The organism is Mycobacterium sp. NPDC003449, assembly GCF_053588415.1.
This window is the reverse complement of the sequence record NZ_JBSFPX010000018.1, coordinates 1-57142: the sequence shown is the minus strand read 5'-3', so window position 1 is coordinate 57142 and position 57142 is coordinate 1. Positions and strand designations below refer to the sequence as shown.

Annotated in this window: 57 protein-coding genes (1 of these 57 cut by a window edge); 41 read left to right on the top strand and 16 right to left on the bottom strand. The window is 67.7% G+C overall.

The annotated features are described in order from the left end of the window. The 5 genes from ACWDTP_RS08030 to ACWDTP_RS08010 form a co-directional block, all read right to left on the bottom strand. Positions 1-388, bottom strand: the start of a protein-coding gene (locus tag ACWDTP_RS08030) for a sulfurtransferase (protein ID WP_450018312.1). The gene continues 500 nt to the left of window position 1, outside the view; only the first 388 of its 888 coding nucleotides appear in the window; the start codon lies at positions 386-388; its stop codon lies off the left edge, out of view. A gap of 79 nt (positions 389-467) precedes the next feature. Beyond that, complete coding sequence (locus ACWDTP_RS08025) at positions 468-710, bottom strand: hypothetical protein (protein WP_450018311.1); 243 nt, start codon at positions 708-710, stop codon at positions 468-470. Positions 711-788: 78 nt separating this feature from the next. Next, positions 789-1457: a Maf family protein gene (locus ACWDTP_RS08020; protein WP_450018309.1), complete on the bottom strand. Its 669-nt coding sequence runs from the start codon at positions 1455-1457 to the stop codon at positions 789-791. 32 nt (positions 1458-1489) lie between these two features. Next, positions 1490-1753 carry an acyl-CoA carboxylase subunit epsilon gene (locus tag ACWDTP_RS08015; RefSeq protein ID WP_450018307.1) on the bottom strand — a complete coding sequence of 88 codons (264 nt, stop codon included), beginning with the start codon at positions 1751-1753 and terminating at the stop codon, positions 1490-1492. Continuing rightward, positions 1750-3387 carry an acyl-CoA carboxylase subunit beta gene (locus ACWDTP_RS08010; protein ID WP_450018305.1) on the bottom strand — a complete coding sequence of 546 codons (1638 nt, stop codon included), beginning with the start codon at positions 3385-3387 and terminating at the stop codon, positions 1750-1752. Before ACWDTP_RS08010 ends, ACWDTP_RS08015 begins: the two co-directional genes overlap by 4 nt. Before the next feature lie 84 nt (positions 3388-3471). Here ACWDTP_RS08010 and ACWDTP_RS08005 point away from each other — a divergent pair, with 84 nt between their 5' ends. Continuing rightward, on the top strand, positions 3472-4290 hold the full coding sequence (locus ACWDTP_RS08005; protein WP_450018303.1) for a biotin--[acetyl-CoA-carboxylase] ligase: 819 nt from the start codon (positions 3472-3474) through the stop codon (positions 4288-4290). Positions 4291-4299: 9 nt separating this feature from the next. Beyond that, the gene (locus ACWDTP_RS08000; protein WP_450018301.1) at positions 4300-4818 is read left to right on the top strand and encodes a PH domain-containing protein; all 519 of its coding nucleotides are present in this window, start codon (positions 4300-4302) and stop codon (positions 4816-4818) included. Here ACWDTP_RS08000 and ACWDTP_RS07995 read toward each other — a convergent pair. Continuing rightward, on the bottom strand, positions 4773-5456 hold the full coding sequence (locus ACWDTP_RS07995; RefSeq protein WP_450018299.1) for a GtrA family protein: 684 nt from the start codon (positions 5454-5456) through the stop codon (positions 4773-4775). The genes ACWDTP_RS08000 and ACWDTP_RS07995 overlap by 46 nt on opposite strands. Positions 5457-5589: 133 nt before the next feature. Between ACWDTP_RS07995 and ACWDTP_RS07990 the strand changes: the two genes are divergently transcribed. Together ACWDTP_RS07990 and purE are read left to right on the top strand one after the other, a co-directional pair. Continuing rightward, positions 5590-6786: a 5-(carboxyamino)imidazole ribonucleotide synthase gene (locus ACWDTP_RS07990; RefSeq protein ID WP_450018297.1), complete on the top strand. Its 1197-nt coding sequence runs from the start codon at positions 5590-5592 to the stop codon at positions 6784-6786. After that, positions 6776-7288, top strand: coding sequence for a 5-(carboxyamino)imidazole ribonucleotide mutase (gene purE, locus ACWDTP_RS07985; RefSeq protein ID WP_450018295.1), 513 nt, complete (start codon positions 6776-6778; stop codon positions 7286-7288). Before ACWDTP_RS07990 ends, purE begins: the two co-directional genes overlap by 11 nt. A 17-nt stretch (positions 7289-7305) precedes the next feature. Here the strand turns inward: purE and ACWDTP_RS07980 are convergent, their stop codons facing one another. After that, positions 7306-7962 (bottom strand): TetR/AcrR family transcriptional regulator, encoded by a 657-nt coding sequence (locus ACWDTP_RS07980; protein ID WP_450018293.1) that lies wholly within the window; start codon positions 7960-7962, stop codon positions 7306-7308. Positions 7963-8098: 136 nt separating this feature from the next. On the opposite strand from ACWDTP_RS07980, the gene ACWDTP_RS07975 reads away from it, so the two are divergent. Then, positions 8099-9268, top strand: coding sequence for an acyl-CoA dehydrogenase (locus tag ACWDTP_RS07975; protein WP_450018291.1), 1170 nt, complete (start codon positions 8099-8101; stop codon positions 9266-9268). 88 nt (positions 9269-9356) lie between these two features. On the opposite strand, the gene ACWDTP_RS07970 is transcribed toward ACWDTP_RS07975, so the two are convergent. Then, the gene (locus tag ACWDTP_RS07970; RefSeq protein WP_450018290.1) at positions 9357-10061 is read right to left on the bottom strand and encodes a TIGR03089 family protein; all 705 of its coding nucleotides are present in this window, start codon (positions 10059-10061) and stop codon (positions 9357-9359) included. A gap of 8 nt (positions 10062-10069) precedes the next feature. Then, positions 10070-11536 carry an LCP family protein gene (locus tag ACWDTP_RS07965; RefSeq protein ID WP_450018328.1) on the bottom strand — a complete coding sequence of 489 codons (1467 nt, stop codon included), beginning with the start codon at positions 11534-11536 and terminating at the stop codon, positions 10070-10072. Between the two features lie 79 nt (positions 11537-11615). Here ACWDTP_RS07965 and rfbD point away from each other — a divergent pair, with 79 nt between their 5' ends. The 6 genes from rfbD (at position 11616) to ACWDTP_RS07935 (ending at position 16018) form a co-directional block, all read left to right on the top strand. After that, entirely contained in the window at positions 11616-12494 is an 879-nt protein-coding gene (rfbD, locus tag ACWDTP_RS07960) for a dTDP-4-dehydrorhamnose reductase (protein ID WP_450018288.1), read from the top strand. Further along, a complete protein-coding gene (locus ACWDTP_RS07955; protein WP_450018286.1) occupies positions 12491-13396 on the top strand; it encodes a glycosyltransferase family 2 protein in 906 nt (301 codons plus the stop codon). Before rfbD ends, ACWDTP_RS07955 begins: the two co-directional genes overlap by 4 nt. Before the next feature lie 2 nt (positions 13397-13398). Continuing rightward, positions 13399-14478: a sugar phosphate nucleotidyltransferase gene (locus tag ACWDTP_RS07950; RefSeq protein ID WP_450018284.1), complete on the top strand. Its 1080-nt coding sequence runs from the start codon at positions 13399-13401 to the stop codon at positions 14476-14478. Between the two features lie 123 nt (positions 14479-14601). Continuing rightward, positions 14602-15423 carry a type IV toxin-antitoxin system AbiEi family antitoxin gene (locus tag ACWDTP_RS07945; protein WP_450018282.1) on the top strand — a complete coding sequence of 274 codons (822 nt, stop codon included), beginning with the start codon at positions 14602-14604 and terminating at the stop codon, positions 15421-15423. Between the two features lies 1 nt (position 15424). After that, positions 15425-15622 carry a hypothetical protein gene (locus ACWDTP_RS07940; RefSeq protein ID WP_450018280.1) on the top strand — a complete coding sequence of 66 codons (198 nt, stop codon included), beginning with the start codon at positions 15425-15427 and terminating at the stop codon, positions 15620-15622. 42 nt (positions 15623-15664) lie between these two features. Next, positions 15665-16018, top strand: a complete 354-nt coding sequence (locus ACWDTP_RS07935; RefSeq protein WP_450018278.1) for a hypothetical protein — start codon at positions 15665-15667, stop codon at positions 16016-16018. Positions 16019-16057: 39 nt separating this feature from the next. On the opposite strand, the gene ACWDTP_RS07930 is transcribed toward ACWDTP_RS07935, so the two are convergent. Genes ACWDTP_RS07930 through cofD form a run of 3 tightly spaced genes read right to left on the bottom strand, consistent with a single transcriptional unit; the run spans position 16058 to position 18977 of the window. Next, on the bottom strand, positions 16058-16621 hold the full coding sequence (locus ACWDTP_RS07930; protein WP_450018276.1) for an NUDIX hydrolase: 564 nt from the start codon (positions 16619-16621) through the stop codon (positions 16058-16060). Continuing rightward, positions 16618-17979, bottom strand: coding sequence for a coenzyme F420-0:L-glutamate ligase (locus ACWDTP_RS07925; RefSeq protein WP_450018326.1), 1362 nt, complete (start codon positions 17977-17979; stop codon positions 16618-16620). Before ACWDTP_RS07925 ends, ACWDTP_RS07930 begins: the two co-directional genes overlap by 4 nt. Positions 17980-17981: 2 nt before the next feature. Then, positions 17982-18977: a 2-phospho-L-lactate transferase gene (gene cofD, locus ACWDTP_RS07920; RefSeq protein ID WP_450018274.1), complete on the bottom strand. Its 996-nt coding sequence runs from the start codon at positions 18975-18977 to the stop codon at positions 17982-17984. Between the two features lie 305 nt (positions 18978-19282). Here cofD and ACWDTP_RS07915 point away from each other — a divergent pair, with 305 nt between their 5' ends. Beyond that, positions 19283-19672: a WhiB family transcriptional regulator gene (locus ACWDTP_RS07915; protein ID WP_450018272.1), complete on the top strand. Its 390-nt coding sequence runs from the start codon at positions 19283-19285 to the stop codon at positions 19670-19672. Positions 19673-19681: 9 nt separating this feature from the next. On the opposite strand, the gene ACWDTP_RS07910 is transcribed toward ACWDTP_RS07915, so the two are convergent. Continuing rightward, the gene (locus ACWDTP_RS07910) at positions 19682-20104 is read right to left on the bottom strand and encodes a metallopeptidase family protein (protein WP_450018324.1); all 423 of its coding nucleotides are present in this window, start codon (positions 20102-20104) and stop codon (positions 19682-19684) included. A gap of 130 nt (positions 20105-20234) precedes the next feature. Between ACWDTP_RS07910 and ACWDTP_RS07905 the strand changes: the two genes are divergently transcribed. The 4 genes from ACWDTP_RS07905 (at position 20235) to manA (ending at position 24433) form a co-directional block, all read left to right on the top strand. After that, positions 20235-20651, top strand: a complete 417-nt coding sequence (locus ACWDTP_RS07905) for a DUF3499 domain-containing protein (RefSeq protein ID WP_450018270.1) — start codon at positions 20235-20237, stop codon at positions 20649-20651. Between the two features lie 86 nt (positions 20652-20737). Then, positions 20738-22135 (top strand): phosphomannomutase/phosphoglucomutase, encoded by a 1398-nt coding sequence (locus ACWDTP_RS07900; RefSeq protein WP_450018268.1) that lies wholly within the window; start codon positions 20738-20740, stop codon positions 22133-22135. After that, complete coding sequence (locus ACWDTP_RS07895) at positions 22132-23202, top strand: TobH protein (RefSeq protein ID WP_450018266.1); 1071 nt, start codon at positions 22132-22134, stop codon at positions 23200-23202. Before ACWDTP_RS07900 ends, ACWDTP_RS07895 begins: the two co-directional genes overlap by 4 nt. A gap of 4 nt (positions 23203-23206) precedes the next feature. After that, positions 23207-24433: a mannose-6-phosphate isomerase, class I gene (gene manA, locus ACWDTP_RS07890; protein WP_450018264.1), complete on the top strand. Its 1227-nt coding sequence runs from the start codon at positions 23207-23209 to the stop codon at positions 24431-24433. 8 nt (positions 24434-24441) lie between these two features. Here manA and ACWDTP_RS07885 read toward each other — a convergent pair whose 3' ends face one another. After that, the gene (locus tag ACWDTP_RS07885) at positions 24442-25830 is read right to left on the bottom strand and encodes an FAD-dependent oxidoreductase (RefSeq protein WP_450018262.1); all 1389 of its coding nucleotides are present in this window, start codon (positions 25828-25830) and stop codon (positions 24442-24444) included. A gap of 60 nt (positions 25831-25890) precedes the next feature. On the opposite strand from ACWDTP_RS07885, the gene ACWDTP_RS07880 reads away from it, so the two are divergent. The 14 genes from ACWDTP_RS07880 (at position 25891) to secA (ending at position 43168) form a co-directional block, all read left to right on the top strand. Further along, positions 25891-27363 (top strand): APC family permease, encoded by a 1473-nt coding sequence (locus tag ACWDTP_RS07880; RefSeq protein ID WP_450018260.1) that lies wholly within the window; start codon positions 25891-25893, stop codon positions 27361-27363. A gap of 247 nt (positions 27364-27610) precedes the next feature. Continuing rightward, positions 27611-28759: an alkane 1-monooxygenase gene (locus ACWDTP_RS07875; RefSeq protein WP_450018322.1), complete on the top strand. Its 1149-nt coding sequence runs from the start codon at positions 27611-27613 to the stop codon at positions 28757-28759. Next, complete coding sequence (locus tag ACWDTP_RS07870; RefSeq protein ID WP_450018258.1) at positions 28756-28929, top strand: rubredoxin; 174 nt, start codon at positions 28756-28758, stop codon at positions 28927-28929. Before ACWDTP_RS07875 ends, ACWDTP_RS07870 begins: the two co-directional genes overlap by 4 nt. Then, positions 28926-29108 carry a rubredoxin gene (locus ACWDTP_RS07865; protein WP_450018256.1) on the top strand — a complete coding sequence of 61 codons (183 nt, stop codon included), beginning with the start codon at positions 28926-28928 and terminating at the stop codon, positions 29106-29108. Before ACWDTP_RS07870 ends, ACWDTP_RS07865 begins: the two co-directional genes overlap by 4 nt. Before the next feature lie 55 nt (positions 29109-29163). Then, positions 29164-29799 (top strand): TetR family transcriptional regulator AlkX, encoded by a 636-nt coding sequence (gene alkX, locus ACWDTP_RS07860; RefSeq protein ID WP_450018320.1) that lies wholly within the window; start codon positions 29164-29166, stop codon positions 29797-29799. Positions 29800-29938: 139 nt separating this feature from the next. Beyond that, entirely contained in the window at positions 29939-31396 is a 1458-nt protein-coding gene (gene ahcY / locus ACWDTP_RS07855) for an adenosylhomocysteinase (RefSeq protein WP_450018254.1), read from the top strand. 145 nt (positions 31397-31541) lie between these two features. Beyond that, positions 31542-32846 carry a lipase family protein gene (locus tag ACWDTP_RS07850; RefSeq protein WP_450018252.1) on the top strand — a complete coding sequence of 435 codons (1305 nt, stop codon included), beginning with the start codon at positions 31542-31544 and terminating at the stop codon, positions 32844-32846. 740 nt (positions 32847-33586) lie between these two features. Continuing rightward, positions 33587-34219 carry a dTMP kinase gene (locus tag ACWDTP_RS07845; RefSeq protein WP_450018250.1) on the top strand — a complete coding sequence of 211 codons (633 nt, stop codon included), beginning with the start codon at positions 33587-33589 and terminating at the stop codon, positions 34217-34219. A 52-nt stretch (positions 34220-34271) separates the two neighbouring features. Further along, positions 34272-34958, top strand: coding sequence for a two-component system response regulator MtrA (gene mtrA, locus ACWDTP_RS07840; protein WP_450018248.1), 687 nt, complete (start codon positions 34272-34274; stop codon positions 34956-34958). Between the two features lie 40 nt (positions 34959-34998). Beyond that, positions 34999-36657, top strand: coding sequence for an MtrAB system histidine kinase MtrB (mtrB, locus tag ACWDTP_RS07835; protein ID WP_450018318.1), 1659 nt, complete (start codon positions 34999-35001; stop codon positions 36655-36657). Continuing rightward, positions 36654-38411, top strand: a complete 1758-nt coding sequence (lpqB, locus tag ACWDTP_RS07830; protein WP_450018246.1) for an MtrAB system accessory lipoprotein LpqB — start codon at positions 36654-36656, stop codon at positions 38409-38411. The genes mtrB and lpqB overlap by 4 nt, the downstream gene beginning before the upstream one ends. A 121-nt stretch (positions 38412-38532) precedes the next feature. Next, a complete protein-coding gene (locus ACWDTP_RS07825; protein ID WP_450018244.1) occupies positions 38533-39162 on the top strand; it encodes a ComF family protein in 630 nt (209 codons plus the stop codon). Positions 39163-39465: 303 nt separating this feature from the next. Continuing rightward, complete coding sequence (gene hpf, locus ACWDTP_RS07820) at positions 39466-40128, top strand: ribosome hibernation-promoting factor, HPF/YfiA family (protein WP_450018316.1); 663 nt, start codon at positions 39466-39468, stop codon at positions 40126-40128. 166 nt (positions 40129-40294) lie between these two features. After that, positions 40295-43168: a preprotein translocase subunit SecA gene (secA, locus tag ACWDTP_RS07815; protein WP_450018242.1), complete on the top strand. Its 2874-nt coding sequence runs from the start codon at positions 40295-40297 to the stop codon at positions 43166-43168. Here the strand turns inward: secA and ACWDTP_RS07810 are convergent. After that, a complete protein-coding gene (locus tag ACWDTP_RS07810; RefSeq protein WP_450018240.1) occupies positions 43165-43701 on the bottom strand; it encodes an Rv3235 family protein in 537 nt (178 codons plus the stop codon). The two genes, secA and ACWDTP_RS07810, sit on opposite strands and share 4 nt — an antisense overlap. A gap of 166 nt (positions 43702-43867) precedes the next feature. Here ACWDTP_RS07810 and ACWDTP_RS07805 point away from each other — a divergent pair, with 166 nt between their 5' ends. Both ACWDTP_RS07805 and ACWDTP_RS07800 read left to right on the top strand, forming a co-directional pair. Then, a complete protein-coding gene (locus ACWDTP_RS07805; protein WP_450018238.1) occupies positions 43868-45277 on the top strand; it encodes a WS/DGAT/MGAT family O-acyltransferase in 1410 nt (469 codons plus the stop codon). Positions 45278-45338: 61 nt separating this feature from the next. Then, a complete protein-coding gene (locus ACWDTP_RS07800; protein ID WP_450018237.1) occupies positions 45339-47159 on the top strand; it encodes a BCCT family transporter in 1821 nt (606 codons plus the stop codon). 73 nt (positions 47160-47232) lie between these two features. On the opposite strand, the gene ACWDTP_RS07795 is transcribed toward ACWDTP_RS07800, so the two are convergent. Continuing rightward, positions 47233-48045, bottom strand: a complete 813-nt coding sequence (locus tag ACWDTP_RS07795; RefSeq protein WP_450018235.1) for an IclR family transcriptional regulator — start codon at positions 48043-48045, stop codon at positions 47233-47235. A gap of 163 nt (positions 48046-48208) precedes the next feature. On the opposite strand from ACWDTP_RS07795, the gene ACWDTP_RS07790 reads away from it, so the two are divergent. The 9 genes from ACWDTP_RS07790 (at position 48209) to ACWDTP_RS07750 (ending at position 56985) form a co-directional block, all read left to right on the top strand. Next, complete coding sequence (locus tag ACWDTP_RS07790) at positions 48209-49600, top strand: sulfatase family protein (RefSeq protein ID WP_450018233.1); 1392 nt, start codon at positions 48209-48211, stop codon at positions 49598-49600. Between the two features lie 30 nt (positions 49601-49630). Next, positions 49631-51019 carry an MFS transporter gene (locus ACWDTP_RS07785; RefSeq protein WP_450018231.1) on the top strand — a complete coding sequence of 463 codons (1389 nt, stop codon included), beginning with the start codon at positions 49631-49633 and terminating at the stop codon, positions 51017-51019. Continuing rightward, entirely contained in the window at positions 51016-51384 is a 369-nt protein-coding gene (locus tag ACWDTP_RS07780; RefSeq protein WP_450018229.1) for a YidH family protein, read from the top strand. The genes ACWDTP_RS07785 and ACWDTP_RS07780 overlap by 4 nt, the downstream gene beginning before the upstream one ends. A 3-nt stretch (positions 51385-51387) precedes the next feature. Continuing rightward, positions 51388-51693 (top strand): DUF202 domain-containing protein, encoded by a 306-nt coding sequence (locus ACWDTP_RS07775; protein WP_450018227.1) that lies wholly within the window; start codon positions 51388-51390, stop codon positions 51691-51693. Positions 51694-51773: 80 nt separating this feature from the next. After that, positions 51774-52283, top strand: coding sequence for a DUF6912 family protein (locus ACWDTP_RS07770; protein WP_450018225.1), 510 nt, complete (start codon positions 51774-51776; stop codon positions 52281-52283). A 28-nt stretch (positions 52284-52311) separates the two neighbouring features. Further along, positions 52312-53733, top strand: coding sequence for an amidohydrolase family protein (locus tag ACWDTP_RS07765; RefSeq protein ID WP_450018224.1), 1422 nt, complete (start codon positions 52312-52314; stop codon positions 53731-53733). A 69-nt stretch (positions 53734-53802) separates the two neighbouring features. Then, positions 53803-54939 (top strand): ferredoxin reductase, encoded by a 1137-nt coding sequence (locus ACWDTP_RS07760; RefSeq protein WP_450018222.1) that lies wholly within the window; start codon positions 53803-53805, stop codon positions 54937-54939. Between the two features lie 68 nt (positions 54940-55007). Next, entirely contained in the window at positions 55008-56246 is a 1239-nt protein-coding gene (locus ACWDTP_RS07755) for a fatty acid desaturase family protein (protein ID WP_450018220.1), read from the top strand. A 109-nt stretch (positions 56247-56355) separates the two neighbouring features. Continuing rightward, entirely contained in the window at positions 56356-56985 is a 630-nt protein-coding gene (locus tag ACWDTP_RS07750; RefSeq protein ID WP_450018218.1) for a TetR/AcrR family transcriptional regulator, read from the top strand. Positions 56986-57142 lie beyond the last annotated feature (157 nt).

The following is a 57142-nucleotide window of genomic DNA, read 5'->3' as shown; positions in this document are numbered from 1 at the left end:
CCCACAGGTCGCGGCCACCGTCGAGCAGCCGGACGTCGGCGTGACCGAAGAGGGTGAACACCCACAGCGCATAGGCCGCCCACCAGTTGCTTTTATCGCCATAGATGACGACGGTGTCGTCGCGGCCGATGCCCTTGCGATCCATCAACTCGGCGAACTGGGCGCCGTCGATGTAGTCGCGGACGTGCGGGTCGTTGAGGTCGGTATGCCAGTCGATCTTGACCGCGCCGGGGATGTGGCCGGTGTCGTAGAGGAGCACGTCCTCGTCGGACTCGACGATGGCCAGACCGGGACGGCCGAGATTGCTGGCCAGCCAGTCGGCGGTGACCAGGCGTTCCGGGTGAGCGTAGTCGGTGAGAGCGGGGCTGGGATCTGCAGGCAGCGGCACAACCATGAGCCTACCGCCGGGTGGAGCAGGCGCGTCGGCGCTGCGCGGGACTCGCGCCCCTGATCAGCGTCTCGGGTGGTCAGGCGGTGAACGCGACCTCGTAGGCGACGGCGTAGCGACGGAGACCGCTGCGCACCTGCGTGGGCTTCGCGCGGAACAGGGAGCCGCCGTCCTGGCACCAGGACACCACCCGCAGCAGGCGTTTGCCCGGGGCCAGCCGGTTGGCGATGACATCGGCGAACGCAGCGCGCAGCCGCTCCAGGTCGTAGGCTTCGATGTCGCGTCCGACGCGAACATCCCACATGGTTTCTTCGATCGGCATTTGCCCAGTGTCAGCCCGCGGTCGGCAGACCCGGTGTCTTTATTCCGGCGCGCCGGAATTAGACAGGTTGCAATTTGGTCACTGCCCGACCTCATCGGGGTCTCGGGATCGGGTGGGCGAGTTCGTTTCCCAGAGCGACGCGACGGAAAGCCCGGCACCTGCCAGCATCCGGCGCAACAACGGCAGGCTCAGTCCGATCACATTGGACGGGTCGCCCTCGATGCGGTCGACGAACCAGCCGCCGCGACCGTCCAAGGTGAATCCGCCTGCCACACCCAGTGGTTCGCCACTGCCGAGGTAGGCATCCAGATCTGCCGGACTGGGCTCGGCGAAATGCACTGCGGTAACCGCGGTTTCGACTATCCGGTGGGTAACGGCCCCGTCGCGCAGGACGATCACGGTGTGCCCGGTGTGGAGCTGCCCGGCCCGCCCCGACATGGCCTGCCACTGCCGGCGCGCGGCGTCGCGCGTGCCCGGTTTGCCGCACAGCGTGCCGTCGAGAAACAGCATGGAATCGCAGCCGATCACCACGGCTTCCGCGGCCACGGCGGCAGGCAGGTTCGCCGCCACATCGTCGGCCTTGGCGGCCGCCAGCGTGCCCACGATGTGTTCAGGCGGTGCGTCCCCCGCCGCGGCGATGATCGCGTCCTCGTCGACACCGGAGACCACCACCAGCGGATCGAGGCCGGCCTGACGCAGTACGCCAAGCCGGCCCGCCGACGCCGAACCCAGGACGACCTGGGTCATCTAGTGCCGTTTCTTCTTCGCGCGGGCGCTCATCAGCGCCGCATATGGGTGCGCTCCAGCAGCGTGACGCGCTGCCAGCTGAACACCGCATAGCGCAGCTTGTCCGCCGGGTGCCCCCACAGATTGCGCTCCCGGATGACCGGTTCGGCGGGACCACCGCCCGCGGTTCCGAGGACCGCCAGCAGTGCGGCCATGTCCTCGTCGGTGGGCTCACCGCGCAGCACCTTGATGTGGGCCTCGTGGTCGGTCTTCTTCTCGTCTGCCGGAGTCTCCACGGTCACCCCGTTCTCGCTCACAGTGGGATGTTCCCGTGCTTCTTCGGCGGCGTCTGCACGATCTTGCGTTCCAGCAGCCGCAGCGCGGTCGCGACGTAGCCGCGGGTGTGCGACGGCGGGATCACCGCGTCCACGTACCCGCGCTCGGCCGCGATGTAGGGGTTGACCAGCGTGTCCTCGTAGGTCTGCTGCAGTTCGAGCCGCAGCGCGTCGACATCCTGGCCGTCCTGGGCGGCCTTCTTGAGGTCGGAGCGGTAGACGAAGCCGACCGCACCCGAGGCGCCCATGACCGCGATCTGCGCCGTCGGCCACGCCACGTTGACATCGCAGCCCATATCCTTCGACCCCATCACGCAGTACGCGCCGCCGTAGGCCTTGCGGGTGATGACGGTGATCTTGGCGACCGTGGCCTCGCCGTAGGCGTAGAGCAGCTTGGCGCCGCGCCGGATGATGCCGTTGTACTCCTGGTCGGTGCCCGGCAAGAAGCCGGGGACGTCGACGAGCATGACGATCGGGATGTTGAAGCAGTCGCAGGTCCGCACGAACCGGGCCGCCTTCTCCGAGGCGTTGATGTCGAGGCAACCGGCGAACTGGGTCGGCTGGTTGGCCACGATGCCCACCGGGCGGCCCTCGATCCGGCCGAAGCCGACGACGATGTTCTGGGCGTAGCCGGCCTGCACCTCGAGGAACTCGTCGTCGTCGAGGATGCGGGTGATGACCTCGTGCATGTCATAGGGCTGGTTCGGGGAATCCGGGATCAGCGTGTCGAGCTCGAGGTCCTCCTCGGTGAGGTTGTCCTCGATCGCACCCTCGTCCGGTGCGGCCGGGTAGTGCGGGGGCTCGGCGTAGTTGTTGGCCGGCAGGTAGCTCAGCAGATCGCGGACGTAGTCGAACGCGTCCTGCTCGCCGGAGGCGACGTAGTGCGCCGTACCTGACTTGGCCATGTGGGTGTGGGCACCGCCCAGTTCCTCCATGGTGACGTCCTCGCCGGTGACGGTCTTGATGACGTCGGGACCGGTGATGAACATCTGGCTGGTCTCGTCGACCATGATCACGAAGTCGGTCAGCGCCGGGGAGTACACGTGCCCGCCGGCCGCGGCCCCCATGATCAGCGAGATCTGCGGGATGACGCCCGAGGCCAGGATGTTGTTGCGGAAGATCTGGCTGTACAGGCCCAGCGAGACCACACCCTCCTGGATGCGGGCGCCGGCGCCGTCGTTGATGCCGATCAGGGGCCGGCCGGTCTTGATGGCCAGTTCCTGGACCTTGACGATCTTCTCGCCGTACACCTCGCCGAGGCTGCCGCCGAACACCGTGGCGTCCTGGCTGAAGATGCAGACGTCGCGGCCGTCGATGGTGCCGTAGCCGGTGACCACGCCGTCGCCGAGCGGACGGTTCTTCTCCAGCCCGAAATTGGTGCTGCGGTGCCGGGCGAGTGCGTCGAGTTCGACGAACGAGCCCTCGTCGAGCAGGGCATGGATCCGCTCGCGCGCGGTCAGCTTGCCCTTGGCGTGCACCTTCTCCACGGCGGCTTCGCCGACGGGGTGCAGCGTCTCCTCGGACCGCCTCTTGAGGTCGGCGAGTTTGCCTGCAGTCGTGTGGATATCCACCTGATGCTCGGCTCGCGCTTCTGTCGGCTCGGTAACGCTGGTCATGGGTGACGATGGTATCGGTATCTATAAGACCCGCATAAGAGAGGTGGGTCTGCGACACCTCTGACCCGCCGTAAGCTCGCCAGGATGAACCCAAGGCCACCATTGGACGGCACGACACTGCGCGACGGGCTCGACGGCCTGCCGTGGCACCGGATCGACATCGTCGAAGAAACCGGATCCACCAATGCCGACCTGCTCAACCGGGCCGCGGGCGGCGAGGACATCACCGGCGCCGTGCTGCTCGCCGAGTACCAGAGCGCCGGGCGGGGCAGGCACGGCAGGCAGTGGTCGGCGCCGCCGCGGTCGCAGCTGGTGGTGTCGTGCGGGGTGGACGCCGCCGGCGTGTCGCCGGACCGGTGGGGCTGGCTGCCGTTGGCCACCGGGGTCGCAGCCGTCGACGCCATAGCTGAGGTGGCCGGGAGCGGTGTCGACCTCGAAGTGGGCCTCAAATGGCCCAACGACGTCCTCGCCGGGCCGGGTGGATCCACCGGAAAACTGGCGGGCATCCTGGCCGAGGTGGCCGCCCCGGCCCAAGCGGTGGTGATCGGTCTCGGCCTGAATGTGTCGCTGACCGCCGAGGAGGCCCCCGACCCGCGCGCGGTGTCCCTGGCCCAACTGGGCGCCGCCGAACCCGACCGCACCACGCTGGCCGTCACGCTGCTGCGCAATCTGGCCGCGCGCATCGAGATGTGGCGTTCGGGGGACCCCCAGCTCGGCGTCGACTACCGCGCCCGCAGCGTGACGATCGGCACCACGGTCCGGGCCAGCCTGCCCGGTGACCACGTCGAGGAGGGGGTCGCCGTCGACATCGACGAGGTGGGCCGGCTGGCCATCGACACCGGCGCCGGGCGGGTCGCGGTCTCGGCCGGCGATATCACGCATCTGCGCCCGGTCGGGTCGTAGGGTTCTGCCGTGGGTTACCCGGAGAACGTCCTGGCCAACGACGAACAGGTGGTCCTGCACCGCCACCCGCACTGGAAACGGATGACCGGCGCCGTGCTGGTGCTGCTCCTGGCCAGTGCGGCCGCCGCCTTCGTCGCCGGCGCGGTCAACGCCATGGACTGGCAGGCCAGCGCCAAGAGGGTGGTGTTCATCGTGATCGGGGTGATCTGGCTGGTCCTGATCGGCTGGCTGACGGTGTGGCGGTTCCTGAGTTGGTGGACCACCCACTTCGTCATCACCGACCGGCGGGTGATGTTCCGGCACGGGGTGCTGACCCGCTCCGGCATCGACATTCCGCTGGCCCGGATCAACAGCGTCGAATTCCGGCACGGCATATCCGACCGGATCCTGCGCACCGGCAGCCTGATCATCGAGTCCGCGTCGCAGGATCCCCTGGAATTCCACGACATTCCCCGCGTGGAGCAGGTGCACTCACTGCTGTATCACGAAGTCTTCGACACCCTCGGCTCCGAGGAATCGCCGAGCTGACGGGACCGCCTGCGGCGCAGGACCCCATCCGCTCCTCGGGTGCGCAACGGGGTCACTGCGCCGTCCGCGCGGCGGTGCTCGGCATGCTCCTCGAACACCTCGGCGATGCCACCGCCGGTGAAGGCGGACTCCAGGGCCGCATCCGGCTCGTTGCCGAACTCGTCGGGAAACACCCAGCGGCGGAACGCCCAGAACCGGAACGCCATCTGCAGCAGGTTGCCCAGGATGTAGGCCGAGATGAAGTCGGCGATGTTCTCCACCGTGAGCGAAACCTCGGGCACCCGCAGCCCCAGCACATAGCTGGAGAAGTACAGCGGAGCCATCGACAACAGCACGCCGACCGCGCTGAACGCGAAGAACAACAGGGCCTCGTGGTGACGCTCCCGGCCGCCGCGGTTCTGGAAGCTCCACTCCCGGTTGAGGATGTAGGAGGCGATCACCGCGACGATGCCTGCGATGATCTTGGCGGTGACCGGTTTGGGCTCCAGCACCGTGAGCTTGAGCGTGTAGAAGATCGCCGAATCGATGATGAACGTCGTCGCACCGACGATCGCGAATTTGATCAGTTCGTGATGCTGCTCGGCATAGGGACGGACGAAGCGCGGCAGTCGAGCGATCGTCGCATCGGCGAAGGACACAGGTAGCCAGTGTACGTAAACGTCCGGTCACATGCCGCATCGTTGCCGGCCGCCCAGCCTTAACCGCAGGTCAATGCGTCGGCTACGGCGATGACACGCACGGCCCGCGAACCCGGCATGACACCATGACACCGTGCCGAACACTCCCCAGCGCCAACCCAAGGTCGCGATGATCGGTGGTGGTCAGCTCGCCAGGATGACCCATCAGGCGGCGATCGCCCTTGGTCAGACCCTGCGGGTGCTCGCCGTCGCACCCGACGACCCCGCAGCACAGGTGACCCCCGATGTGGTGATCGGCGCGCACACCGACCTCGAGGCGCTGCGCCGAGCCGTCGAGGGCGCCACGGTGATGACCTTCGACCACGAACATGTGCCCACCGAACACCTGGAGCGGCTGGCGGCCGAGGGGATCACGGTCTCGCCGCCGCCCCAGGCGCTGGTGCACGCCCAGGACAAACTGCTGATGCGACGCAGACTGCAGGCCATCGGCGCGCCGGTGCCCCGGTTCGCCGACATCCGGTCCGTCGAGGACGTGGAGACGTTCGCGCGGCAGATCGACGGGCCGGTGGTGATCAAGACCGTGCGCGGCGGCTACGACGGCAAGGGCGTGCTGATGCCCGACGATCTGGCGCAGGCCCGCGAGGTCGTCGGCCGGTACCTGGCCGACGGGGTGGCGCTGCTGGCCGAGGAACGGGTCGCGATGCGCCGCGAACTCGCCGCGCTGGTGGCTCGCTCACCGTTCGGGCAGGGTGCGGCCTGGCCGGTGGTCGAAACCGTTCAGCGCGACGGCATCTGCGTCGAGGTGTACGCGCCCGCCCCCGACCTGTCCGACGAACTCGGTTCGGCCGCACAGGAACTGGGGTTGCGGCTGGCGGCCGAGCTCGGCGTCGTCGGGGTGCTGGCCGTCGAGTTGTTCGAAACCGTCGACGGCACCATCCTGGTCAACGAGCTGGCGATGCGGCCGCACAACTCCGGGCACTGGACCATGGACGGCTCCGTCACCAGCCAGTTCGAACAGCATCTGCGGGCGGTGCTGGACTACCCGCTCGGCGATACCGCCGCCGTCGCGCCCGCTGCCGTGATGGTCAACGTGCTCGGGGCGCAGAACACACCGGCGATGTCGATGGACGAGCGGCTGCACCATCTGTTCGCCCGGCTGCCCGAGGTCAAGGTGCACCTGTACGGCAAGGGGGAACGTCCCGGCCGAAAGATCGGGCACGTCAACGTGATCGGCACGGACGTCGCCGACCTGCGGGAGCGGGCCGTGCGCGCGGCGCATTGGCTGTCACATGCGGAATGGACCGACGGATGGGATGAACATGGCGAATAGCGGAGCGGGCCCCAGGGTCGGGCTGATCATGGGCAGCGACAGCGACTGGTCGGTGATGTCCGACGCGGCCGACGCGCTCGCCGAATTCGAGGTGCCGTTCGAGGTCGGTGTGGTCTCGGCGCACCGGACCCCGCAACGCATGCTCGATTACGCCGGGACCGCCGCGGACCGCGGCGTCGAGGTGATCATCGCCGGGGCGGGAGGCGCCGCGCACCTGCCGGGCATGGTGGCCTCGGCCACCCCGCTTCCGGTCATCGGGGTACCGGTGCCGCTGGCCCGGCTGGACGGCATGGACTCGCTGCTGTCGATCGTGCAGATGCCCGCCGGGGTGCCGGTGGCCACGGTTTCCATTGGCGGAGCACGCAATGCGGGCCTGCTGGCCGTGCGGATCCTGGGCTCCGCCGACGTCGGGCTGCGGGCCCGGATGGTGAAATTCCAGGCCGACCTGGAAGAGATGGTGCTGGCGAAAGACGCCGCACTGCGCGAACGCCTGCTGGGCTGACCGGGTCGCCGGCGCAGTCAATCCCCGATCAGCCCGCGGATGCGGGGGGTCAGGGATTCGATCGGTTCGTCGGTCGACATCACCACGACCGCGGTGCGGGTGCCGCCGCCCCGGTAGATCGGCCAGGTCGCGGCCAGTGCCTCGGCCAGGTCCGACCGCGGGTTGGTCGCGTCACCGCGTAGCCATCGGCGCAGCACATGGTTGTGTGCGACGACAACGGCGTTGGCGAACAGGTCGGCGCGCAGGGCAGCTGTCCAATCCTCGGCCTGCGCGGTCCGCAGGTGTTGGGTGAACAGCCGGACATACCGCGACACCACGGCCGTTTCGAAGTCGCGCAGGGCAGGCACCGAACGGGTGAGCCGATACCGCGTGCGGGCGCGTTCACCCTCGGCGAGATAGTTCTCGAATACCGAGGTTGTCGCCACCGCGATGACCTCGGCGGGCAGCGCCTCGGCCGGCGCAGCCGACAACCGCTCGTCGGCCCGGCGCAGCAACGCCTCGTGATCGGGAAAGATCAACGCCTCTTTCGATCCGAACTGGCGAAACGCGGTGGTCCGTCCCACCTGTGCCCGCGCCGCGATGTCGTCGACGCTGGTGGCCTCGTACCCACGTTCCTCGAACAGGTCGAACGCCGCGCTCACCAGACGCTCTCGGGTACTTGGCAGGCCGGGCATGGGTGCACCTCCGTCGGGTACTGAGTGCCGATGATATGGTACTGAGTACCAAACCGTAGCAGGGCGATGCACCCGATGTGCAGTCCGGGCAACGATGGAACACGAGAGTCACGAGCTGAGAGCGAAGGAGACGATCATGGCTGGTTGGGCCGGTAACCCATCTTTTGATCTGTTTCAGCTGCCGGAGGAGCACGAGGAGCTCCGGGCGGCGATCCGGGCGCTGGCGGAGAAGGAAATCGCGCCGCACGCCGCCGACGTCGACGAGAACGCGCGCTTCCCGGAGGAGGCTCTGCGGGCCCTGAACACGTCGGGCTTCAACGCGGTGCACGTGCCCGAGGAGTTCGGTGGGCAGGGCGCGGATTCGGTGGCCGCCTGCATCGTGATCGAAGAGGTGGCCCGGGTGGATGCGTCGGCGTCACTGATCCCGGCCGTCAACAAGCTGGGCACCATGGGCTTGATCCTGCGTGGGTCGGATGATCTGAAGAAGCAGGTGCTGCCGTCGTTGGCGGCCGGTGAGGCGATGGCCTCCTACGCGCTTTCGGAGCGCGAGGCGGGCAGTGATGCGGGCGCGATGCGGACCAGGGCCAATGCCGACGGCGACGACTGGATTCTGAACGGCACCAAGTGCTGGATCACCAATGGCGGTAAGTCGTCGTGGTACACGGTGATGGCGGTGACCGATCCGGACAAGGGTGCCAACGGGATTTCGGCGTTCATCGTGCACAAGGACGACGAGGGCTTCAGCGTCGGCCCCAAGGAGCGCAAGCTCGGTATCAAGGGGTCGCCGACCACGGAGTTGTATTTCGAGAACTGCCGGATCCCGGGGGACCGGATCATCGGGGAGCCCGGGACCGGGTTCAAGACGGCGTTGGCGACGTTGGATCACACCCGGCCGACGATCGGCGCGCAGGCGGTGGGTATCGCCCAGGGGGCGTTGGATGCGGCGATCGCCTACACCAAGGACCGTAAACAGTTCGCGCAGAGCATCTCTGATTTTCAGGGGGTGCAGTTCATGCTGGCCGATATGGCGATGAAGCTGGAGGCGGCGCGGTTGATGGTGTACCACGCCGCGGCGCGGGCCGAGCGTGGTGAGGGCAGTCTCGGGTTCATTTCGGCGGCGTCGAAGTGTTTTGCCTCCGATGTGGCGATGGAGGTGACCACCGATGCGGTGCAGTTGTTCGGTGGTGCCGGCTACACCGCGGATTTCCCGGTCGAGCGAATGATGCGGGACGCCAAGATCACCCAGATCTATGAGGGCACCAACCAGATTCAGCGCGTCGTGATGAGCCGCGCCCTGCTCAAGTAAGTCCGCGCGAACAGACATAAACCTGCCCGTTTTGCGCGGATTGTAGGCAGGTTTATGTCTGTTCGGCAGAAATGACCCGCGGGAAAAGTCAGCCGCGGGTGACCTTCTCGGTGCTGCGGCGGCGGTCCAGCCCGGCCGGGTCGGGATTGGCCACCTGCACCAGCGATGCGCCGACGGCGAAGACCGCGAGCAGGTTGTCGATGATCTCCTCGGCGGTGTCCCAGGACGCCGTCGACATCACCCGGTCCGCGGCGGCGAAACCCTGTGCGGAGGCTGAACTCCGGGCGGCGGCCAGCACATCGGCAGCCGATTGTCCGGCCAGCGCGGCACCGGGCTGACGCTCCGGCACGATCTGGTCACCATGCACCCGAACCGACGTCGCGTAGTCGGTCACCCCGACCGGGAGGTCGGCGGCGGGCTTGCCGAACGGATCCAGCGACAACACCGCCACCTCGCCGCCCGCGACCGCGTCGTCGGCCTCGTCGAGGCGCTCACGGGTGCACAGCGCGATATCGGCGGATCCGGTCAACACCACTTCGGCACCGATCCACCAGACGCCCAACACCACCGCGGCGGTCTGCCAGTGTGCGGGCAGCAGCACCGCCACCCGGGTGCCCGGGCCCGCACCGAGCTCGTCGCGTAACAGGTTGGCGGTCTTGGCCGCCCAGTTGGCCAGCGTCACCGCCGAGAGCTCGATGCGCTCGCCGGTGGCGTCGTCGTAGTAGGTGATCCGCGGCCCCGCCGGGTCCGAGGCCAGCAACGGGTCCAGCACGGCAGCACTGACGGTGTCCATGTCCGCGCTCAGTTCACGCACTGCGGGTCGTCGGCACCCGCGGTCAGGACCGGCGACGGCGGCGGGGGTGCCTCGCCGGTGTCGGTGGATTCGTCGGCCGACGCCGGGCCAACGGAGTCGAGGGTGACGTCGCTGCCGTCAAGGCCCGAACCGGGACCGGTGTAGTCGGCGGCCAGCACCACCCGCACCGACCCGGACGGAACCGAAGCGTCCTCGGTGACCGGCAGGCCGCCGAGATCCTTCGAGACGGCTTGTGCACCAAGGTCGTCGGTCTTGGCGGCCAGCACCTGACTGTTGGACAGCTGCCCGCCCTCGTGGTTTCCGGTGCTGCCGGGGGTGAACCCCTTGGTGCTCAGCACGTGGGATACCGCGGCGGCCAGACCGTTGATATCGGTGGCGTTGACGACCTCGACCGTGGTCTTGTCCGGCGAATAGGCCAGCTCCTCGGTCTTACCCTCGTCCTGGCCCTGCAGCAGGCTCGAAACCCATTGGTGCACCTCGGTCGGTTCCACCTGCACCACGCTCTGCATGCCGTCGTCGCTCCACCCGTCCTCGCGCAGGATCGGAATGGTCGCGAACGCCACGTTGCCCGCGGCCAGTTTCTGCAGCTGATCGACGAAATCCATGATGTCCCAGCCATCGGAGAGCACCACCGAACGCTGCACGGCGCTCTGCAACTTGCCCAGTGTGGACGGGCTGGACAGGGTCTTGCTCGAGATCACCTCATGGGCCAGCGAGGCCATCACCGACTGTTGACGGGTGACCCGGTCCAGATCCCCGCGCGGCAGATCGTGGCGCTGGCGCACGAAGCTCAGCGCCTGCGGGCCGTTCAGTTTCTGCCAGCCCGCCGGGAAGTCGGCGCCCGAGAGAGGTTCGTACACCGCGTCTTTCAGGCACACGTTGACACCGCCGAGCGCATCGGTGATGAGCGAGAAGCCCAGCAGCCCGATCTCGGCGTAATGGTCGACGGTGACCCCGGTCAGGTTGGCGACGGTCTGGATCAGCTCCTCGCGGCCGGCCTCGACGGCCTTGGGCTCGGCGATCGCCGGGTCCTCGCCCTCGACTTCGACGAGCTGCTTCATCCGGTCCAGCTTCACATCGCCGAACACGCCGTTGATCTTCATCTTCCCCCACCCGGGGGCTTCGACGTAGGAGTCGCGGGGGATGGAGATCGCGGTCGCCGACTTCCCGTTGTTCGGGATGCGCACCAGGATGATGGTGTCGGTGTTGGTCGACACGTCGTCGCCGGCCCGCAGCGTCGCCAGCTCCTCGGGCGACAGCGGGTTGCCGTGCGCATCGGTGCGGCTGTCGTTACCGACCAGCAGGATGTCGATGGCGCCGTCCTCACCGCCCTCGCCGAGGGCGGCCGAGTTGATGTGGTTGATGCCGGATTCGAATGAGCGGATCTGACTCCAGGCCACACCCGTTCCGAGCACCACGGCCGACGCTGTGGCGACAGCGATCGTCCGGAGCATGGGGATAGGCACCTGCCCAGGCTACTTGCGGGTCCGACGTGACCCGGGTAACGAAAGACCGGCGTGCCAGACTCAACGCATGGCGCAGCGGATCGTGGTTACCGGGGCGGGCGGCATGGTTGGCCGCGTATTGGCTGATCAGGCACGGCATCAGGGCCGTGAGGTGCTGGCCCTGACGTCGTCGCAATGTGATATCACCGACGCTGCGGCGGTGGGGCGATTCGTCGCAGCGGGCGACGTCGTGATCAACTGCGCGGCCTACACCCAGGTCGACGCCGCCGAGACCGACGAGGACAGGGCCCACGCGGTCAACGCCATCGGTCCGGGAAATATCGCGCAGGCGTGCGCCCGGTCCGGCGCCGGACTGGTGCACGTCTCCACCGACTACGTGTTCGGCGGCGATCGACAGACACCCTACGAGGTCGACGACGCCACCGCACCGCTCGGCGTCTACGGACGCACCAAACTGGCCGGCGAGCAGGCCGTGCTGGCCGTCAAACCCGATGCGCACATCGTCCGCACCGCCTGGGTGTACCAGGGCGGCGACGGCGGTGATTTCGTGGCGACGATGCGCAGGCTGGCGGCGGGGGACCGGACCATCGACGTGGTCGCCGACCAGGTCGGTTCACCCACCTACGTCCCCGACCTCGTCGCCGCGCTGTTGCAGGTGGCCGACGGCGAGGTCGACGCGACCGTGGTGCACGCCACCAACGCCGGGTCGGCCAGCCGGTTCGACCAGGCCAGGGCGACTTTCGAGGCAGTCGGCGCCGACCCGCAGCGGGTCCGCCCGGTCGGCAGCGACCGGCACCCGCGACCCGCCCCGCGCCCGGCATTCTCGGTGCTGGCGGCGCAGCGGTCGGTGTCGGCCGGCCTGACGCCGCTGCGGGATTGGCGCGAGGCGCTGGTGGCGGCGGTCGCGCCGGGGGCCGGCGCCGGCCCGCTACCCTCTACGCCGTGACTGAGGAAGGCCGCCGCCCGCTTGTCGTGGTCACGGTGACGTATTCACCGGGCCCGCACCTTGACCGGTTTCTGGCGTCGTTGTCATTGGCGACCGACCGGCTGGTCACCGTCATCATGGCCGACAACGGGTCCACCGACGGCACGCCCGAAGCGGCCGAGCAGCACTATCCGAACGTCCGCCTGCTGCGCACCGGCACCAACCTCGGCTACGGCGGTGCGGTGAACCGCGCGGCGGCGATCGCCGAAGCCGAGCTGTCCGACCCGGACTGTCCGGGCTTTTTCGTGGTGGCCAACCCCGATGTGCAGTGGGGCCCACGGTCCATCGACCTGCTGCTGGAGGCGGCCGGGCGCTGGCCGCAGGCGGGGGCGCTCGGCCCGCTGATCCGCGAGCCCGACGGTTCGGTGTATCCGTCGGCGCGTCATCAGCCGAGCCTGGTCCGCGGTGGGATGCACGCGGTCGTCGGCCCGTTCTGGAAGTCCAACCCGTGGACGGCGGCCTACCGCCAGGACCGGGAGGATCCCAGTGAGCGTCCGGTCGGCTGGTTGTCGGGTTCGTGTCTGTTGCTGCGCCGGGCGGCCTTCGACCAGATCGCCGGATTCGACGAGCGCTACTTCATGTATATGGAGGACGTCGACCTCGGCGACCGGCTCACCCGCGCCGGATGGCAGAACATCTACGTGCCCGGCGCCGAGGTGGTCCATGACAAAGGGCACTCCACCGGTCGCGACCCGGCCAGCAATCTGGCCGCCCATCACCGCAGCACCTACACGTTCTTGGCCGATCGCTACCCGGCGGTCTGGCAGGCGCCGTTACGGTGGACCATCCGGGGCGCACTGGCGGTGCGGGCCGGTCTGGTGGTTGGTAGTTCCCGGCGTAAGCAGGCGAAAGGGCTCGATTGACCATGACGGATCCCGCGAACGTCGATGCCGTCGTCCTGGTCGGCGGCCAGGGCACCCGGCTGCGGCCGCTGACCCTTTCGGCACCCAAACCGATGCTGCCCACGGCCGGGCTGCCGTTCCTGACCCATCTGCTGTCGCGGATCGCGGCGGCAGGCATCCGCCACGTCGTGATGGGAACGTCCTACAAGGCCGAGGTGTTCGAGGCCGAATTCGGTGACGGGTCCGGGTTCGGGCTCGACATCGATTACGTCACCGAAACCGAGGCCCTCGGCACCGGCGGGGCGATCGCCAACGTCGCCGACCAGCTCCGCCACGACACCGCCATGGTGTTCAACGGGGACGTGCTGTCGGGCGCCGACCTGGGGGCGTTGCTGGCGGCGCATGAGTCGCACGGCGCCGATGTCACGCTGCATCTGGTGCGGGTCGGCGATCCGCGCGCGTTCGGGTGTGTGCCCACCGACGCCGACGGAAAGGTCACGGCATTCCTGGAGAAGACCCAGGATCCGCCGACCGATCAGATCAACGCCGGCTGCTATGTGTTCAAACGCGGCATCGTCGAGCAGATCCCCCGGGGCCGCCCGCTGTCGGTGGAGCGGGAGATCTTCCCCGAGTTCCTCAGCCGCGGTTTGCGGGTCTGCGGGTATGTCGACGCGTCCTACTGGCGGGACATGGGTACCCCGGAGGACTTCGTGCGCGGTTCGGCCGATCTGGTGCGCGGCATCGCCGCCTCACCGGCGCTCGACGGTCAGCGCGGTGAATCACTCGTGCACGACGGCGCGGCCATCGCGCCGGGTGCCCTGCTGATCGGTGGAACCGTGGTGGGCCGCGGCGCCGAGATCGGCGCAGGCGCAAGGCTTGACGGCGCGGTGATCTTCGACGGCGTGCGGGTCGGGGCGGGCGCGGTGATCGAGCGCTCGATCATCGGTTTCGGTGCCCGCATCGGGCCGCGGGCGTTGATCCGGGACGGGGTGATCGGCGACGGTGCCGATGTCGGTGCCCGCTGCGAACTGCTGCGCGGTGCCCGGATCTGGCCGGGTGTGGCGATCCCCGACGGCGGTATCCGGTTCTCCACCGACGTGTGAGTCGTCGCCGACGCTACGCTTTCTGGCGCCTTTTCGGGTTTTGATCAGCACAAACCGTAGTCTCGGCGGCGAACTGTCAAATACAACCTTAGTTTGTTAATATTGACCAAACTAAGGCGGTAGATGACAGTGGCTCGTACTATTCCTCCCTCGATCGCCGGCGTGGTTGAGCAGCTCGAGCTCGACGGGGGCCTGGTTGTGACGGTGGATCGATTGGCCGCCGCCATGCGTGACGCCGACCTCGAAGTAGACGAGCCAGATATCCCGCGCTTCGCGTACGAACTACAGCGTGACGGGTGGCTGGGCCGCTTGCGGACCAAGTATGCCTGGGAGTTTCTTCCGGGAGCTCGTGCCGGGGCGTACGGCTCAGGTGATCGCTTTATCGAATTCCGCGCGCAGCATGCGGTTCACCCGACCTGGCGCGGTGTCCTTGCGATGGAGTCGGCCGGATCGGTACTTGGCGTGGCGCAACGACTTCCCGACAAGGAAGTCGTTGCCCTGCCCGCCGACGAGCGTTTTCCGAAAGCACTTGTCGGTGAGTGGCGTTACGTTCGCGTAGAACTACCCGAGCGGGGATTGACAACGGTCGACGGGTTGCCGTCGTGGAATCTCGAAGGTCTTGTCGTGGGTATTGCGGCCCGGCCGGCGGCCTATAAGGACGTGGCCGGTCTCGGACAGTGGCTGCCGGAAGCCTCTCTTCGGGTCGATGTCGGCACTGTCATTGCGTTGCTTGTGGCAATGAACTCCGCGACCTCACAACGGGCCGCGTACCTTCTGGGCGCGGCCGGCAACCAGGACGCACGAGCGGCGATCCTCGACGCCTACCCTGCTGCGGAGACGGTCTGGCTTGGTCCGCGCACGGCTGGGGAAGGTGTGTTCGACGCCAAGACCAAGGTCAACGACACACTGCTGCACACATACCTCAGCGTGGGAACCGGATCCTGACATGACCCGGATCACCGAAGGGCACCTCGCACGCCACTATCAGGGCGTCAAGGGTGGACGCGACGCCGCACTGCTCGACATTGCCCAGGATCACGCGTTGCGTGTGCTGCACGACAAGGGTCTGTTCGATCGCCAATTGGTGTTCAAGGGCGGCACGGCATTGCGAAAATTCAGAGCCGGCAACGCCGGTCGATTCTAGACCGAGGAAGCCATCTCGGAGAAGTTGGCACGCTATCGGCGAGTGTCGTTGGCGCGTGATCTCTACGATCTGCAATGGTTTGCCACCGAGCGCGCGCTCGACACGGCGCTCGTCCGGCGGCTGTGGGTGCTGAAGGTGTACCGCGACGTGGTTGTCGACGGGCGCGGCACCAAGCCGGTAGATCCGATCGAGGTTGTCCGATTGAGGGACGCGAGCCGGTTTCGTCGGGAGGATATCGGCTACCTCACCAAGCCCGTCCGTATTGACGAATGGATCGCCACAGTCAGCAACCGCTACGCATTCATTGCCGAGCTCGACGCGGACGAACGACGATGGGTCGAGTGCAACGAGCGACACCGCTACGAGGTCGAAACGGCGTTGGCCTCATTCTGTTGACAGCCTCGGTCACACCCGAGTTCGGGAGTGATGATTCGATCACGACTTCTGATCGGCGATATCCAGGCCGGTTCTAGCTGCGGCGCGGGCGAGCTGCGCCAGGCCGAAGTCGGTGCCCTCGGGCAGCGCATCCAGCGGCCACCACCGCAGATCCAGTGATTCGTCGCTGCGGGCGATCTCGGCTCCGGCCGGGGCCCGCACCAGGAACTGCATGTCGAGATGGCGGGTGGGCACACCGAGCGAACAGGTCACCGGATGCACATGAACCGCGGCCAGTTCGGCGGCGATGGTCAGCCCGGCGATTCCGGACTCCTCGGTGGCCTCCCGCAGCGCCGCGGCGTGGATATCGGCGTCGGCATGCTCGCAGTGCCCGCCGAGTTGGAGCCACCGGCCGAACCGCGGATGCAGGGTGAGCAGGGTGTGGGTCCCGGTGTGGTCGAGGACGAGCGCGGACGCGGTGATATGTCCCGGGGCGCATTCGCGTTGGCACGCATCGGGTCTGGCCTCCAGAAAGGACAGCACCGCGTGCCGCAGCGAATCCTGTGCCGCGTCGGTGGTTCGCCACCCGGTGAGCACCGCCACCGCCGAGGCGTGCAGGGTCACCGGAACACCAGCAGACCCTCGGGTGGCACCGGGTCACGCGGCGGCTGCGGCTCCTGTGGGTAGCCGATCGCGATGGCCCCCAGCGGTTCCCAGTCGTCGGGCAGGCCGAGCTCGGCACGCACCAGATCGCCCGCGAAGATCGTCGAGCCGATCCAGCAGCTGCCGATCTCGCGTACCGCCAGCGCCACCAGCAGTCCCTGGACCGCGGCGCCGGCGGCGACCGTGAACATGGTGTGCTCGGCGGCGGTGCGGGCCGCGTCGGGATAGCTGTGCGCGCCGTCGGGAACCAGGAAAGGGATCACCAGTTCGGGTGCGTCGTAAAGGATCTGACCTCGGCCGACCCTGCGCTCGACGGAATCGGGGGTGCGTCCGTCGCCGGCCAGATCGCTGCGCCACCGGTCCTTCATCCGGTCCAGCAGCCGGGTGCGGGTGGCGCCGTCGCGTACCCAGACGAACCGCACCGGACGGGTGTGGTGGGGGGCGGGTGCGGTCAGCGCCTCGCCGACGGCGGCCTCGATCAGCTCGGGCGGCACCGGGTCGTCGGCAAAGCCGCGCACCGAGCGCCGCAGCCGCTGCGCCTGGTTGCGGCCCAGCTGGATCGCCTCGGCGGTGCCGAGCCAGAACAGATCGTCCTCGCCGGACCGCACCAGCGTGCCCGCGGTGGACCCGTCGTCGGCCAGGTCGAGGCCACGTACCACCGCGACCGGGATCGCGGTGAGCTTGCCCTTGACCAGATCGGCGGCCGCGGCGATCTCGTCGGCGACGGCCACCTCGGTGACCACCAACTCGTTGCCGTGCCGGTCGTGGGCGCCGGCATACCCGTGTAGCACCGTGAGACCCGACGCACCGATGGCGAAGTCGGTCTGGCCGTTGCGCCAGGCCCGCCCCATGGTGTCGGTGATCACCACCGCCACCGTGACGCCGAGCCGGTCCCGCAGGGCCGCCCGCAGCGCGGCGGCGCTGCCGTCGGGGTCGACGGGCAGCAGGGCCAGCTCGGTGGAGTCCACGTTGGAGCCGTCCACCCCGGCGGCGGCCTGTACCAGCCCGATGGCGTTCTCGGTGATCAACGTGCGGCCCTTGCGGGCCAGCACCCTGGTAGCCTCGGCGTCGATCAGGGTGCGCCGCAGCGCATCCCGTTCCTCGGGGTTGGTGGGCGCGGCGACGATACGGCCCTCGCACTTGGACACCACCTTGCTGGTCACCACCAGCACGTCGCCGTCGCGCAACCACGGGGCGGCCGTGGCGAGTGCGCCGACCAGGTCGTCGCCGGGCCGGAACTCCGGCAGGGCCGTAACCGGCAGGATCTCGACGCGGTCGGCCGAGCCGTGCTCGACGTGCGCCGCTGCCGGGTCGGGCAGGCTCACAGCGTCACGCCGACGGTGTCGAGTCCGGCGCGCACCATCTCGGCCGTGGTGGGTGGGTCGGTCATCAACAGCGGAACCGCGCGCACCGTCACCCCCTCGATCTCGGCGTCGTCGCCCTCGTGCACCAGCCATGCGTCCAGCAGCCCGGTCCCCGAGCGGGCACCGAAATGCCTGCCGACACCCTGCGAGGTGGATTCCACCCCGATGATCGACAGGCATTCGTCGGCCATGCCGCGCAACGGTTTTCCGGCGATGATGGGAGAGTAGCCGACCACCGGGGCCGCGGTGGAGCGCAATGCGCCACGAATGCCGGGGATCTGCAGGATCGGGCCGACGCTGACCACCGGGTTCGACGGTGCCAGCAATACGACATCGGCGTCGGCGATGGCCTCGGTGACGCCGGGTCCCGCGGTTGCCTGTTCGGCGCCGACGAACGCGAAGCTGTGCGAGGGCACCTTGGCGCGGTAACGCACCCACCACTCCTGGAAGTGGATGGCGCGTTTCTCGCCTGCCGTCTCGCCCGGTCCAGGGTCGGTGATCACCACGTGGGTCTCGCTGCGGTCATCGCTGGCCGGCAACAGCCTGGCCCCCGGTGCCCATCGTTTACACAGCGCCTCGGTCACCTGCGAGAGCGGGTAGCCGGCGCGCAGCATCTGGCTGCGGACCAGGTGGGTGGCCAGATCGCGGTCGCCGAGGCCGAACCAGTCGGGCTGCACCCCGTAGGCGGCGAGTTCCTCCTTGGCGTGCCAGGTCTCGTCGCGGTGCCCCCATCCGCGCTCCGGATCGATGCCGCCGCCCAGGGTGTACATGCAGGTATCGAGGTCGGGACAGATCCGCACGCCGTGCATCCAGGCGTCGTCGCCGACGTTGACGACGGCGGTGAGTTCATGCTTGCCGGTGCCGTCTGCGAAGCTGCCGAGGCGCAGCAGGTTCTGAACCCCCAGCAAAAATCGTGCGCCTCCGACGCCGCCGACCAGAACGGTGATCTTCACAACGACCGAGACTAGGCGGTGGGGCGCCGCGCACGGAAACGGCGTAGTCACGACTGGGACACGCCGATGTGTCGACGCGCCGGATTCCGATCACGAGATGGTATGAATTCCGGTTCCAGCGCTTGACCCCGGCAGCTAACACGTGTGTAATCACAGCAGTGTCATTTCTGGTTGATGTTCGATTCCGGTGGCGCGGATGGGGATTCGATCATCTGTTCGAAAGGGATGGCCGAACACCGCAGTAACGCATTGCAAGAGTGGGCTCCACCTAGGGATCTACGAGACCGAGTGAGGAGGCGGGGGATATGCCTTATGAGAGCGGCGATTTCGATCGTGTGGTTCGGTTTGACAGCCGGCTACTCGGCTCGGTAGGCAACGCACCGCACATCGATATCGGACCGGCGCCGTTGGGGGCTAATGGACGTCCCCAGCTGAGTTTGGTACCCGAGCACGCCGATGTTGATCCGGGGGACGAGGACGATCAATGGCAGGAACGCGCACTGTGTGCGCAGACCGACCCTGAGGCGTTCTTCCCGGAGAAGGGCGGGTCTACCCGCGAGGCCAAGCGCATCTGCCAGGGTTGCGAGGTTCGTGACCGCTGCCTGGAGTACGCGTTGGCCCATGATGAACGTTTTGGCATCTGGGGCGGGTTGTCTGAGCGTGAGCGTCGGCGTCTCAAACGCGGGATTATTTGAGGCGCTTGGTCAGTCGTCGTCGATCGTCGGGTCGATGACCGACGGCTCCACGCCAAGATAGGTGGCCACCTGGGCCACCAGGATTTCATGCAGAAGATCAGCCAGCTCGTCGGATTCCTTGACCCGGCGCTCGATGGGCTTGCGGAACAACACAATTCGAGCCCGGGTCGCATTTCCTCTGACGTCAACCCCGGCCGGTATCAGCCGGGCCAGCGCAATCGGGCCGTCGGCCACCACTTCCGGGGGCCATTGCACACTGTCCGGATCCTTCGGGGACATTCTCGGGATCTCGTCGACGGCGATGTCGAGCGCCTCGATACGCGCCGCCCAGCGCCGCTCGATCGGTTCGTAGGCCTCCAGCACCGCCATGTCGAACCGTTCGGCCCGGCTACGCCAGCCCGGAACCGACCGGGGGAGCAGCGGCCCGCGGATATCGCGGCCGCGACGCGATCGCCAATGGTTGCGCTGGGCCACGGGGACGATCGTAACGGTTCGGGATCGGCCATCGGCGGCTGCGCGTGTCCGGCGGCGCGCGGCGTTGGTCCGAGATAATCTCTGGTGCGTGAATGTTCCCCGTCGCTGCTGCAGGCCCGGGTGCCCGCACTATGCCGTGGCGACGCTGACCTTCGTCTACTCCGACTCCACGGCCGTCGTCGGTCCGCTGGCCACCGTCTCCGAACCGCACTCGTGGGACCTGTGCGTCGGGCACGCCGGCCGGATCACGGCACCGCGCGGGTGGGAGCTGGTCCGCCACGCCGGGCCATTGCCGACTCACCCCGACGAGGACGATCTGGTCGCACTCGCCGACGCGGTACGTGAAGGCCACTCCGGTGTGCAGGGCGGCGGCGTGGTAGCCGGATTCTCCGATCCGTCCAGCGGGGTCGGCGGCGGTGCCATCATGGCTCCCGCCGCGCGTGCACCGGAGACGAACGGCCGGCGTCGCGGGCACCTGCGGGTGCTGCCCGACCTCAACGATTAGACAACTGTAAGGCTGAGTGTAGTGAGCGTGTCGTTGTCGCGCGGCGGTTAGGCTGGCGCCAACGGTCCCGTTTCACAAGGAGTTCTATGTCTCGGCCAGCAGCCGCTGTTCACGGTGTCATCAAGGCCTATGACGTCCGTGGCCTGGTCGGGACCGAACTCGACGAAGCCTTCGTCGCCGACGTCGGCGGCGCGTTGGCCAGGCTGGTCCGCGCCGAGGGCGCCGACCGGGTCGTGGTGGGCCACGACATGCGGTCCAGTTCGCCGGAGCTGGCCGCGGCGTTCGCCGGTGGCGTCACCGCCCAGGGGCTCGACGTGGTGCGGATCGGCCTGTCATCCACCGATCAGCTGTATTACGCCTCGGGCCGGCTGGACTGCCCGGGAGCCATGTTCACCGCGAGTCACAACCCGGCCGCCTACAACGGCATCAAGTTGTGCCGGGCGGGGGCCAAGCCGGTCGGCAAGGACACCGGCCTTTCGGTGATCGCCGATGAGGTGATCGCCGGGGTACCGGCGCACGACGGACCCGCGGGCACGGTGTCCGATCGCGACGTGCTGGCCGACTATGGCGAATTCCTGCGGTCGCTGGTGGATCTGAGCGGGCTGCGGCCGCTGAAGATCGCCGTGGACGCGGGCAACGGGATGGCAGGCCACACCACCCCCGCGGTGCTCGCGCCGCTCCCCGGCGCGACCATTCTTCCGCTGTTCTTCGAGCTGGACGGCACCTTCCCCAACCACGAGGCCAACCCGCTGGACCCCGCCAACCTGGTCGACCTGCAGGCACACGTGCTGGCCTCGGGAGCCGATATCGGGCTGGCCTTCGACGGCGACGCCGACCGCTGTTTCGTCGTCGACGAACTCGGCCGCCCGGTGTCGCCGTCGGCGGTGACCGCGCTCGTGGCGGCCCGCGAGCTCAACCGCGAGATCGGCGCCACGATCATCCACAACCTGATCACCTCGCGGGCGGTGCCCGAACTCGTCATCGAACGCGGCGGCACCCCGGTGCGGTCCCGGGTCGGGCATTCCTACATCAAGGGACTGATGGCCGATACCGGCGCGATCTTCGGCGGCGAGCATTCGGCGCACTACTACTTCCGGGATTTCTGGGGTGCCGATTCCGGCATGCTGGCGGCGCTGCACGTGCTGGCCGCCCTCGGTGAGCAGGACCGCCCGCTGTCGGAGATGATGGCCGACTATCAGCGTTACGAATCCTCTGGCGAGATCAACTTCGCCCTGACCAGCACCGTCGATGCGTCGGCATGTATCGACGGCGTCCTGCAGTCGTTCGGCAGTGACATCCATTCCATCGACCACCTCGACGGTGTCACGGTCGATCTCGGCGACGGCAGCTGGTTCAACCTGCGCACGTCCAACACCGAGCCGCTGTTGCGGCTCAACGTCGAGGCACGCACCACCGAGGACGTCGACGCGATCGTCGGCAAGATCGGCGCGCAGATCACCACGGCCGACGAGGCGGTGCCATGAACGCGGTGGACGCGCCGGTCGACCTCGACGACGGCGACAGCCTGGCGGCCGCGGACCGCAACGGGCTGCTGCGTGCCGCGGCGATGGCAGGAGCCCAGGTGCGGGCCACCGCGGCCGCGCTGGACGAAGGAGTGCTCGACTCGCTGCGGTCCGACACGCCGCCACGCACCGTGATCTGGGTGGCGGGCCGCGGAGCGGCCGGTAGCGCCGGGGCGGTGCTTGCCGCATCGCTGGGCGGCACGGTGTCGGTGCCGATCGTGCCGGCCGCCGAGATCCCGCCGTGGATCGGCGCGCTCGATGTCCTGATCATCGCCGGTGACGACCCGGGCGACCCGACCCTGGTGTCCGCCGCGGCCACGGGTGTGCGGCGGGGGGCGCGGGTCGTGGTGGCCGCGCCCTACGAGGGGCCGCTGCGCGATGTCGCGGCGGGCCGGGCGGTATCGCTGGCACCGCGTCTGTGGGTACCGGACGATTTCGCCTTCACCCGCTACCTGGCCGCCGGTCTGGCGGTGCTGCATGTGGTCGAACCCGGGATGCGGATCGACCTGGCGGCGCTGGCCGACGAACTCGATGCCGAGGCGCTGCGCAACAGCGCCGGGCGGGACCTGTTCACCAATCCCGCCAAGACGCTGGCCGAGCGGATGTCGGGAGTGGGCGCCGTGCTGTCCGGTGACGGCGCGGCGGCGCTGGCGCTGGCGCGACACGGGTCGGCGACCATGTTCCGGCTGGCCGGCCGGGTCGTCGCCGCCGCGGGGCTGGCCGATGTGCTGGCCGCAGCGGGAAGTGGGGTGACCGGGCCGCCTGCGGAGCGGTCGCTGTTCCACGACGAGGAGATCGACGGCCCGTTGCCGCAGCGGGTGCGGACTTTCGTGCTGAGCACCGACGTCGAACGGCCCGGTGTAGCCGCCCGGATCGGTGGATTCGACGACATCACCGTGATGGGCGCCGAGGATGTGCCCGACGCGGCAGGCACTACTGTGCCGGTCGGACGTCCCGAACAACAATTGGCGATACTGGCCGTCCGCTTGGAGATGACGGCCGTCTATCTGAAACTGGTTCGAGGTTAAACGAGTGCATCTGCTACGCGGGGCGGTGCGGACCTATGCCTGGGGTTCGCGTACCGCCATAGCCGAGTTCACCGGCAGGCCAAGCCCCACAGCGCATCCGGAGGCCGAGCTGTGGTTCGGCGCGCATCCCGGCGACCCGGCGTGGTTGCAGACCGAGCACGGTGAGCAGTCGCTGTTGCAGGCCGTGCAGGACGATCCGGAGGGTCAGCTCGGCCCGGCTGCGGTCGGCCGCTTCGGCGACGCGTTGCCGTTCCTGGTCAAGGTCCTCGCGGCCGACGAACCGCTGTCGCTGCAGGCGCATCCGAGTGCCGACCAGGCCCGCGAGGGTTTCGAGCGGGAGGATCGGCTCGAGATTCCGGTGTCGGCGCCCACCCGCAACTATCGCGATCGCAGCCACAAACCGGAGTTGCTGGTCGCGCTGGGCCAATTCGACGCGCTGGCCGGCTTTCGCCCGGTCGCGCACACCGTCGAGCTGATGCGGGCGTTCGCCGTGTCCGATCTGGACCCGTTCATCAACCTGTTGGCCGGGCAGGCCGATGCCGACGGCCTGCGGGCCCTGTTCACCACCTGGATCACCGCGCCCCAGCCGGACCTGGACGTGCTGGTGCCCGCGGTGCTCGACGGGGCGGTCCAGTACATCCGTTCGGGCGAGAAGAAATTCGCCGCCGAAGCCAAGACCGTGCTCGAGCTGGGCGAGCGCTATCCGGGTGACGCCGGGGTGCTGGCCTCACTGCTGTTGAACCGGGTCAGCCTCGAGGCCGGCGAGGGGATCTACCTGGGTGCCGGGAATCTGCACGCCTATCTGCACGGTGTCGGTGTCGAGGTGATGGCGAACTCCGACAACGTATTGCGTGGCGGGTTGACGCCCAAACACGTCGATGTACCCGAGCTGCTGCGGGTGCTGGACTTCACCCCCACCCCGGAAGACCAGCTGCGCCCCGAAACGGTCAGGGATGAGACCGAGGTGCTCTACCGAACGCCCGCACCGGAGTTCGCGGTGTCGGTGTTGTGCGTGGACGGGGATCACCTCGGTCACGAGATCGACGCGCAGTCCCATCACGACGGCCCGCAGCTGCTGCTGTGCACTGAGGGCGCCGCGGTGGTGCACTCCAAGACCGACAGCCTGGCCCTGGAGCGGGGCGCGGCCGCCTGGGTGGCCGCCGACGACTGCCCGATCCGGTTGACCGCGGCCCAACCCACAAAACTGTTCCGGGTGACCGTCGGCATCTGAGGTGTGCGTCAGCCGGCCGCCGAGAGCGGTTCGGTGTCCTGGCTGGGGGGTTGCCTGCGTGCGGACCGCCACAGCCCGACGTTGGTCCGCACCGCGCGGGCGATCAGCCTTGGCGACGGCGCGAGGTAGAGACTGTCGAGCAGGCTGGTCCGCCGCAGAAACCATTCGGCCAGAACCGGATCCGTCTCGGCCGCCCCGATGAACTGGTCGAACAGGCCGTAAAGCGGTGCGTACCACCATGATCTGTCACCCTCGGCGCCGTGCGCGATCTGATCGGCGACCGAGTTCAGCAACCACACCGGGTAGATGGTCCGTGCCGTGCGGTGGACCAGCCTGGGGATGAAGTCGGTCCGGCCCGCCGCCAGTTCGGCCCGCAAGTCGGTGGCCTGTAACGCCGTCATGGTCACCCCCTGCCCGTAGGTCGGGTTGAGGCTGGCGACCGCATCGCCGAACGGCAGGATCGCCCCCGGCAGCCGTCGCAGCTTGTCGTAACGGCGCCACCGGGCCGACGGGTACCGGTGGAAGGCCATCTCGCCCACCGGCTCCCCGGCGTTCAGCGCTGCCGCGATGTGCGGGGGAAGGGTGGTGGTGGCCTGGGCGCGGATGCCGGTGAAGTCGCGCGGCGGCTGTGCCCGGGCGACGCCGAAGGCCGTCACGGTCCAGATGCCGTCCTCGTGGAACAGCATGCCCATGCCGAGCCCCTCATCGTGGGAGGCGCTGACCAGAACCATCTGCTCGGGCATCGCCCCTTTCGGAATCCGCACCCGATGCGACGCGTAGGTGACCCCGATCTTCACCGTGTCCTCGCGGGGACGGTCATATCCCCACTCCTGCAACCACGCCGGTAGCCGGCTGCCCCGCCCGGACCCGTCGACCACCAGATCGGCCCGCACCAGGCTGCCGTCGTCGAGGACCACTCCGGTCACCCGCTCGGTGGTCGCGTCGAACCGCGGATGGGCCACGGCGCCGTGGTGCACGGTGACGTTGGGCAGGGCCAACACGCGTTGACGGATCTGCCATTCGAGCCGGCCGCGGCTCGGTAGATAGGCCGTGAACCTGGATTCCAGCGTGTGACCGGTACCCAGGACGTGGCCCGCGGCCGCGAAATGGATCGCGTCCGGGTGGTTCTCCACGACCGGCACGCCCGCGGCGGCCATATCCGCGAGCAGACCCGGGAACAGCGCCTCGAGTTCCTGGGCGCCGCGGGCCATCAGCAGATGGACGTGCTGTCCCTGGGGTATCGCGCCGCGGTTGACCGGGCCATCGGGAAGCTCATCGCGCTCGTAGATGGTGACGCGGTCGAAGTGCTCCGACAACACTTTCGCCACGCAGAGACCCGCGATGCTTCCTCCGATGACAACGGCATGCGGGCAGGTATCTTTCAGACTCTTACGCATCGACGGTCACCGTAATGGGAACATGACGGGAACGGGTCGGAATGAAAGGCAGCGTCAATTATGAACGCCAGGCGGCGGACGAAATCTGTCGAGCAGTCGATTGCTGACACCGATGAGCCGTCGACCCGGCTCCGCAAGGATCTCAATTGGTGGGATCTCACCGTCTTCGGCGTCTCGGTGGTGATCGGTGCCGGCATTTTCACCATCACCGCATCTACGGCGGGCAATCTGACCGGACCGGCGATCTCCATCTCGTTCGTGATCGCCGCGATCGCATGCGGTTTGGCGGCCCTGTGCTATGCCGAGTTCGCTTCCACGGTGCCAGTTGCCGGCAGCGCATACACATTTTCCTATGCGACTTTCGGCGAATTCATCGCCTGGGTCATCGGCTGGGATCTGATCCTGGAATTCGCCGTGGCCGCCGCGGTGGTGGCCAAGGGTTGGTCGAGTTACCTCGGCACGGTGCTCGGCTTCGACGGGGGGACGGTGGATCTGGGCCCGGTCCAGCTGGACTGGGGCGCCCTGATCATCATCGTGTTCGTGACGCTGCTGCTGGCCCGCGGGACCAAGTTGTCGGCCGAGGTCAGCCTGGTGATCACGGTGATCAAGGTGGCCGTGGTGGTGTTGGTGGTGGCGGTCGGTGCGTTCTACATCAAGGCCGCCAACTACACGCCGTTCATTCCGCCCTCGGAGGCCGGGGAAGGCGGCACCGGGGTGGACCAGTCGTTGTTCTCCCTGTTCACCGGGGGCGAGGGCAGTCATTACGGGTGGTACGGGGTGCTGGCCGGGGCCTCGATCGTGTTCTTCGCGTTCATCGGGTTCGACATCGTCGCCACCACGGCCGAGGAGACCAAGAACCCGCAGCGTGACATCCCGCGCGGGATCCTCGGGTCACTGGTCATCGTCACGGTGCTCTACCTCGCGGTGACCGTGGTGCTGTCGGGCATGGTGTCCTATCGCGAGCTCAAGACCAGTGACGGGCAGTCGTCGAACCTGGCGACCGCGTTCGCCGCGAACGGAGTGGACTGGGCCGCGAAGGTCATCTCGGTCGGCGCGCTGGCCGGGCTGACGACCGTCGTCATCGTGTTGATGCTCGGGCAGACCCGGGTGCTGTTCGCGATGTCGCGGGACGGGCTGGTGCCGCGGCGACTGGCCAAGACCGGCCCGCACGGAACCCCGGTGCGGATCACCGTGATCGTGGGTGTCGTGGTGGCCCTGGCGGCGTCGGTGTTCCCGATCGACAAGCTCGAAGAGATGGTGAATATCGGCACGCTCTTCGCCTTCGTGCTGGTGTCGGCCGGGGTGCTGGTGCTGCGCCGGACCCGCCCCGATCTGCCCCGCGGGTTCCGGGCGCCGTTCGTGCCGTTATTGCCGATCGCCTCGATCGTGGCCTGCGCCTGGTTGATGCTCAACCTGACCGGGCTGACCTGGATCCGGTTCCTGATCTGGATGGCCATCGGTGTGGTGGTCTATCTGCTCTACGGCCGCAGGCACTCGGTGCTGGCCAACCGGGACGTCGTCACCACGCGGTAGGGCTCGGGCCCCGTTTGTAGCGCCACGGCGAAAAAATCGCACGTCGAACGCAACAGCGGTACCCGTGTGCCCGCAGTCACTTTACAAAACATCTATAAATGTCTAGACGAACGACATGTGAGCCTCTATAGTCAAGGCATCGAAGTGATGGCACTCACACAAGGAGGCTGACGTGGTGGCGGAACTCTCCGGCGCTGACACCGCCGATATCGCGCAATGGCGGGACCGGAAGCGGCATCTCTGGCTGATGGGGCTGATCGCCCCGACCGCGATGTTCGTGATGCTTCCGCTGATCTGGGCGCTCAATCAGTGGGGTTGGCATACCGCGGCGCAGGTGCCGATGTGGATCGGCCCGATCCTGCTCTACGTGCTGCTGCCGCTGCTGGACCTGCGCTACGGGCCCGACGGGCAGAACCCGCCGGACGAGGTGATGGAGCGGCTGGAGAACGACAGGTACTACCGGTACTGCACCTACGTCTACATCCCGTTCCAGTACGCCAGCGTGATCCTGGGTGCCTACCTGTTCACCGCGGCGGATCTGAGTTGGCTCGGGTTCGACGGCGGGCTCGGTTGGCCGGCCAAGATCGGTGTCGCGCTGTCGGTGGGGGTGCTCGGAGGGGTGGGCATCAACACCGCGCACGAGATGGGGCACAAACGGGACTCGCTGGAACGCTGGCTGTCCAAGATCACCCTGGCCCAGACCTGGTACGGCCACTTCTACATCGAGCACAACCGCGGCCACCACGTCCGGGTCGCCACGCCCGAGGACCCGGCGTCGGCCCGGTTCGGGGAGACCTTCTGGGAGTTCTTGCCGCGCAGTGTGTTCGGCAGCCTGCGCTCGTCGTGGCAGCTGGAGGCGCAGCGGCTGCGCCGGCAGGACCGCTCGCCGTGGCACTGGTCCAACGACGTCCTCAACGCCTGGGCGATGTCGGCGGTGTTCTGGGGCGCACTGATCGCGGTCTTCGGTCCCTGGGTGATCCCGTTCATGGTCATCTCGGCGGTCTACGGCTTCAGCCTGCTGGAATCGGTGAACTACCTCGAGCACTACGGTCTGCTGCGGCAGAAGACCGCCAGCGGCCGCTACGAGCGCTGCGCGCCGGTGCACAGCTGGAACTCCGACCACATCGTGACCAACCTGTTCCTGTACCACCTGCAGCGGCACAGCGACCACCACGCCAACCCGACCCGGCGGTACCAGACCCTGCGCAGCATCGACGGAGCCCCCAACCTGCCCAGCGGGTATGCCTCGCTGATCGGGCTGACCTATCTGCCGCCGCTGTGGCGCAAGGTGATGGACCACCGGGTGCTCGAGCACTACGACGGTGACGTCACCCGGGTGAACATCCAGCCGCGGCTGCGCGAGAAGGTGCTGGCGAAGTACGGAGTGCACCAGTGAGCGCGTATCGGTGCCCCGGCTGCGGCTACGTCTACGACGAGGCCAAAGGGGCACCGCGCGAAGGATTCCCGGCCGGAACGGTATGGGACCAGGTGCCCGACGACTGGTGCTGCCCGGACTGTGCGGTACGGGAAAAGATCGATTTCGAAAGCGTGGAGGCCAAGCAATGACTGACTACAAGCTCTACATCTGCGTCCAGTGCGGATTCGAGTACGACGAGGAGAAGGGCTGGCCCGAGGACGGCATCGCCCCCGGCACCCGCTGGGACGACATCCCCGACGACTGGAGCTGCCCGGACTGTGGCGCGGCCAAATCCGACTTCGAGATGGTCGAGGTCGCCCGGCCGTGACCACGGCCGGGCCTGCCGCCAGCGCGGGAAGCGTGACACGAGGATTGGAAGCGATATTGTCGCGCATGTGAGTCGGCCGCCCGAGAAGCAGCGCATCCCGTATGCCGAGGCCTCGCGGGTACTGCTCCGCGATTCGATTCTCGACGGTATGCGCGATCTGCTGCTGACCCGGGACTGGTCGGCGATCACGCTCTCGCATGTGGCACAGGCCGCCGGCATCAGCAGGCAGACCATCTACAACGAGTTCGGATCCCGGCAGGGCCTGGCCGAGGGATACGCGATGCGGCTGGCCGACCGCCTCGTCGACGCGGTGGACGAGGCGATCAACCACAACGTCGGCCAGGTGCACGCGGCGTTCCTGGAGGGGTTCCGGGCCTTCTTCGCCGAGTCGGCCGCCGATCCGCTGGTGATCTCGCTGCTCACCGGCGCCTCCAAACCCGACCTGCTGCAGATCATCACCACCGGCAGCGGACCCATCATCACCCGGTGTTCGGCCCGGCTGACCGGAACCTTCCAGAACAGCTGGATCAAAGCCAGTGACTCCGACGCCGGCGTGCTGGCCCGGGCCATCGTGCGACTGGCGATGAGCTACGTCTCGATGCCGCCCGAAGCCGACCACGATGTGGCCGGTGACCTGGCCCGACTGATGACTCCGTACGCCGAGCGCTACGGTGTCTTAGATACCCCGTAGCTGTCAGTGCGCCGCCGCTGTGAGAAAACCGCATGAGCGCCTGTCCCGCGAGCCCGCAGGCTAGAGGTATCTGCATGTGGCGTCCCCATTGGGCGCGCCCGTGCGCTTGCCAGCAATCACGAATGAAAGAGGGCTCTACATGACTGAATTGAAGGCCGACAGCCGTGGCGGCATCGACTTCAAGGTGGCCGATCTGTCGCTGGCCGACTTCGGCCGCAACGAGATCCGCCTCGCCGAGCACGAGATGCCCGGCCTGATGGCGCTGCGCCGCGAGTACCACGATGTGCAGCCGCTCAAGGGCGCCCGGGTGTCGGGTTCGCTGCACATGACCGTGCAGACCGCGGTGCTGATCGAAACCCTGGTCGCCCTCGGTGCCGAGGTGCGCTGGGCGTCGTGCAACATCTTCTCCACCCAGGACCACGCCGCGGCCGCGGTCGTCGTCGGCCCGCACGGCACCCCCGAGGAGCCCAAGGGTGTCCCGGTGTTCGCCTGGAAGGGTGAGTCCCTCGAGGAGTACTGGTGGGCGGCCGAGCAGATGCTCACCTGGCCGAACGAGCCCGCCAACATGATCCTCGACGACGGCGGGGATGCCACCATGTTGGTGCTGCGCGGCGCCCAGTGGGAGAAGGCCGGTGTGGTGCCGCCGTCCGAGGACGGCGACTCGGCCGAGTGGAAGGTGTTCCTGAATCTGGTCCGCACCCGCTTCGAGACCGAGAAGGACAAGTGGACCAAGATCGCCGAGTCGGTGCAGGGCGTCACCGAGGAGACCACCACCGGGGTGCTGCGCCTCTACCAGTTCGCCGCGGCCGGTGAGCTGGCCTTCCCGGCGATCAACGTCAACGATTCGGTCACCAAGAGCAAGTTCGACAACAAGTACGGCACCCGGCACTCGCTGATCGACGGCATCAACCGCGGCACCGATGTGCTGATCGGCGGCAAGAAGGTGCTGATCTGTGGCTACGGCGACGTGGGCAAGGGCTGCGCGGAATCGCTGGCCGGCCAGGGCGCCCGCGTCCAGGTCACCGAGGTCGACCCGATCAACGCGCTGCAGGCGCTGATGGACGGCTTCGACGTGGTGACCGTGGAGCAGGCGATCGGCAACGCCGACATCGTCGTCACCGCAACCGGCAATCAGGACATCATCACCCTCGAGCACATGAAGGCGATGAAGCATCAGGCCATCCTGGGCAACATCGGCCACTTCGACGACGAGATCCAGATGGCCGGCCTGGAGCGCTCGGGCGCCAAGCGCCTCAACATCAAGCCGCAGGTCGATCAGTGGACGTTCGACGACGGCAAGTCGATCATCGTGCTGAGCGAGGGCCGGCTGCTCAACCTCGGCAATGCGACCGGCCACCCGTCGTTCGTAATGAGCAACAGCTTCTCCAACCAGGTGATCGCCCAGATCGAGCTGTGGACCAAGAACGACGAGTACGACAACGAGGTCTACCGGCTGGCCAAGCACCTCGACGAGAAGGTGGCCCGCATCCACGTCGAGGCACTCGGCGGGACGCTGACCAAGCTCACCAAGGAGCAGGCGGAGTACATCGGCGTCGACGTCGACGGCCCGTACAAGCCGGAGCACTACCGCTACTGAGTCACCCTTTTCTGCGCGAGCAGACACAAAAGTGCCCCAAATCCCTTGATTTGGGGCACTTTTGCGTCTGCTCGGCAATAGTAACCGGAACGCTTACCGCGATTTCGGCACCCGTGCACCGCCGCCCTTGTTACGGTTCCGCGTCATGGGGCGGGTGTGGGGGATTCTCGTTGTGCTGTTGTTGATCGGATGCACCGAGCTGACGCCGGCGCATGCCGATCCGTCCAATGACAATCACGACCCGATCTTCAACGAGGACGAGTACACCGAGTTCTACACCCCGCCCGACCCGCTGCCGGGCGGGCCGGGAGACCTGATCCGCTCCGAGCCGTCGCGGCTGGTGCTGGAGCCGTCCGGTCAGCTCGGCATGATCGTGGCCGACGGAACGCGAATCATGTACCGCAGCACCGATGCTCGCGGCAATCCGATGGCCGTGACGGGCACCTACTTCGAGCCGCACAATGCCTGGCCGGGGCAGGGGCCGCGGCCGTTGATCGTGTACGGGCCGGGCACCCAGGGGCAGGGTGACCAGTGCGCGCCGTCGCGGCAGTTCAACCAGGGCATCCACTGGTCGCCGTGGCTGGACATCGCGTTCAACTACGAGGAACTGTTCGTCGCGACCATGGTGGCGCGCGGGTTCGCCATCGTGATGACCGACTATCAAGGCCTCGGGACGCCCGGTCTGCACACCTACGTCAACCGGGTCGCCGAGGGCAACGCCATGATCGACGCAGGCCGCGCCGCGATGAAACTGCCCGAAACATCCCTGGATCCCCATGGGCCCGTGGGGTTTTGGGGCTACTCACAGGGCGGGGGAGCGGCGGCGTCGGCCGCCGAGCTCGCCCCTTCCTATGCGCCGGACCTGCACGTGGTGGGCACCTACGCTGGCGCACCGCCGGCCGATCTCAAGGAGTTGTTCCCCTACGCCGACGGCAGCGCACTGGTCGGGGTGGTGGGTTATGCGTTGAACTCCGTGATCACCACCTACCCGGAGTTCGAGGACGTCATCCGGTCCAAACTCACGCCGCGCGGGGCCGACCTGCTGCAGAAGGTTCAGGACCAGTGCATCGCAGAGACGATCACCAAGTTCATGTTCCGGCATCTGCAGCCCTACTTCAACGTCGACATCCACCAGGCGGTGAACGAGGAGCCGTTCAGCACGCTGTTCGATATGCAGAAGATCGGCAAATACAAACCCGATGCGCCGGTGATGATCCTGAGCAACCGATTCGATCCGCTGGTGCCGTGGACGGCGGCCAACCAGCTGGGCCGGGACTGGTGCGCGCAGGGTGCCGATGTGCAGTTCTGGACCAACGAACAGCCCCCGTTCCTGAACAAGCTGGTGATCAACCATGCGCTGCCGATGCTGGTCGACGGGGAACGCGCCATGCAGTGGATGGCCGACCGCTTCAACGGGTTGCCCACGACGCCCAATTGCGGGCAGTTCTGATTGGCCCAGTGTGAAGAAGATTGCGTGATTTCTCGGAATTCACGCAATCTTCTTCACACTGGGCGCCCGCTACGACGTCATCGTGGTCCGGCAGGTGGTTGGCCCGGGTATGGGTTGGGCCAACCGCCGCCGGGATGTGGCGGTGGCGCTTGCGGTGGCCACCCGCCGGGTTGCTGAGGTGGTGAGGTGTACGGGTAGCCCTGGTAGGGATAGGGCCACCCCGCATGGGGATTGGCCTGTTGGTTGGGCGGCCACGCGGCCCCCGGCGGCGGGGGTGTTTGCCAATATCCGTGAACTGGAGGGTACTGGGGTTGACGCCGATTCGACTTCGTCACCGCCCAAACGAGGAGCCAGATGACGGCGCCAATGGCCAGCAGAGGCACAGCCGCCGCCCCGACGGCCCGCCCCGGATGGGACTCGGCCGCCAGGTTCAATGCCATTTGTACGGTCGTCATCGTGGGTCCCCTCCTGCTGGATTGGGCACGCCGACGGCCCGGTTCGTCCCAGCATAGGGCGTATTCACGGGTGCGATTCACACGTATTCCGGGCGACAGCGCGCCTCAGCCACTCGATGCCGGCGATCGTGGCGAATGCCAAAGGAACCGACAAAATGTCCTGGCGCGCACGAGCAGTCTCCCGTTGGTGACGGCAGTTCTGATTGGCCCAATGTGAAGAAGATTGCGTGATTTCTCGAAAACCTGGCGATCTTCTTCACATTGGGTGCCCGCTACGCTGCGTCTGTGCTCATCACGATCGAGGGTGTCGACGGCGCGGGCAAACGCACCCTGACCAACGGTCTGCGGGCCGAGTTCGAGTCCGCGCACCAGTCGGTGGGCAGCCTGGCGTTCCCGCGCTACCACCAGTCGGTGCCCGCCGACCTGGCCGCCGAGGCCTTGCACGGCGCCCACGGTGACCTGGCCGACTCGGTCTATGCGATGGCCACCCTGTTCGCCCTGGACCGGGCCGGTGCCCGGGAACAGATCGAGCACCTGCTGGCCGCCTACGACGTCGTCATCCTGGACCGCTACGTCGCCTCCAACGCCGCCTACAGCGCAGCCCGGCTGCATCAGGGCGCCGACGGCGAAGTCGTGGCCTGGGTCCGCGACCTCGAGTTCGGCCGGCTCAAACTGCCCGCCCCGGACTGGCAGGTGCTGCTCGACGTGCCCACCGAACTGGCCGCGCAGCGGGCCGAGCACCGAGCGAACACCGAAGCCGACCGCGCCAAGGACGCCTACGAGCGCGACGGCGGCCTGCAGCGGCGCACCGGCGAGGTGTATGCGGCCCTGGCTGCCGCCGAGTGGTCCGGCCGGTGGGCCGTCGCGGGCCCCGATGTGGCCCCCGCAGCGCTCGCAGGGCGGTTACGCAGCGGATAAAGCCGAGACACCCGCGTGTGGTAGCCGAGTTTTATCGCGAACTGGTGACACCATGGACACCATGAGGCAAAGGATCCTTGTCGTCGACGACGACCCATCGCTGGCCGAGATGCTCACCATCGTGTTGCGCGGTGAGGGATTCGACACCGCGGTCATCGGCGACGGCAGCCAGGCGCTCACCGCCGTCCGCGAGCTGCGGCCCGATCTGGTGCTGCTGGACCTGATGCTGCCCGGCATGAACGGGATCGACGTGTGCCGGGTGCTGCGCGCCGACTCCGGTGTGCCGATCGTCATGCTGACCGCCAAGACCGACACCGTCGACGTGGTCCTGGGCCTGGAATCCGGCGCCGACGACTACGTGATGAAGCCGTTCAAGCCGAAGGAACTCGTCGCCCGGGTACGGGCCCGGCTGCGCCGCAACGACGATGAGCCCGCCGAGCTGTTGTCGATCAGCGACGTCGAGATCGACGTGCCCGCCCACAAGGTGACCCGTCAGGGCGAGCAGATTTCGCTGACTCCGCTCGAATTCGACCTGTTGGTGGCGCTGGCACGCAAACCGCGGCAGGTGTTTACTCGTGATGTGCTGCTCGAACAGGTGTGGGGATATCGCCACCCCGCGGATACCCGTTTGGTGAACGTGCATGTCCAGCGGTTGCGGGCCAAGGTCGAGAAGGACCCGGAGAACCCGCAGGTGGTGTTGACCGTTCGAGGAGTGGGATACAAGGCCGGACCTCCGTGATCTCACGGCTCGAAGGTGCAGTCTCCGCCCGGCGGTGGCCGTGATCTTCGGTTCCAGACGCCGTATCCGTGGGCGCTGGGGAGGTACCGGCGCGCTGCTGCGCGGGCTGGGCGCGCTCGGGCGGGCGCTGAGCCTGGTGTGGCGGCGTTCGCTGCAGATGCGGGTCGTGAGCCTGACGCTGGGGCTGTCGCTGGCCGTCATCCTGGTCCTCGGCTTCGTGTTGACCAGCCAGATCACCGACCGCATCCTCGAGGTCAAGGTCAGGGCCGCCACCGAGGAGGTGGAGCGGGCCCGCAACACCGTCAGCGGCATCGTCGGCGGTGAGGAGTCCCGTTCACTCGACAGCAGCCTGCAGCTGGCCCGCAACACCCTGGTCGACCGCAAGGCCGATGTGCGTGCGGACGTGGCCGGTGCCTTCGACGCGGTGCTGGTGGTCCCCGGGGACGGTCCGCGTGCGGCCACCGCGGCCGGTCCGGTGCAGCAGGTGCCGGATGCGTTGCGGGATTTCGTCCAGGCCGGTCAGGTCAGCTACCAGTACGCCACGGTGAACACCGACGGGTTCTCCGGCCCGGCGCTGATCGTCGGCAGCCCGACCTCCTCGTCGGTGCCCAATCTTGAGCTCTACCTGATTTTTCCGCTCAACAACGAGGAAAGCACCATCTCGCTGGTTCGCGGCACCATGCTCACCGGCGGGGTGGTGCTGCTCGGCCTGCTCACCGCGATCGCACTGGTGGTGGCCCGCCAGATCGTGCAGCCGGTGCGGTCGGCGTCCCGGATCGCCGAGCGGTTCGCCGAGGGGCATCTCACCGAACGGATGCCGGTGCGCGGCGAGGACGATATGGCCCGGCTCGCGGTCTCGTTCAACGATATGGCCGAAAGCCTGTCGCGCCAGATCCAGCAGCTCGAAGAATTCGGAAATCTGCAGCGCCGCTTCACCTCCGATGTCAGCCACGAACTCCGCACACCGCTGACCACGGTGCGCATGGCCGCCGATCTGATCCACGACCACGCCGAGGATCTCGACCAGGCACTGCGCCGCTCCACCGAGCTGATGGTCAGCGAACTCGACCGGTTCGAGACGCTGCTGGCCGATCTGCTGGAGATCTCGCGCCACGACGCCGGCGTCGCCGAATTGTCGGTCGAGTCGGTCGATCTGCGCTCGACGGTGCAGAGCGCACTCGACAACGTCGGGCACCTGGCCTCCGACGCCGAGGTCGAACTCGACGTCGACATGCCCGGCGACGAGGTGATCGCCGAGGTGGATCCGCGTCGCGTGGAACGGATTCTGCGCAACCTCATCGCCAACGCCATCGATCACGCCGAACGCAAACCGGTGCGGATCCGGATGGCTGCCGACGAGGACACCGTGGCCGTGACGGTCCGCGACTTCGGCGTCGGCCTGCGTCCGGGGGAGGAGAAGCTGGTGTTCAGCCGGTTCTGGCGATCCGACCCGTCGAGGGTGCGGCGCTCCGGCGGCACCGGTCTTGGCCTGGCCATCAGCATCGAGGACGCCCGCCTGCACCAGGGCAGGCTGGAGGCCTGGGGTGAGCCGGGCAACGGCGCCTGCTTCCGGCTGACCCTGCCCCTGGTGCGCGGTCACAAGGTGACCACCAGCCCGTTGCCACTCAAACCGATGACCCAGAAACGAGACCCGCGTCGGCCCGCCAGGGATCGTGAGCCAGCGGAGGAGAGCGTGTGAAGCGGCTGCTGACGGCATTGATCGTCGGCCTGGTGGTAGTGACGTCCGGTTGTGCGGGGATTCCCAGTTCGTCCTCACCGCAGGCGATCGGCACGGTCGACCGGCCTGCGCCCCCGAGTCTGCCCACACCGACTCCGGATATGGACCCCGACGTTCTGCTGCGCGAATTCCTCAAGGCCACCGCCGATCCGGCCAACCGTCATCTGGCGGCCCGGCAGTTCCTGACTGAATCGGCGTCCAGCGGATGGGACGACGCGGGCAGCGCCTTGCTGATCGACCGGGTTGTGTTCGTCGAAACCCGTAGTGCTGACCGGGTTTCGGTCAGCATGCGGGCCGATATCCTCGGATCGCTCTCGGACATCGGGGTTTTCGAGACCGGGGAGGGCGCCCTGCCCGATCCTGGCCCCATCGAGCTGATCAAGACCTCGGGCGGCTGGCGCATCGATCAGCTGCCCAACGGGGTTTTCCTGGACTGGCAACAGTTTCAGTCCACCTACAAGCGCAATACGCTCTACTTCGTCGACCCCACCGGCACCACGATGGTGCCCGACCCGCGCTACGTGGCGGTGTCCGACCCGGATCAGCTGGCCACCGAACTGATCTCCAAACTCGTCGCCGGGCCGCGTCCGGAGATGGCGAAGTCGGTGCGCAACCTGCTCGACACACCGCTGAAGATGCGCGGGCCGGTGACCCGCGCCGACGGTGGGAAGACCGGTATCGGCCGTGGCTACGGCGGGGCGCGCATCGACCTGGAGAATCTGTCCACCACCGATCCGCACAGCCGCCAACTGCTTGCCGCGCAGATCATCTGGACGCTGGCCCGGGCCGGGATCAGCGGACCGTACGTGATCAACGCCGACGGCGCCCCGCTCGACGACCGGTTCGCCGACGGTTGGCAGACCTCCGATGTCGCCGCCAGCGATCCCGGCGCGGCGCCCGGTGCCGCGGCCGGGCTGCACGCACTGGTCGGCGGATCGCTGGTATCCCTGGACGGGCAGCGGACACCGAGGGTCCCCGGTTCGTTCGGGGATGCGCCCAATCAGGTCTCGGCGGCGTTGTCGCGCAACGGCCAGGACGCGGCCTCGGTGGTGGTGTTGCCGGCCGCGCCGGATCCGGCCGCGTCGCTGTGGATCGGACCGCTGGGTGGTGCCGCGGTGCAGGCCGTCGAGGGCCGCACGGTGTCCCGCCCGAGCTGGTCGCTGGATCAGGCGGTGTGGGTGGTGGTCGACGGTGTCAACGTGATGCGGGCCATCCGGGACGCCTCGGGCGCGCCGGCCCGCATCCCGGTCGACGCCGGGGCGGTGACCTCGCGTTACCCGGGACCGATCACCGATCTGCAGCTGTCCCGCGACGGCACCAGGGCCGCGATGGTGATCGCCGGGCAGGTGATCATGGCCGGCATCGAGCAGACCCAGGACGGGCGGTTCCTGCTGACCTATCCGCGACGGCTGGGTTTCGGGCTCGGCGACTCCGCGGTGTCGCTGGCCTGGCGCACCGGTGACGACATCGTGGTCAGCCGCACCGATCCGCAGCATCCGGTCTCCTACGTCAACCTGGACGGGGTGAACTCCGACGGCCCGAGCCGCGAGCTGGCGATGCCGGTGACCACCGTCGCGGCCAACCCGTCGACGGTGTATGTGGCCGACTCGCGCGGCGTGCTGCAGCTGTCGGCGTCGGCCAACGAGGACAACCCGGGCTGGGTCGAGGTGCGCCCGCTCATGGTGGCCGGGGCGATTCCGGTGCTGCCCGGCTGAGATCGCGGGCGATGCGCCGATTTCCGCCCCAGGGCTGCGCTCGCGCGCGATCCACGACCCGCAGGTAGAAATCGGCACCCGACGACGCACCGATGTCGGCCCCGGTGGGCACACTGCGGCCATGCTCGACCTCATCCTGCCGCTGGAATGCGGGGGCTGCGGGGCACCGTCGACGCGATGGTGCCCCGGCTGCGCACGGGAGCTGACGGTCCGCGAGGACGAACCGCACGTGGTGAGCCCGCGGACCGACCCGGGAGTTCCGGTGTTCGCGCTGGGCCGCTACGCGGGTCCGCGACGCCGTGCCATCGTCGCGGCCAAGGAGAAGGGCCGCGCCGACCTCACGGCACCGTTGGGCGCCGCCCTGAGTGATGGCCTGGACCGCCTGCTGACCTGGGGCGTCCTCACCACCCCGGTGACCATCGTCCCCGCGCCCACCCGCCGGATCGCCGCCCGGCGCCGCGGGGGTGATCCGGTCACCCGGATGGCGTCGGTCGCGGTGGCCGGACGGCACGGAATCGGGCTGGTGCAGGCGCTGCGGATGCGGGCCCTGGCGCGTGACTCGGTCGGGCTGTCGGGCACCGCCAGGCAACGCAACATCGCCGGACGGGTCCGGTTGATCGGGGCGGTGGCGCACGAGGCGGTACTGGTCGACGACATCGTCACCACCGGGGCCACCGCAACCGAATCGGTTCGGGTGCTGCGCTGCGCCGGTGTCCGGGTGGCTGCGGTGCTGGCCATCGCCCATGCCTGACGTGCACGGAAATTACTTGCCAATCAAACCGACATGAAGAACTGAAAACACGTCCGCGAAATCGGTGGCACGATCCGGTGAACACGGACTACCGTCGGCAGCAACCACCCGTGAAGAGTCACGGCGGCGCTCTCGATACAGCGCCACTTCACCGCACACCGGTAGGAGGTGAGTACTCGACACCTTGCGCCGACGGGCGGAGCGACCAATCTTTGGCTCGTCGCCGCAATTCGTTAAAGCCCGGCACGCGACGCGCGTGCAACGAGTGAGAGAAACGAGTTGCCAAGTATGTCAACCAATTCCCTGGATTCAGGCCGCACGATGGTGGTCGAGGATCGCGACGCAGAAGCCGCCCAGGAACCCAACGCAGAGGTCGTGGTCAAGGGGCGCAATGTGGAGGTTCCCGAGCACTTCCGGATGTACGTCGCGGAAAAGCTGTCGCGCCTGGAGCGATTCGACCGGACCATCTACCTTTTCGACGTCGAACTTGACCACGAACGCAACCGTCGTCAGCGCAAGAACTGTCAGCATGTCGAGATCACCGCCCGTGGCCGGGGCCCGGTCGTACGCGGCGAAGCCTGCGCGGACAGCTTCTACGCCGCACTGGAATCAGCGGCAGCCAAACTCGAGGCCCGGCTGCGCCGCAGCAAGGACCGGCGCAAGATCCATTACGGGGACAAGAGGCCGGTCTCGCTGCACGAGGCCACCTCGCACGATCTGCTGCAGGGAGCGGCGGTGACACCCACTCCGGAGGCCACCGAAGCCGACGGTCTCGACGATCACGAACCCGGCCGGGTGGTGCGGACCAAGGAACATCCGGCCAAACCCATGACCGTGGACGACGCCCTCTACGAGATGGAGCTGGTGGGCCACGACTTCTTCCTGTTCCACGACAAGGAGAGCGACCGGCCGTCGGTGGTGTACCGACGCCACGCCTACGACTACGGATTGATCCGCCTGGCCTGATCCGGCCACCGGTCGCAGAATCGCACTCCGGAGCTTTCCGGGGTGCGATTTTGCCTGTTGTCGCCGGCTCGAACAGCGACTTTGCCTTGTCACCTACGATGGACCTCGACTAAAGCCCGTGTGATCCCGACCAACGGGGTCCACCCATACCCACAGGGGAAACAGCGTGCTCGATAAGTTGCTCCGTCTCGGTGAAGGCCGCATGGTCAAGCGCCTCAAGAAGGTGTCGGACTATGTCAACACCTTGTCCGATGACGTCGAGAAGCTGTCCGACGCCGAGCTGCGGGGCAAGACCGACGAGTTCAAGAAGCGAATAGCCGACGACCAGAGCGGCGAAGCCCTCGACGATCTGCTGCCCGAGGCGTTCGCCGTGGCCCGCGAGGCGGCCTGGCGGGTGCTCTCCCAGCGTCACTTCGACGTGCAGGTGATGGGCGGTGCCGCGCTGCACTTCGGCAACGTCGCCGAGATGAAGACCGGTGAGGGCAAGACCCTGACCGCGGTCCTGCCCGCCTACCTCAACGCACTCTCCGGTGACGGCGTGCACATCGTCACCGTCAACGACTACCTGGCCAAACGCGACAGCGAGTGGATGGGCCGGGTGCACCGGTTCCTGGGGCTGGAGGTCGGCGTCATCCTGTCGGGCCTGTCCCCGGAGGAGCGCAGAACCGCCTACCACTCCGACATCACCTACGGCACCAACAACGAGTTCGGCTTCGACTACCTGCGCGACAACATGGCCCACTCGACCGACGACATGGTGCAGCGTGGCCACAACTTCGCCATCGTCGACGAGGTCGACTCGATCCTCATCGACGAGGCCCGCACCCCACTGATCATCTCGGGCCCCGCCGACGGCGCGTCGAACTGGTACACCGAGTTCGCCCGGCTGGCCCCGCTGATGGAGAAGGACACCCACTACGAGGTGGACCTGCGTAAACGCACCATCGGTGTGCATGAGCTCGGGGTCGAATTCGTCGAGGACCAGCTCGGCATCGAGAACCTGTACGAGGCCGCGAACTCGCCCCTGGTCAGCTACCTCAACAACGCGCTGAAGGCCAAGGAGCTGTTCACCCGCGACAAGGACTACATCGTGCGTGACGGTGACGTGGTCATCGTCGACGAGTTCACCGGCCGTGTGCTCGTGGGCCGCCGCTACAACGAGGGCATGCACCAGGCCATCGAGGCCAAGGAGCACGTCGAGATCAAGGCCGAGAACCAGACCCTGGCCACCATCACGCTGCAGAACTACTTCCGGCTGTACAACAAGCTGTCCGGGATGACCGGCACCGCCGAGACCGAGGCCGCCGAGCTGCACGAGATCTACAAACTCGGCGTGGTGCCGATCCCGACCAACAAGCCGATGATCCGCGCCGACCAGTCCGACCTGATCTACAAGACCGAGGAAGCCAAGTACATCGCGGTCGTCGACGATGTGTCCGAGCGGTACGAGAAGGGCCAGCCGGTCCTGATCGGCACCACCAGCGTCGAGCGCTCGGAGTATCTGTCGCGTCAGTTCACCAAACGCAAGATCCCGCACAACGTGCTCAACGCGAAGTACCACGAGCAGGAGGCGGGCATCATCGCCGAGGCCGGCCGGCTCGGCGCGATCACGGTCGCCACCAACATGGCCGGCCGCGGCACCGACATCGTGCTCGGTGGGAACGTCGACTTCCTGGCGGACAAGCGGCTGCGGGGCAAGGGCCTCGACCCGGTGGAGACGCCCGAGGACTACGAGGCGGCCTGGGAGGACACCCTCACCACCATCAAGGACGAGGCCAGCGACGAGGCCGAGAAGGTCGTCGATGCGGGCGGCCTGTACGTGCTGGGCACCGAACGTCACGAGTCCCGCCGGATCGACAACCAGCTGCGCGGCCGCTCGGGCCGCCAGGGCGACCCGGGCGAGTCCCGGTTCTACCTGTCGCTGGGTGACGAGTTGATGCGACGGTTCAACGGCGAGACCCTGGAGTCACTGCTGAACCGGCTCAACCTGCCCGACGATGTGCCGATCGAGGCGAAGATGGTGTCGCGCGCCATCAAGAGCGCCCAGACCCAGGTCGAGCAACAGAACTTCGAGGTCCGCAAGAACGTCCTCAAGTACGACGAGGTGATGAACCAGCAGCGCAAGGTCATCTACGAGGAGCGCCGGCTGATCCTGGAGGGCGAGAACCTCGCCGAACAGGCCCACAAGATGGTCGTCGACGTCGTCACCGCCTACGTGAACGGGGCCACCGCCGAGGGCTACGCCGAGGACTGGGACCTCGAAACCCTGTGGACCGCGCTCAAGACGCTCTACCCGGTCGGCGTCGACCACCACGACCTGATCGACTCCGACGCGGTCGGTGAGGCCGGCGAGCTGACCCGCGAGGAACTGCTCGACACCCTGGTCTCCGATGCCGAACGGGCCTACGCGGCGCGGGAGAAGGAACTCGAGGAGCTGGCCGGCGAGGGCGCCATGCGCCAACTCGAACGCAACGTCCTGCTCAACGTGATCGACCGCAAGTGGCGCGAGCACCTCTACGAGATGGACTACCTCAAGGAGGGCATCGGCCTGCGGGCGATGGCGCAGCGCGACCCGTTGGTGGAATACCAGCGCGAGGGCTACGACATGTTCGTCGGGATGCTGGACGCGCTCAAGGAGGAATCGGTCGGCTTCCTGTTCAACGTGCAGGTCGAGGCCGTGCCGTCGCAGCCCAGCGCCGAGGTGGCGCCGGTGGCGGCCCCGCCGAACCTGGCCGAGTTCGCCGCGGCGGCCGCGGCGACCAAACCGTCCGGCGGCGCCGAACCCGAGGACTCGGCGGTGGCCACCAAGGAGCGACCGGCCCAGCCGGCTTCGGCCTTGCGCGCCAAGGGAATCGACAACGACGCCCCGCCGCTGACCTACACCGGCCCGTCCGAGGATGGTTCGGCGGAAGTGCAGCGGACGGGTGGTGGCGGTCGGCACGCCGCATCGACCGGCGGCGGTACCCGGCGGGAGCGTCGCGAGGCCGCCAGGCGCCAGGCCAAGGCGGACCGGCCGGCGAGGTCGCACCGCAAGGGTTAGCCGATCTGCAGCGCCGTCATTTGCCAACGGCCGCCGCGGATCTCGACGCGCGCCGCGATGGCGCGGACCCGTCCGGCGCGGGTGTAGGTGGCGAACACCTCGGCGGCGGCGGGCGCGTCCGCGGCGCCCAGCCGCACCCGGCGCAGCTTGGCGGTCGCCCCGCCGGGCCGTGACCGGGCCAGCGCGACGACCACGTCGATCACCAACGGGCTCATCAGGGTTCGCAGCTGGGCCGGCGGGCGGCGTCGGTCGACGACCTCCAGGGTGCGGCGCAGGGTCAGATCGGCGAATTGGGCGGCACCGGGCGGCGGCGGCACCGGCACCTGCGGCGGAGATGTGACCAACCGCAACCGGCGCGCGGGGTGACCGTGCAACGCCGGCGGGGCCGGGCACAGCCCGACCCGGGGTGGCGCGCCGAGCGGATGGGCCGGCGGCTCGTAGTCGATGACCGGTGAGGTCAGCGATGCGGGCGGGCACGGTTGCCGGGCGGTGAATTCCGGGGTGGCTTGCGGATCGGGTTCTGCGGTGGTCACGGCTCATCTCCAGCAGTCGAAGGACAGGACGACATCTGCTGGAGAGTGCAGACCTGACCATGATCGCACGGGTTGAGCAGGGTTGACGCACCCGTCATGCAGGCTGGTAGAACCGCCGGTTACCGTGGCGGGGTTCAACGCGAACACGAGGGGAGGTGGGCGCCGAATGGTGATGAGGCTGTCGGCGTCCGACGCGGCGTTCTACCACCTGGAGGACACCTCGACGCCGATGTATGTCGGTTCGCTGTCGATCCTGCGTAAGCCGCGCGGCGGGCTGAGCTACGAGACGTTGCTGGCCACCGTCGAACAGCGTTTGCCCCAGATCCCGCGCTACCGGCAGAAGGTCCGTGAGGTGTCGTTGGGGCTGGCCCGCCCGGTCTGGGTGGACGACCCCGATTTCGACATCACCTATCACATCCGCCGGTCCGCGTTGCCCTCCCCGGGAAGCCACGCCCAACTGCATGATCTGGTGGCCCACCTGGGCTCGCGGCCGCTGGACAAGACGCGGCCCCTGTGGGCGATGTACCTGGTCGAAGGGCTCGCCAAGAACCGCATCGCCATCTACACCAAATCCCACCAGGCCCTGGTGAACGGGATGTCGGCGCTGGAGATCGGCCACGTGATCGCCGACCGCACCCAGAAGCCGCCGGAGTTCGGTGAGGACATCTGGATCCCGACCCGCGAACCCGGCGACGGTCAACTGGTGCTCGGCGCGATCGGGGAGTGGATGACCCGGCCCACCAGCCAGCTGGCGGCGCTGCGCGACACGGTCACCGAGGTGGTCACCAGCGCCAGCGAGATGGCCGCGGTGGGGCGTCGGGTCGCCGATGCGGTGCGGACCGCCGCGCGCGGGACGGCGCCCGACAGCCCGCTCAACGCCCGGGTCTCACGCAACCGCAGGTTCACCGTCGCCGACCACCGGCTCGAAGAGTATCGGCGGGTACGCGCCCGCTACGACTGCGATGTCAACGATGTGGTGCTCGCGGTGGTGGCCGGAGCACTGCGCAACTGGTTGTTGTCGCGCGGCGAGCCGGTGACCCCGAGCACGACGGTGCGCGCCATGGCGCCGATGTCGGTCTACCCCGACGCCGAGATCGACTCGACCGGACCCGGCCAGGCCATCAGCGAGGTGTCGCCGTTCCTGGTCGACCTGCCGGTCGGGGAGGGCAACCCGGTGGTCCGGTTGTCGCAGATCGCGCACGCCACCGAATCGCTCTCCACCGCGGCCAGCGTGGTCGACGCCAGGACCATCGTCACGCTGTCCGGGTTCGCACCGCCCACCCTGCACGCCATGGGCATCCGGGTGGCGACGGGCTTCTCGGCCCGGCTGTTCAACCTGCTGATCACCAACGTGCCCGGGGCGCAGAAGCAGATGTATGTGGCGGGTACCAAGTTGTTGGAGACCTACGCGGTGCCGCCACTGCTGCAGAACCAGGTCCTGGCCATCGGCGTCACCTCCTACGACGGCATGTTGTACTTCGGGATCAATGCCGACCGCGACGCCATGAGCGACGTCGATGTGGTCCCGGCGCTGTTGCGGGAGTCCCTCGATGAATTGCTGGACGCGGCCGGATAGCCGGCGGCAAAATTCAACAGCATTTGACCTCGGCCCCCATTCGCGATCTGATGAATTCACCATGGCCACTGAGATACGAAAAAGTAGATCTGACACGCGAACGCAAGAAGCCAAGAAAACCGACGCGTTGAAGTCGCCGACCGGCGACGTTGTCCCGCACCACCCCGTGCTCGATGTGCCGGTCGAGCAGAAGGCATATACCCGCCGCGCCGGCATCGACTGGGTGGTGTTCGGTGTCACCGCCGTGATCGCTCTAGGATTCCTGGTCTGGGGATTCGTCAGCACCGATTCCCTTGCCACCGCATCGGGCGGTGCGCTCAGTTGGGTGATGGCCAATGTCGGCTGGCTGTTCGTCCTGACCGCATCCGGATTCGTGGTATTCGTGATCTGGCTGGCGATGAGCCGATACGGAAACATCCCGCTGGGCCGCGACGACGATGAACCCGAATTCCGCACCGTGTCCTGGGTCGCGATGATGTTTAGCGCGGGCATGGGGATCGGCCTGATGTTCTTCGGCGTGTCCGAACCGCTGTCGCACTTTGCCTCGCCACCGCCGGGGACCGGGGAGGCGGGCAACCCGCGGGCTGCCGAGACCGCGATGGCGACGACGATGTTCCACTGGACGCTGCATCCGTGGGCGATCTACGCCGTCGTCGGCCTCACCATCGCCTACGGCGTGTACCGCAAGGGCAGGCTGCAACTGATTTCGGCGGCGTTCGAGCCACTGCTGGGCACCCGCGCGAACGGGCCGTGGGGCAAGGTGATCGATATGCTGGCGATCTTCGCCACGCTGTTCGGATCGGCGGCCTCGCTGGGGCTGGGGGCCCTGCAGATCCGCAGCGGCCTGCACATCGTCGCGGGAATCGGTGAGACCGGCAATGCCATCCTGATCGGGATCATCACGATCCTCACCGTCGCGTTCGTGCTGTCGGCGGTGTCGGGTGTCGCGCGCGGTATCCAATGGCTGTCCAATATCAACATGGTGCTGGCGCTGGCGCTGGCCCTGTTCATCTTCGTGGCGGGCCCGACCATGTTCATGCTGAACATGATTCCGACGTCGATCGGCAGTTATGTGGGCGACCTCGCGCAGATGGCGGCCCGCACCGGCGCCGAGGGCGAGGATGTCAGCACCTGGCTGCAGAGCTGGACCATCTTCTACTGGGCGTGGTGGATCTCCTGGACCCCCTTCGTCGGCATGTTCATCGCCAGGATCTCGCGGGGCCGCACCATCCGGCAGTTCGTCACCGGCGTGCTGCTGGTGCCCAGCGTGGTGTCGGTGATCTGGTTCTGCGTCTTCGGTGGCGCCGCCATCTTCGAGCAGCAGAACGGTACGGATCTGGCCGGCATGGGCAGCCAGGAGCAGCAGCTGTTCAGCCTGCTGGGTGAGTATCCGATCGCGACCGTGGCCAGCATCGTGGTGATGCTCCTGGTGGCCATCTTCTTCGTCTCGGGCGCCGACGCCGCCTCGATCGTGATGGGTTCGCTGTCCGAACGGGGCACCATCAAACCCACCCGGCCCACGGTGATCTTCTGGGGTGTCGCGACCGGTGCGGTCGCGGCGGTGATGCTGCTGGTCGGCGGCGCGGATGCACTCAACGGTCTGCAATCGATCACCATCGTCGTCGCGGTGCCGTTCGTGCTGGTGATGATCGGGCTCGCGGTATCCCTGGTGCGCGACCTGCAGCGGGATCCGGTGGTGGTGCGTCGCGAATACGCGGCCGAGGCGGTCGAGAGCGCGGTGGTCTCCGGCGTCACCCAACACGGCGACGACTTCGTGATCGCGGTGGAACGCGATCCCGAAGTTCCGGAATCCGACCAGTCCGACGAACCCGGTAAGGCCGCCGGTTCGGACAAGGAACCCTCGGCCGCCGATAAGGACTGACCTGTCGGTTGGGCGGGGGCCGGGACGTCGCGCGTGCCCGCGCGGGGCGTCCCGGCCCCCGGTCGGCCCGGCGCTACGCGGGGCTGCTCTGGACGTCGAAGCCACCGAGCCGGCCACTGGCGGCCTTCGCGGCGCGGGTCACGTGTGAGGCGAGGTCCGGCACTCGCTCGGTCGTGACGCGCATGCTGGGCCCGGCCACGCTCAGTGCGGCGACGGCGTGCCCGGTGTGGTCCAGCACTGGCGCCGCGACGCAGCGGATGTCGGCCTCGTTCTCGATGTCATCGACGGCGTAACCTCTCGCCCGAATCCGGCCCATCTCGGCGCGGAGTTCGTCGGGATCGGTGATCGTGCGCGGTGTGCGCTGGGCCAGGCCGCCGGCGATCACGGCGTCCCAGACCTCGGCAGAGGCGAACGCCAGCACGGCTTTTCCCACGCCCGAGCTGTGCATGGGCTGGCGGGATCCGATCCGCGAGATCATCCGTACGCTTCTGGGGGATTCAATCTTGTCGACGTAGACCACGTCGGGCGGTTCGGGCACCACGACGTGAACCGTTTCGCCGGTGGCCCTGGCCAATTCGTCCGCCGCGGGCCGGATCACCGGCCTGATGTCGAGCCGCTCCAGGTAGGCCTGACCCAGATATGCGGTGCGCGGTCCCAGCGTCCACCGCCGGGTGGTGGGATCCTGTTGAACCAGGCGGGTGTCGCCGAGGGCCTCGAGTAGCCGCAGTGCGGTGCTCTTGTTGAGCCCCGCCCCCTCCGCGACTTCTGCCAGCGTGGCACCGCCGGGCGCCTTGACGCCGTCGGCCAGGAAGTCGAGCAGCGAAAGTGCCCGGCGCAGCGACGACGAGCGGTTCCGTGCTGCACCCGTGACGTCGTCGTCGCCCATTCCCGTTCTCCCCACCTTGTCGTCATCCATATCGTGCCGTTCGGTCCGGCGTCGGCCAAACGACGGCGCGGGCCGCCGTGGGTTGACGCAGATCACACACGATGGTTGAGTGTATCGCAATGCAGAGTGTGATTTTGCAAGGCAAAACGAAAGCGGGCAACTGATGCCCAAGCCGAACCTCGTCATCTTCGTCAGCGACGACCAGGGGTACGGCGACCTGTCCTGTATGGGTTCGCCGGACGTCCGCACGCCGCGGCTGGACGCGCTCGCCGCCTCCGGCGCCCGCCTTACGAGTTGGTATTCGAACTCGCCGGTGTGCTCGCCATCGCGGGCCAGCCTGCTGTCCGGCCGGTATCCGGGGAACGCCGGCGTACGCAGCATCCTGTCCGGCTTCCGGACCACACCCGGGCTGAGTTCGGATGTGCCGACGCTGCCCAGGCTGCTGTCCGAAGCCGGTTACCGCACCGGCTGGATGGGCAAGTGGCACCTCGGCGGCGCACCGGGGTCGCGGCCCGCGGATCACGGCTTCGAGGAGACATTCGGATTCCACGCCGGGTCCATCGACTACTACTCGCACATCTACTACGGCGGCGACAAACGCGATCTCATCGTCGAGGGCAAGCCCAGGAAGGGCACGCCCACCCATGACCTGTGGCGCAACGGCGAGGAGGTCTACGAGGACGGCCGCTACATGACCGAGCTCATCGGTGAGAACGCCGTCGAGTTCGTCCGGGACGCCGCCGACGACGATCGCCCGTTCTTTCTCTACGTCGCGTTCAACGCGCCGCATTACCCGATGCATGTGCCGCAGCGGTACAAGGACCGGTTCCCCGACCTGCCCTGGGAGCGCCAGATCATGGCGGCGATGGTCAGCGCGATGGACGACGCGGTCGGGTCGGTGCTCGATGAGCTCGACCGCCAGGGTCTGCGCGACGACACCATGTGCGTCTTCATGACCGACAACGGCCCGTCGCGGGAAATACGCAACTGGCTCAACGGATCACAGGACCCCTATTACGGCGGTTCGGCCGGATCGTTGAAAGGTCACAAGTTCAGCCTTTTCGAAGGCGGTATCCGGGTACCCGGGATCGTCAGCTGGCCCACCCGGATACCGGCCGGCCAGGTGCTCGACGAACCGGTCGCCGCGATGGACGTCCTGCCGACGTTCGCCACCGCGGCGCGGATCCCGTTCGACGGTGCGGACCTCGACGGCCGCGACATCATGGGTGTGCTCGCCGACGGCGCGGCGAGCCCCCACGACGTACTGATGTGGGAGCAGGGCGACCAGACGGCGATCCGGGCCGGTCGATGGAAACTCGTGCTCAACGGGCGCCTCGTCGAACATGAGGGCCCACAGGACCCGGTCTTCCTGTCCGACCTCGAGTCCGACATCGGCGAGCGCAGCAACCTCGCCGACCGGCACCCCGAGATCGTCGCCGATCTGCGCGAACGCGCCGAACACTGGCGCGACGACCTCGAAGAGCGCTGGCGCACTTACTGGCTGCCCCGCATCCCCGATTACGACAGCCATGTCCAGAAGTGGTTCCTCGACTGAACCAGGCACGAACACGAAGGAAGTGACCGCGTGAGCGTTCCGGCCGGAAACACCTCGACACCGAAGGCGTCGACACCCCACCGATCGTTGCGTGGGCGGTTGGCCAGGAATCTGCGTTGGCAGCTTCCCCCCGTTCTGCTCATCGGCGCGGCGATCGCCTGGATCGACCGCGCGAATCTCGGTGTCGCGGCGCCGTCGATCCAGGACGAAATGGGGATCACGCCGTCGGAGATGGGATTCGTGCTCGGGTCCTACGCCTTCGTCCTGATCTTCATGCATCCGTTGTCCGGATGGCTGGTCGACAGGCTTCGCTCGCCGCGCTGGGTCTACTTCGGCTCGGCCATCGCCTGGTTCGTCTTCACGTCCGCAACGGCGTTGGTGCGCGGTGTGGCATCGCTGTTCGCCGTGCGCTTCCTCCTGGCGGTGGGCGAGGCGCCGCAGGCGTCGGCCGCACTCAAGGCCGCGTCGAAGTGGTTCCCGAAGCGGGAACGCGCGCTGGCGATCGGCACCTACGAGGTCGGCTCGGAGTTCGGTGGTGCAATCGCCGTGCCGATCGTCGCGGCACTGATCGCCGCCTTCGGCTGGCGCATGTCGTTCGTGACCACCGGGCTGCTCGGCCTGATCTTCGCCTTGTTCTGGCTGTGGTTCTACCGGGATCCGGAGCGCCACAAGAGAATTACGCCCGAGGAGCTCCGTTACCTCCGCGAGGGGGGAGCCCACGTCGAGGATGTCGCCGACGACGTTCCCGACGATCGCGGCCCACTCGACCAGAAGCCGGTGCCGTGGGTCAGCCTGTTCCGGTACCGCACGGTCTGGGGGCTGATGATGGTGATGTTCTGCCGGGTGTCGGTCAACTTCTTCTTCATCACCTGGTATCCGAGCTACCTGGTAGACGAGCGCGGGTTCAGTCTTCTCGAACTCGGCCTGTACGGGGCGATCCCGGGGCTGGTGGCGATCGTCGGGGATCTCCTCGGCGGCTGGTTCTCCGACCACCTCATCCGGCGTGGCACCGACCCGACCAAGGCGCGCAAGATCCCGATCACTATGGGTCTGATCGCCGGTGCCACGATCGGGCTGGCGGCACTGGCCGACACCCCGGCGGCATCGCTTGCCCTGCTGAGCGTCTCGGCCGCGGGCATCGCGTTCTGCACCGGGGCCATCTACTCCTACCCGCTGGAGGTGGCGCCCACGCAGGGCAATGCGGTGTCGATCTCCGGGCTGATGCGGGCCGGCGGCCTGATGGGCGGATTCCTCACCCCGATCCTGATCGGCTTCCAGTACGAGGCGACCGACTCCTTCGTGGTTCCGCTGCTGACCGCATCCGGCCTGCTCGTCGCGGCGATCGTGGTGCTGTTCACCGTGGTCGGCCCGGCCCGGCCGCTGCCGGTCAAGACCGCGGCCGTGGCGACCGATCAGTGACGCAGATCGATGGAGCAGTGCAGGAAGAGGATCCGGACTACCGTTTCACCCTCGCCAACGAGCGCACGTTTCTCGCCTGGGTTCGCACCGCGCTGGCCCTGATTGCCGGTGGTGTCGTGCTCGCCCAGCTGATGCCGTCATTCGGCCTGGCCGGTGTGCGGCACGTGCTGAGTTTCTGTCTCGTCGCGGGCGGTGGTGTACTCGCCGCACTGGCGGTACGCCGTTGGCAGCGGGTCCAAACCGCGATGCGGCGCAAGGCCGACCTTCCGCCCAGCCGGCTGCCGGTGCTGCTGGTCTCCTCGTTGTCGGTGATGACGCTCGTGCTGTTGGTGCTGCTCGTCAGCCTGCCATCGACCGGCCGGTGACGGATGCCGAACCAGCGTCCGCATCGGCCCGGCTTACAAGCCGAGCGCACCCAATTATCCTGGGAACGTACGGCTCTCGGCTTTGTCGCGATCGGCGGTATCCTGCTTTTCCGCCAGCACGGTCCGCTGGCCCCCGAACGGATGGGCATCACCGTGCTGGCCCTGCTGATTTCGGTGGCGGTCGTCGCGGCCGGTCAGGTACGGGCCCGCCGGATACCGGCCGCGCCGGGCCCCGCGGTTGTCTTCGTCGGATCGGCGACCGTGGTCCTCGCCGCATTGCTCGCCGGCTTCATCGTGGTGACCGCCTGAACTCCGGCGTACGCTGCGGCCGGTGATCGATATCGGTCTGGTTGTTCGTCGACCGGGGCGCCTGCGGCTAACCTCGCGGTGTGCGCGTCTACATCCCGGCGACTCTGTCGGCCCTGCAGCAGCTCGTCGCCGACCGGTCACTGCGGGTGGTGAACGGGACCGCGTTCGCGGTGACCCCGACGCTGCGGGAGTCCTACGCCGAGGGCGACGACGACGAGCTCGCCGAGGTGGCGCTGCGCGACGCCGCGCTGGCCTCGCTGCGGCTGCTGGCCATCGGCGGGCCGTCGTCGGACCTACCGCCGCGCCGCGCGGTGGTGGTGGCCGAGACGGGCCGGGACGTGGAGGTGACCGTGCGTCCCGACCTCGACGATGCGGTGGTCCGGTTGTCCGGTCCGGTGCCCGTCGACGCGGTGATCGCGGTCTATGTCGACAACGCCGACGCCGAGGCGGCGGTGCTGGCTGCGGTGGACGTTGTCGACGAGGCCGACCTGGGTGACGAGGACGCCGAGCTCACCGTCGGCGACGCCCAGGACCACGACCTGGCCTGGTATGCGCCCCAAGAACTGCCGTTCCTGCTCGAATTGCTCTGAACACCGTGAGGCCGGGAGGCTTACCTGTATGCGCAGTTTTCGCCTGATCGCGGTGCTGGTGTTGATGATGGCCGGGAGCGCGTGTGCGCCCGGGGGCGGTGACGAGCCGTCGTCCGATGCGTCGTCGACCGATGCGGCGCCGGGGAAGTCCCCGGCCGCGCCGAGCGCACCGGCCAGGGGCGGTGACGAACCGGCGACCGAGTTCCGCGATGTCAGGATCTTCGACGGACACACCGACAGGCTGTCGGCGCCGTCGAGGGTGCGGGTGCGGGGCAACCGGATCGAACGGATCTCGACCGAACCGCTGCCCGCCGAGGACGGCGTCACGGTGATCGACGGCGCGGGCCGCACCCTGATGCCGGGGCTGATCGACAACCACTGGCACACGATGTTCGTCCGGCCCCCGGCGACCCAGTTGTTGAACCTGGACGTCGGCTATCTCAACCTGCTGGGCGGCGACGAGGCGCGCGACACGCTGATGCGGGGCTTCACCACGGTCCGCGATCTGGGCGGCCCCAGTTTCGGTCTCAAGAAGGCCATCGACGAGGGCGTCACCGAGGGCCCGCGGATCTTCCCGTCCGGGGCGATGATCTCGGTGACCAGTGGCCACGGCGATTTCCGGAGCTCGGCTGACCTTCCGCGCAGTCCCGGCGGGCCGCCCTCGCGCCAGGAGGAGATGGGCGGCAGCATGATCGCCGACAGCCCCGACGAGGTGCGGCTGCGGGCCCGCGAGCAGCTCTTCCAGGGGGCGTCGCAGATCAAGCTGACCGCGGGCGGCGGGGTGTCCTCACCGCACAGCCCGCTCGACGTGGTGACCTTCACCGAGCCCGAGGTGCGGGCCGCCACCGAGGCGGCGGGCAACTGGGGCACCTACGTCGCGGTGCACGCCTACACGCCGGTCGCCATCCAACAGGCGATCCGGGCCGGGGTGAAGTGCATCGAACACGCCCACCTGATGGACGAGGCGACCGCGAAAGAGATGGCCGACAAGGACATCTGGCTGAGCACCCAACCCATCCCCGCCGAGATGGTCGGGGCGTTCCCGCCGGGCTCCGGCGAGGCCGCCAAGGCCAAGGACATCGTCGACGGCGTCGACAACGTGTACAAGCTGGCCCGCAAATATCACCTGAAGACGGCCTTCGGTACCGACATCCTGTTCTCACCCGCGCTGGCGCCCAAGCAGGGGGCGCTGCTGGCGGGGCTGGGTAAGTGGTTCTCACCCGCCGAGACCCTGGAGATGGCGACCGGAACCAATGCCCAGCTGCTGGCCATGTCCGGTAAGCGCAGCCCGTATCAGGGCAAGCTCGGGGTGGTCGAGGAGGGTGCGCTGGCCGACCTGCTGCTGGTGGACGGCGACCCGCTGGCCGACCTGAATCTGGTGGCCGACCCGGAACGCAATTTCACGGTCATCATGAAGGACGGCAAGGTTTACAAAAACACGCTGACCTGACAAATCGCGGATAATTCGGCGGGAGGAGGACTGGCTGCGACACCGTAACCTACGGTACCGTAGGTTGTCATGGCCAAGAACTACGTGAAGATCTCGGCCAATGTCGCCGATACAGTGCGCCCCACCGTCGCGGGCGCCAAGCGGAACCCCGGCTGGAATGCCCTGCGCACCATCGCCGGCCGGATCACCACGCCGCTGCTACCCGACGACTACCTGCAGCTGGCGAACCCGCTGTGGTCGGCCCGCGAACTTCGTGGTCGGGTTCTGGAGGTGCGGCGGGAGACCGCCGATTCCGCGACATTGGTCATCAAACCGGGTTGGGGGTTCTCGTTCGACTATCAGCCCGGCCAGTACATCGGGATCGGTGTGCTGATGAACGGTCGCTGGCGCTGGCGGTCCTATTCGCTGACCTCCGCCCCGGAGAAGAGTGCACGCACCATCGCCATCACGGTCAAGGCGATGCCCGAGGGCTTCCTCTCGACCCACCTGGTCGACGGCCTGGCCCCGGGGACCGTGGTGCGGCTGGCGGCGCCGCAGGGCAACTTCGTCATGCCCGATCCGGCCCCGGCGGCGGTGCTGTTGCTCACGGCGGGTTCGGGCATCACCCCGGTGATGTCCATGCTGCGTACCCTGGTGCGGCGCGGCCAGATCACCGACATCGTCCACCTGCATTCCGCTCCAACGGAATCCGACGTGATGTTCGGTGACGAACTGACCGGCCTTCAGGATGCCCATCCCGGTTACCGGCTGCGCGTGCGCAGCACCCGCGCGCAAGGCAGACTGGACCTGGAGCGGCTCGCCGAGGTCGTTCCCGACTGGCAGGAACGCCAGGTCTGGGCGTGTGGCCCGGAGGGGATGCTCAACGATGCCGAGAAGGTATGGGCGGCCGCCGGAATAGCCGGCAATCTGCATCTGGAGCGGTTCGCGGTGTCGCGGTCCGCGCCGCATGGTGCGGGCGGCACGGTGACGTTCGAGCGCAGCGGCAGGGAACTCCTGGTCGACGGTGCGACGCCGTTGATGGACGCCGGCGAGCAGGTGGGGATCCGGATGCCGTTCGGTTGCCGGATGGGCATCTGCCAGTCGTGTGTGGTGAGTCTGGTCGACGGCCATGTCCGTGACCTGCGCACCGGCGTGGAACATGAGCCGGGCACCCGGATTCAGACGTGCGTCTCGGCCGCTTCCGGCGACTGTGTATTGGACGTATAGGATTTACTGACCGGTAACCTACCCGGTCGTAGGTTACGTTACCGTAGGTAAGCGAAAGGAGGCTGACGATGGCTATTACCGACGTTCCCGCATTCGCGCATCTGACCGATGCCGACATCGAGAACCTGGGCATCGAACTCGATGCGATCCGTGCGGACATCGAAGACTCCCGAGGCGAGCGCGATGCGCGCTACATCCGTCGCACCATCGCGGCGCAGCGCGCCCTGGAGATCACCGGGCGCCTGATCCTGGCGGCCGGCTCGCGCCGTTCGGCCTGGTGGGCAGGCACCGCGACGCTGGGCGTGGCCAAGATCATCGAGAACATGGAGATCGGCCACAACGTCATGCACGGCCAATGGGATTGGATGAACGATCCCGAGATCCACTCCTCGTCATGGGAGTGGGATATGAGTGGGGCGTCCAAGCACTGGCGGTTCACCCACAACTTCATGCATCACAAGTACACCAACATCCTCGGCATGGACGACGATGTGGGCTACGGCGTGATCCGGGTGACCCGCGACGCCAAGTGGAGGCCGTTCAACCTGTACGGCAACCTGTTGTTCAACACCCTGCTGGCGGTCGGTTTCGAGTGGGGTGTCGCCCTGCAGCACCTGGAGCTCGGCAAGATCTTCAAGGGTCGCGACAACCGGACCGCGACGCTGATCCGGGTCCGCGAGTTCGCTGTCAAGGCCGGCCAGCAGCTGGCCAAGGATTACGCGGTGTGGCCCGCGCTCACCTCGCTGTCGCCCGGCGCGAGCTACAAGTCGACGCTCAAGGCCAACGCGGTGGCCAACGTCATCCGCAACGTGTGGGCCAATGCGGTGATCTTCTGCGGTCATTTCCCCGACGGCGCGGAGAAATTCACCAAGACCGACATGGTGGGCGAGAGCCGGGGCCAGTGGTATCTGCGGCAGATGCTCGGCAGTGCCAACTTCGAGAACGGCCCGGTGCTGCGGTTCATGAGCGGCAACCTGTGCCATCAGATCGAGCACCACCTGTACCCGGATCTGCCGAGCAATCGGCTCTACGAGATCTCGCTGCGGGTGCGGGCGCTGTGCGACAAGTACGACCTGCCCTACACCACGGGGTCCTTCCTGGTGCAGTACGGAAAGACCTGGCGCACCATCGCCAAACTGTCGCTGCCGGACCGGTTCCTGCGCGACACCGCCGACAACGCCCCCGAGACCCGCAGTGAGCGGATGTTCACCGAGCTCGAGGGGTTCGGGGCCACCGATCCCGCCACCGGCCGGCGGCGCGGCCTCAAGACCGCGATCGAGACCGTGCGCGGCTGGCGCCGGAAATAGTCTGTCGCGAACGTGGGCTCGGGTTCGAGAAATCGTGAAAATCTCGAACCCGGGCCCACATTCGTCTGTCGGGTGAAGTGGACCGGGGAGTTCGGTTTACAGTGGGGGAGTGCCGTCGGATCAGGATCTCACCCCGCGCCCACGGCTGACCTCGCGCGGCGCCGCCACCCGGAATCGGATCGTGGTGGCCGCGGCCGAGCTGATGCACGTCAAAGGGGTCGCGGCGACCACGATCGACGAGGTGCTGGCCGCGGGCGCGGCCAGCAAGTCGCAGTTCTACCAGCATTTCGACGATAAGACCGAGCTCGTCTACGAGGTCATCACGCTGCGCGCGGACGAAATCCTGTCCTGGCAGCGGCTGCGGCTGGAGAAGGTCGACACCTTTCGGGGACTCGACCAGTGGCGGGACGCCATGGTCCAACGCTGCTCGCTGCGCCGCGGGTTGTGGGGGTGCGAGCTCGGGTCGCTGGCCGCGGAGCTGTCCGATAGCGACGACAAGGCGAGGACCTCGCTGGCCGAACACTTCGCGCAGTGGCGCGACCTGCTGGCCGGGGCCCTTGAGCGGATTCGCGACGGCGGAGCCCTTCGCGACGATATCGATGCGAAGGGTTTGGCCACCGGCCTGCTGGCCGCCGTCGAGGGTGGCTACCTGCTGTCGCAGACCGCGCACGATCCGCGGCTGATGCAGTCGGCACTCAATATGGCGATCGACCACATCAAGTCGTATCACGCTGTCTGACAAGCACTTCTAACGGCGTCGGCCGGTGCCGACGCCGTTAGAAGGTCGCAGTGCGGTCAGGTGCTATCCGGTGTTCTCCCGGTTGCCCGGGATGGCCGTGGCCGGTCCGGGTGCCTTCACCGACGGGGTGAACAGGTTGCCGCCGGTGGGGTTGATC

Excerpts from the sequence above, each read along its gene's own strand:
- ACWDTP_RS08025 (WP_450018311.1), bottom strand. The coding sequence starts at position 710 with ATGCCGATCGAAGAAACCATGTGGGATGTTCGCGTCGGACGCGACATC.
- ACWDTP_RS08020 (WP_450018309.1), bottom strand. The coding sequence starts at position 1,457 with ATGACCCAGGTCGTCCTGGGTTCGGCGTCGGCGGGCCGGCTTGGCGTA.
- ACWDTP_RS08010 (WP_450018305.1), bottom strand. The coding sequence starts at position 3,387 with ATGACCAGCGTTACCGAGCCGACAGAAGCGCGAGCCGAGCATCAGGTG.
- ACWDTP_RS08005 (WP_450018303.1), top strand. The coding sequence starts at position 3,472 with ATGAACCCAAGGCCACCATTGGACGGCACGACACTGCGCGACGGGCTC.
- purE (WP_450018295.1), top strand. The coding sequence starts at position 6,776 with ATGGCGAATAGCGGAGCGGGCCCCAGGGTCGGGCTGATCATGGGCAGC.
- ACWDTP_RS07980 (WP_450018293.1), bottom strand. The coding sequence starts at position 7,962 with ATGCCCGGCCTGCCAAGTACCCGAGAGCGTCTGGTGAGCGCGGCGTTC.
- ACWDTP_RS07975 (WP_450018291.1), top strand. The coding sequence starts at position 8,099 with ATGGCTGGTTGGGCCGGTAACCCATCTTTTGATCTGTTTCAGCTGCCG.
- ACWDTP_RS07970 (WP_450018290.1), bottom strand. The coding sequence starts at position 10,061 with ATGGACACCGTCAGTGCTGCCGTGCTGGACCCGTTGCTGGCCTCGGAC.
- ACWDTP_RS07965 (WP_450018328.1), bottom strand. The coding sequence starts at position 11,536 with ATGCTCCGGACGATCGCTGTCGCCACAGCGTCGGCCGTGGTGCTCGGA.
- rfbD (WP_450018288.1), top strand. The coding sequence starts at position 11,616 with ATGGCGCAGCGGATCGTGGTTACCGGGGCGGGCGGCATGGTTGGCCGC.
- ACWDTP_RS07950 (WP_450018284.1), top strand. The coding sequence starts at position 13,399 with ATGACGGATCCCGCGAACGTCGATGCCGTCGTCCTGGTCGGCGGCCAG.
- ACWDTP_RS07945 (WP_450018282.1), top strand. The coding sequence starts at position 14,602 with ATGACAGTGGCTCGTACTATTCCTCCCTCGATCGCCGGCGTGGTTGAG.
- ACWDTP_RS07940 (WP_450018280.1), top strand. The coding sequence starts at position 15,425 with ATGACCCGGATCACCGAAGGGCACCTCGCACGCCACTATCAGGGCGTC.
- ACWDTP_RS07915 (WP_450018272.1), top strand. The coding sequence starts at position 19,283 with ATGCCTTATGAGAGCGGCGATTTCGATCGTGTGGTTCGGTTTGACAGC.
- ACWDTP_RS07900 (WP_450018268.1), top strand. The coding sequence starts at position 20,738 with ATGTCTCGGCCAGCAGCCGCTGTTCACGGTGTCATCAAGGCCTATGAC.
- ACWDTP_RS07895 (WP_450018266.1), top strand. The coding sequence starts at position 22,132 with ATGAACGCGGTGGACGCGCCGGTCGACCTCGACGACGGCGACAGCCTG.
- ACWDTP_RS07885 (WP_450018262.1), bottom strand. The coding sequence starts at position 25,830 with ATGCGTAAGAGTCTGAAAGATACCTGCCCGCATGCCGTTGTCATCGGA.
- ACWDTP_RS07880 (WP_450018260.1), top strand. The coding sequence starts at position 25,891 with ATGAACGCCAGGCGGCGGACGAAATCTGTCGAGCAGTCGATTGCTGAC.
- ACWDTP_RS07875 (WP_450018322.1), top strand. The coding sequence starts at position 27,611 with ATGGGGCTGATCGCCCCGACCGCGATGTTCGTGATGCTTCCGCTGATC.
- ACWDTP_RS07865 (WP_450018256.1), top strand. The coding sequence starts at position 28,926 with ATGACTGACTACAAGCTCTACATCTGCGTCCAGTGCGGATTCGAGTAC.
- ahcY (WP_450018254.1), top strand. The coding sequence starts at position 29,939 with ATGACTGAATTGAAGGCCGACAGCCGTGGCGGCATCGACTTCAAGGTG.
- ACWDTP_RS07850 (WP_450018252.1), top strand. The coding sequence starts at position 31,542 with ATGGGGCGGGTGTGGGGGATTCTCGTTGTGCTGTTGTTGATCGGATGC.
- mtrA (WP_450018248.1), top strand. The coding sequence starts at position 34,272 with ATGGACACCATGAGGCAAAGGATCCTTGTCGTCGACGACGACCCATCG.
- ACWDTP_RS07825 (WP_450018244.1), top strand. The coding sequence starts at position 38,533 with ATGCTCGACCTCATCCTGCCGCTGGAATGCGGGGGCTGCGGGGCACCG.
- ACWDTP_RS07805 (WP_450018238.1), top strand. The coding sequence starts at position 43,868 with ATGGTGATGAGGCTGTCGGCGTCCGACGCGGCGTTCTACCACCTGGAG.
- ACWDTP_RS07800 (WP_450018237.1), top strand. The coding sequence starts at position 45,339 with ATGGCCACTGAGATACGAAAAAGTAGATCTGACACGCGAACGCAAGAA.
- ACWDTP_RS07795 (WP_450018235.1), bottom strand. The coding sequence starts at position 48,045 with ATGGGCGACGACGACGTCACGGGTGCAGCACGGAACCGCTCGTCGTCG.
- ACWDTP_RS07790 (WP_450018233.1), top strand. The coding sequence starts at position 48,209 with ATGCCCAAGCCGAACCTCGTCATCTTCGTCAGCGACGACCAGGGGTAC.
- ACWDTP_RS07775 (WP_450018227.1), top strand. The coding sequence starts at position 51,388 with ATGCCGAACCAGCGTCCGCATCGGCCCGGCTTACAAGCCGAGCGCACC.
- ACWDTP_RS07765 (WP_450018224.1), top strand. The coding sequence starts at position 52,312 with ATGCGCAGTTTTCGCCTGATCGCGGTGCTGGTGTTGATGATGGCCGGG.
- ACWDTP_RS07760 (WP_450018222.1), top strand. The coding sequence starts at position 53,803 with ATGGCCAAGAACTACGTGAAGATCTCGGCCAATGTCGCCGATACAGTG.
- ACWDTP_RS07755 (WP_450018220.1), top strand. The coding sequence starts at position 55,008 with ATGGCTATTACCGACGTTCCCGCATTCGCGCATCTGACCGATGCCGAC.